The sequence below is a fragment of the Ruegeria sp. BHSA191 genome (assembly GCF_059613325.1).
Window position 1 is genome coordinate 57,672 of the sequence record NZ_JBXWSH010000004.1, and the last position, 55,187, is coordinate 112,858.

The 55,187-nt window shown below is 64.3% G+C and carries 56 protein-coding genes and 1 riboswitch (2 of these 57 cut by a window edge); of the genes, 12 read left to right on the top strand and 44 right to left on the bottom strand.

All coding sequences use genetic code 11. The annotated features are described in order from the left end of the window. The 7 genes from AC2FNS_RS05595 to AC2FNS_RS05625 form a co-directional block, all read right to left on the bottom strand. Nucleotides 1-1,820, bottom strand: partial view of a 3-hydroxyacyl-CoA dehydrogenase NAD-binding domain-containing protein gene (locus AC2FNS_RS05595; protein ID WP_496712674.1) — the 5' portion only. It extends 382 nt beyond the left edge of the window; the window shows 1,820 of its 2,202 coding nt (coding positions 1-1,820); it begins with the start codon at nt 1,818-1,820; its stop codon lies beyond the left edge, outside the window. A 23-nt stretch (nt 1,821-1,843) separates the two neighbouring features. Then, nucleotides 1,844-3,055: an acetyl-CoA C-acetyltransferase gene (locus AC2FNS_RS05600; protein ID WP_496678378.1), complete on the bottom strand. Its 1,212-nt coding sequence runs from the start codon at nt 3,053-3,055 to the stop codon at nt 1,844-1,846. A 10-nt stretch (nt 3,056-3,065) separates the two neighbouring features. Then, nucleotides 3,066-3,704 (bottom strand): glutathione S-transferase family protein, encoded by a 639-nt coding sequence (locus tag AC2FNS_RS05605; protein WP_496712673.1) that lies wholly within the window; start codon nt 3,702-3,704, stop codon nt 3,066-3,068. Nucleotides 3,705-3,840: 136 nt separating this feature from the next. Beyond that, entirely contained in the window at nt 3,841-4,053 is a 213-nt protein-coding gene (locus tag AC2FNS_RS05610; protein ID WP_005981899.1) for a hypothetical protein, read from the bottom strand. A 56-nt stretch (nt 4,054-4,109) separates the two neighbouring features. Beyond that, nucleotides 4,110-5,891 carry an acyl-CoA dehydrogenase C-terminal domain-containing protein gene (locus tag AC2FNS_RS05615; protein WP_496712672.1) on the bottom strand — a complete coding sequence of 594 codons (1,782 nt, stop codon included), beginning with the start codon at nt 5,889-5,891 and terminating at the stop codon, nt 4,110-4,112. Between the two features lie 49 nt (nt 5,892-5,940). Then, nucleotides 5,941-6,342, bottom strand: coding sequence for a MerR family transcriptional regulator (locus tag AC2FNS_RS05620; RefSeq protein ID WP_005981908.1), 402 nt, complete (start codon nt 6,340-6,342; stop codon nt 5,941-5,943). 251 nt (nt 6,343-6,593) lie between these two features. Then, a complete protein-coding gene (locus AC2FNS_RS05625; RefSeq protein ID WP_496678371.1) occupies nt 6,594-6,962 on the bottom strand; it encodes a MerR family transcriptional regulator in 369 nt (122 codons plus the stop codon). Between the two features lie 115 nt (nt 6,963-7,077). Here AC2FNS_RS05625 and AC2FNS_RS05630 point away from each other — a divergent pair, with 115 nt between their 5' ends. The 3 genes from AC2FNS_RS05630 to AC2FNS_RS05640 are packed head-to-tail and all read left to right on the top strand — an operon-like array spanning nt 7,078 to nt 9,339. Beyond that, nucleotides 7,078-7,497 (top strand): PaaI family thioesterase, encoded by a 420-nt coding sequence (locus tag AC2FNS_RS05630; protein WP_170358398.1) that lies wholly within the window; start codon nt 7,078-7,080, stop codon nt 7,495-7,497. A gap of 1 nt (nt 7,498) precedes the next feature. Further along, nucleotides 7,499-8,017, top strand: coding sequence for a PaaI family thioesterase (locus AC2FNS_RS05635; RefSeq protein ID WP_496687376.1), 519 nt, complete (start codon nt 7,499-7,501; stop codon nt 8,015-8,017). Between the two features lie 5 nt (nt 8,018-8,022). After that, nucleotides 8,023-9,339, top strand: coding sequence for an MATE family efflux transporter (locus tag AC2FNS_RS05640; protein WP_496727601.1), 1,317 nt, complete (start codon nt 8,023-8,025; stop codon nt 9,337-9,339). Here the strand turns inward: AC2FNS_RS05640 and arsC are convergent. From arsC to AC2FNS_RS05660, 4 genes are read right to left on the bottom strand one after another with little or no spacing between them, the layout of a single operon-like run. Next, the gene (gene arsC / locus AC2FNS_RS05645; RefSeq protein WP_496711706.1) at nt 9,336-9,677 is read right to left on the bottom strand and encodes an arsenate reductase (glutaredoxin); all 342 of its coding nucleotides are present in this window, start codon (nt 9,675-9,677) and stop codon (nt 9,336-9,338) included. The genes AC2FNS_RS05640 and arsC overlap by 4 nt on opposite strands. Next, a complete protein-coding gene (locus tag AC2FNS_RS05650; RefSeq protein WP_496711707.1) occupies nt 9,674-10,732 on the bottom strand; it encodes a quinone-dependent dihydroorotate dehydrogenase in 1,059 nt (352 codons plus the stop codon). The genes arsC and AC2FNS_RS05650 overlap by 4 nt, the downstream gene beginning before the upstream one ends. After that, nucleotides 10,729-11,160: a DUF1330 domain-containing protein gene (locus AC2FNS_RS05655; protein ID WP_496711708.1), complete on the bottom strand. Its 432-nt coding sequence runs from the start codon at nt 11,158-11,160 to the stop codon at nt 10,729-10,731. The genes AC2FNS_RS05650 and AC2FNS_RS05655 overlap by 4 nt, the downstream gene beginning before the upstream one ends. After that, a complete protein-coding gene (locus tag AC2FNS_RS05660; protein ID WP_496684407.1) occupies nt 11,157-11,495 on the bottom strand; it encodes a DUF952 domain-containing protein in 339 nt (112 codons plus the stop codon). The genes AC2FNS_RS05655 and AC2FNS_RS05660 overlap by 4 nt, the downstream gene beginning before the upstream one ends. 107 nt (nt 11,496-11,602) lie before the next feature. Between AC2FNS_RS05660 and AC2FNS_RS05665 the strand changes: the two genes are divergently transcribed. Further along, on the top strand, nt 11,603-13,180 hold the full coding sequence (locus AC2FNS_RS05665; RefSeq protein WP_496711709.1) for a bifunctional metallophosphatase/5'-nucleotidase: 1,578 nt from the start codon (nt 11,603-11,605) through the stop codon (nt 13,178-13,180). A 60-nt stretch (nt 13,181-13,240) separates the two neighbouring features. Here the strand turns inward: AC2FNS_RS05665 and AC2FNS_RS05670 are convergent, their stop codons facing one another. Beyond that, complete coding sequence (locus AC2FNS_RS05670; RefSeq protein ID WP_496711710.1) at nt 13,241-14,893, bottom strand: tetratricopeptide repeat-containing sulfotransferase family protein; 1,653 nt, start codon at nt 14,891-14,893, stop codon at nt 13,241-13,243. 50 nt (nt 14,894-14,943) lie between these two features. Here AC2FNS_RS05670 and AC2FNS_RS05675 point away from each other — a divergent pair, with 50 nt between their 5' ends. Together AC2FNS_RS05675 and mnmH are read left to right on the top strand one after the other, a co-directional pair. After that, the gene (locus tag AC2FNS_RS05675) at nt 14,944-15,612 is read left to right on the top strand and encodes an SOS response-associated peptidase (protein ID WP_496711711.1); all 669 of its coding nucleotides are present in this window, start codon (nt 14,944-14,946) and stop codon (nt 15,610-15,612) included. A 51-nt stretch (nt 15,613-15,663) separates the two neighbouring features. Next, nucleotides 15,664-16,767, top strand: a complete 1,104-nt coding sequence (gene mnmH / locus AC2FNS_RS05680) for a tRNA 2-selenouridine(34) synthase MnmH (RefSeq protein ID WP_496711712.1) — start codon at nt 15,664-15,666, stop codon at nt 16,765-16,767. On the opposite strand, the gene selD is transcribed toward mnmH, so the two are convergent. From selD to AC2FNS_RS05715, 7 genes are read right to left on the bottom strand one after another with little or no spacing between them, the layout of a single operon-like run. Beyond that, nucleotides 16,707-18,866, bottom strand: coding sequence for a selenide, water dikinase SelD (gene selD, locus AC2FNS_RS05685; protein ID WP_496711713.1), 2,160 nt, complete (start codon nt 18,864-18,866; stop codon nt 16,707-16,709). The two genes, mnmH and selD, sit on opposite strands and share 61 nt — an antisense overlap. 5 nt (nt 18,867-18,871) lie before the next feature. Beyond that, nucleotides 18,872-19,258, bottom strand: a complete 387-nt coding sequence (locus AC2FNS_RS05690; protein ID WP_496687391.1) for a Na+/H+ antiporter subunit G — start codon at nt 19,256-19,258, stop codon at nt 18,872-18,874. A gap of 7 nt (nt 19,259-19,265) precedes the next feature. Continuing rightward, a complete protein-coding gene (locus tag AC2FNS_RS05695) occupies nt 19,266-19,535 on the bottom strand; it encodes a K+/H+ antiporter subunit F (RefSeq protein ID WP_490359877.1) in 270 nt (89 codons plus the stop codon). Further along, entirely contained in the window at nt 19,532-20,029 is a 498-nt protein-coding gene (locus tag AC2FNS_RS05700; protein WP_496684569.1) for a Na+/H+ antiporter subunit E, read from the bottom strand. The genes AC2FNS_RS05695 and AC2FNS_RS05700 overlap by 4 nt, the downstream gene beginning before the upstream one ends. Continuing rightward, on the bottom strand, nt 20,029-21,588 hold the full coding sequence (locus AC2FNS_RS05705; RefSeq protein WP_496711714.1) for a monovalent cation/H+ antiporter subunit D: 1,560 nt from the start codon (nt 21,586-21,588) through the stop codon (nt 20,029-20,031). Before AC2FNS_RS05705 ends, AC2FNS_RS05700 begins: the two co-directional genes overlap by 1 nt. Beyond that, nucleotides 21,585-21,944, bottom strand: coding sequence for a Na+/H+ antiporter subunit C (locus AC2FNS_RS05710; protein WP_496680150.1), 360 nt, complete (start codon nt 21,942-21,944; stop codon nt 21,585-21,587). The genes AC2FNS_RS05705 and AC2FNS_RS05710 overlap by 4 nt, the downstream gene beginning before the upstream one ends. Further along, nucleotides 21,944-24,817: a monovalent cation/H+ antiporter subunit A gene (locus AC2FNS_RS05715; RefSeq protein ID WP_496711715.1), complete on the bottom strand. Its 2,874-nt coding sequence runs from the start codon at nt 24,815-24,817 to the stop codon at nt 21,944-21,946. The genes AC2FNS_RS05710 and AC2FNS_RS05715 overlap by 1 nt, the downstream gene beginning before the upstream one ends. Nucleotides 24,818-25,075: 258 nt before the next feature. Here AC2FNS_RS05715 and AC2FNS_RS05720 point away from each other — a divergent pair, with 258 nt between their 5' ends. Beyond that, nucleotides 25,076-25,510 (top strand): rhodanese-like domain-containing protein, encoded by a 435-nt coding sequence (locus tag AC2FNS_RS05720; RefSeq protein WP_496680153.1) that lies wholly within the window; start codon nt 25,076-25,078, stop codon nt 25,508-25,510. Beyond that, on the top strand, nt 25,507-26,325 hold the full coding sequence (locus tag AC2FNS_RS05725) for a CE1 family esterase (RefSeq protein ID WP_496680155.1): 819 nt from the start codon (nt 25,507-25,509) through the stop codon (nt 26,323-26,325). The genes AC2FNS_RS05720 and AC2FNS_RS05725 overlap by 4 nt, the downstream gene beginning before the upstream one ends. Here AC2FNS_RS05725 and mdoH read toward each other — a convergent pair whose 3' ends face one another. The 4 genes from mdoH to AC2FNS_RS05745 are packed head-to-tail and all read right to left on the bottom strand — an operon-like array spanning nt 26,326 to nt 32,307. After that, nucleotides 26,326-28,197, bottom strand: a complete 1,872-nt coding sequence (mdoH, locus tag AC2FNS_RS05730; RefSeq protein WP_496711716.1) for a glucans biosynthesis glucosyltransferase MdoH — start codon at nt 28,195-28,197, stop codon at nt 26,326-26,328. Beyond that, nucleotides 28,194-29,693, bottom strand: coding sequence for an OpgD/OpgG family glucan biosynthesis protein (locus AC2FNS_RS05735; RefSeq protein ID WP_496711717.1), 1,500 nt, complete (start codon nt 29,691-29,693; stop codon nt 28,194-28,196). The genes mdoH and AC2FNS_RS05735 overlap by 4 nt, the downstream gene beginning before the upstream one ends. Beyond that, on the bottom strand, nt 29,690-30,907 hold the full coding sequence (locus AC2FNS_RS05740) for an OpgC family protein (protein ID WP_496711718.1): 1,218 nt from the start codon (nt 30,905-30,907) through the stop codon (nt 29,690-29,692). The genes AC2FNS_RS05735 and AC2FNS_RS05740 overlap by 4 nt, the downstream gene beginning before the upstream one ends. A gap of 29 nt (nt 30,908-30,936) precedes the next feature. Continuing rightward, nucleotides 30,937-32,307 carry a tetratricopeptide repeat protein gene (locus tag AC2FNS_RS05745; protein WP_496711719.1) on the bottom strand — a complete coding sequence of 457 codons (1,371 nt, stop codon included), beginning with the start codon at nt 32,305-32,307 and terminating at the stop codon, nt 30,937-30,939. A 295-nt stretch (nt 32,308-32,602) separates the two neighbouring features. Between AC2FNS_RS05745 and AC2FNS_RS05750 the strand changes: the two genes are divergently transcribed. Further along, a complete protein-coding gene (locus AC2FNS_RS05750; RefSeq protein WP_496711720.1) occupies nt 32,603-33,394 on the top strand; it encodes an inositol monophosphatase family protein in 792 nt (263 codons plus the stop codon). Between the two features lie 3 nt (nt 33,395-33,397). Here AC2FNS_RS05750 and AC2FNS_RS05755 read toward each other — a convergent pair whose 3' ends face one another. From AC2FNS_RS05755 to AC2FNS_RS05775, 5 genes are all read right to left on the bottom strand, one after another. Then, nucleotides 33,398-33,964, bottom strand: coding sequence for a histidine phosphatase family protein (locus AC2FNS_RS05755; protein WP_496711721.1), 567 nt, complete (start codon nt 33,962-33,964; stop codon nt 33,398-33,400). Next, entirely contained in the window at nt 33,965-35,038 is a 1,074-nt protein-coding gene (locus tag AC2FNS_RS05760; protein WP_496680166.1) for an ABC transporter ATP-binding protein, read from the bottom strand. Beyond that, nucleotides 35,035-37,251 carry an ABC transporter permease gene (locus AC2FNS_RS05765; RefSeq protein WP_496711722.1) on the bottom strand — a complete coding sequence of 739 codons (2,217 nt, stop codon included), beginning with the start codon at nt 37,249-37,251 and terminating at the stop codon, nt 35,035-35,037. The genes AC2FNS_RS05760 and AC2FNS_RS05765 overlap by 4 nt, the downstream gene beginning before the upstream one ends. Then, nucleotides 37,252-38,277: an ABC transporter substrate-binding protein gene (locus tag AC2FNS_RS05770; protein WP_496680169.1), complete on the bottom strand. Its 1,026-nt coding sequence runs from the start codon at nt 38,275-38,277 to the stop codon at nt 37,252-37,254. It lies immediately after the preceding gene. Between the two features lie 93 nt (nt 38,278-38,370). Further along, on the bottom strand, nt 38,371-40,032 hold the full coding sequence (locus AC2FNS_RS05775) for a Na/Pi cotransporter family protein (protein ID WP_496711723.1): 1,662 nt from the start codon (nt 40,030-40,032) through the stop codon (nt 38,371-38,373). 167 nt (nt 40,033-40,199) lie between these two features. Between AC2FNS_RS05775 and AC2FNS_RS05780 the strand changes: the two genes are divergently transcribed. Then, entirely contained in the window at nt 40,200-41,015 is an 816-nt protein-coding gene (locus AC2FNS_RS05780) for a DeoR/GlpR family DNA-binding transcription regulator (protein ID WP_496797392.1), read from the top strand. Between the two features lie 130 nt (nt 41,016-41,145). Here the strand turns inward: AC2FNS_RS05780 and AC2FNS_RS05785 are convergent, their stop codons facing one another. The 3 genes from AC2FNS_RS05785 to AC2FNS_RS05795 all read right to left on the bottom strand — a co-directional run bounded on the left by AC2FNS_RS05785 (nt 41,146) and on the right by AC2FNS_RS05795 (nt 44,477). Then, nucleotides 41,146-42,330 carry a CaiB/BaiF CoA transferase family protein gene (locus AC2FNS_RS05785; RefSeq protein WP_496711724.1) on the bottom strand — a complete coding sequence of 395 codons (1,185 nt, stop codon included), beginning with the start codon at nt 42,328-42,330 and terminating at the stop codon, nt 41,146-41,148. Next, nucleotides 42,317-43,936 (bottom strand): thiamine pyrophosphate-binding protein, encoded by a 1,620-nt coding sequence (locus tag AC2FNS_RS05790; RefSeq protein ID WP_496796361.1) that lies wholly within the window; start codon nt 43,934-43,936, stop codon nt 42,317-42,319. Before AC2FNS_RS05790 ends, AC2FNS_RS05785 begins: the two co-directional genes overlap by 14 nt. A gap of 79 nt (nt 43,937-44,015) precedes the next feature. Beyond that, nucleotides 44,016-44,477 carry a DUF302 domain-containing protein gene (locus AC2FNS_RS05795; RefSeq protein WP_496711726.1) on the bottom strand — a complete coding sequence of 154 codons (462 nt, stop codon included), beginning with the start codon at nt 44,475-44,477 and terminating at the stop codon, nt 44,016-44,018. A 144-nt stretch (nt 44,478-44,621) separates the two neighbouring features. Between AC2FNS_RS05795 and AC2FNS_RS05800 the strand changes: the two genes are divergently transcribed. After that, nucleotides 44,622-44,966, top strand: coding sequence for a DUF1636 family protein (locus tag AC2FNS_RS05800; protein WP_496711727.1), 345 nt, complete (start codon nt 44,622-44,624; stop codon nt 44,964-44,966). Here the strand turns inward: AC2FNS_RS05800 and AC2FNS_RS05805 are convergent. The 9 genes from AC2FNS_RS05805 to cbiE all read right to left on the bottom strand — a co-directional run bounded on the left by AC2FNS_RS05805 (nt 44,954) and on the right by cbiE (nt 51,800). After that, the gene (locus tag AC2FNS_RS05805; protein ID WP_496711728.1) at nt 44,954-45,448 is read right to left on the bottom strand and encodes a hypothetical protein; all 495 of its coding nucleotides are present in this window, start codon (nt 45,446-45,448) and stop codon (nt 44,954-44,956) included. The two genes, AC2FNS_RS05800 and AC2FNS_RS05805, sit on opposite strands and share 13 nt — an antisense overlap. 64 nt (nt 45,449-45,512) lie before the next feature. Further along, nucleotides 45,513-46,211 carry a CbtA family protein gene (locus AC2FNS_RS05810; RefSeq protein ID WP_496680183.1) on the bottom strand — a complete coding sequence of 233 codons (699 nt, stop codon included), beginning with the start codon at nt 46,209-46,211 and terminating at the stop codon, nt 45,513-45,515. 4 nt (nt 46,212-46,215) lie between these two features. Beyond that, nucleotides 46,216-46,386 (bottom strand): CbtB domain-containing protein, encoded by a 171-nt coding sequence (locus tag AC2FNS_RS05815; protein WP_496680184.1) that lies wholly within the window; start codon nt 46,384-46,386, stop codon nt 46,216-46,218. A gap of 36 nt (nt 46,387-46,422) precedes the next feature. Further along, nucleotides 46,423-46,631: riboswitch (cobalamin riboswitch) on the bottom strand. A 43-nt stretch (nt 46,632-46,674) separates the two neighbouring features. Then, on the bottom strand, nt 46,675-47,418 hold the full coding sequence (cobF, locus tag AC2FNS_RS05820) for a precorrin-6A synthase (deacetylating) (protein ID WP_496711729.1): 744 nt from the start codon (nt 47,416-47,418) through the stop codon (nt 46,675-46,677). Further along, nucleotides 47,411-48,139 (bottom strand): uroporphyrinogen-III C-methyltransferase, encoded by a 729-nt coding sequence (gene cobA / locus AC2FNS_RS05825; protein ID WP_496711730.1) that lies wholly within the window; start codon nt 48,137-48,139, stop codon nt 47,411-47,413. Before cobA ends, cobF begins: the two co-directional genes overlap by 8 nt. Next, entirely contained in the window at nt 48,136-49,452 is a 1,317-nt protein-coding gene (locus AC2FNS_RS05830) for a cobyrinic acid a,c-diamide synthase CobB (RefSeq protein ID WP_496711731.1), read from the bottom strand. The genes cobA and AC2FNS_RS05830 overlap by 4 nt, the downstream gene beginning before the upstream one ends. Next, nucleotides 49,445-50,239 carry a precorrin-4 C(11)-methyltransferase gene (gene cobM, locus AC2FNS_RS05835; RefSeq protein WP_496711732.1) on the bottom strand — a complete coding sequence of 265 codons (795 nt, stop codon included), beginning with the start codon at nt 50,237-50,239 and terminating at the stop codon, nt 49,445-49,447. The genes AC2FNS_RS05830 and cobM overlap by 8 nt, the downstream gene beginning before the upstream one ends. After that, nucleotides 50,236-50,604, bottom strand: coding sequence for a cobalamin biosynthesis protein (locus AC2FNS_RS05840; protein WP_496803802.1), 369 nt, complete (start codon nt 50,602-50,604; stop codon nt 50,236-50,238). The genes cobM and AC2FNS_RS05840 overlap by 4 nt, the downstream gene beginning before the upstream one ends. Continuing rightward, complete coding sequence (gene cbiE / locus AC2FNS_RS05845; RefSeq protein ID WP_496711733.1) at nt 50,601-51,800, bottom strand: precorrin-6y C5,15-methyltransferase (decarboxylating) subunit CbiE; 1,200 nt, start codon at nt 51,798-51,800, stop codon at nt 50,601-50,603. Before cbiE ends, AC2FNS_RS05840 begins: the two co-directional genes overlap by 4 nt. On the opposite strand from cbiE, the gene AC2FNS_RS05850 reads away from it, so the two are divergent. Next, nucleotides 51,799-52,548: a cobalt-precorrin-6A reductase gene (locus AC2FNS_RS05850; protein ID WP_496680195.1), complete on the top strand. Its 750-nt coding sequence runs from the start codon at nt 51,799-51,801 to the stop codon at nt 52,546-52,548. The genes cbiE and AC2FNS_RS05850 overlap by 2 nt on opposite strands. Here the strand turns inward: AC2FNS_RS05850 and cobJ are convergent. The 4 genes in view from cobJ to cobG are tightly spaced (each overlapping or abutting the next) and all read right to left on the bottom strand, a layout consistent with a single transcriptional unit that may run on beyond the window. Next, entirely contained in the window at nt 52,521-53,273 is a 753-nt protein-coding gene (cobJ, locus tag AC2FNS_RS05855) for a precorrin-3B C(17)-methyltransferase (RefSeq protein ID WP_496688981.1), read from the bottom strand. The two genes, AC2FNS_RS05850 and cobJ, sit on opposite strands and share 28 nt — an antisense overlap. Continuing rightward, nucleotides 53,270-53,998: a precorrin-2 C(20)-methyltransferase gene (locus tag AC2FNS_RS05860; protein ID WP_496711734.1), complete on the bottom strand. Its 729-nt coding sequence runs from the start codon at nt 53,996-53,998 to the stop codon at nt 53,270-53,272. Before AC2FNS_RS05860 ends, cobJ begins: the two co-directional genes overlap by 4 nt. Beyond that, nucleotides 53,995-54,624, bottom strand: a complete 630-nt coding sequence (locus AC2FNS_RS05865; RefSeq protein ID WP_496711735.1) for a precorrin-8X methylmutase — start codon at nt 54,622-54,624, stop codon at nt 53,995-53,997. Before AC2FNS_RS05865 ends, AC2FNS_RS05860 begins: the two co-directional genes overlap by 4 nt. After that, on the bottom strand, nt 54,624-55,187 hold the final stretch of the coding sequence (cobG, locus tag AC2FNS_RS05870) for a precorrin-3B synthase (RefSeq protein WP_496742097.1). The gene runs 564 nt beyond the window's last position; only the last 564 of its 1,128 coding nucleotides appear in the window; its start codon lies beyond the right edge, outside the window; the stop codon is at nt 54,624-54,626. The genes AC2FNS_RS05865 and cobG overlap by 1 nt, the downstream gene beginning before the upstream one ends.

The following is a 55,187-nucleotide window of genomic DNA, read 5'->3' on the forward strand; positions in this document are numbered from 1 at the left end:
TCATAGTCGAAGAACCCGGCCTTGGCCTTGCGACCCAGACGGCCTTGCTCCTCCATCCAGAAGATCAGCTCGTCGGCGGGGCTTTCGGGATAGGCGTCGCCCATCGCGGCCTTGGTCGCCCGCGCGATCTTGGCACCCAGGTCGATCGAAGTTTCGTCGGTCAGCTGTATCGGACCAACCGGGAAACCCAGCTGACGCGCCGCGTTGTCGATCAGCACCGGCTTGACGCCCTCGGTGATCATCCGCGCGCCTTCGTTGATGTAGGGGATGATGCAGCGGTTGCAGTAGAAGAACCGCGCGTCATTGACCACGATCGGCGTCTTGCGGATCTGGCGGACATAGTCCAGCGCCTTGGCCACGGCGCGGTCACCGGTTTCCTTGCCCTTGATGATTTCCACCAGGAACATCTTCTCGACCGGCGAGAAGAAGTGGATTCCGATGAACTGATCGGGCCGCTTGCTGGCCTTGGCCAGTTCGGTGATCGGCAGGGTCGAGGTATTCGAGGCAAAGATGCAGTCCTCGGGGATGATCGCCTCGACCTTCTGGGTCATCTCGGCCTTGACCTTGGGGTCCTCGAACACGGCTTCGATGATCAGATCGCAGCCCGCCAGCTTTTCAAGATCAGGCGTGGCGGTGATGCGGCTCAGCATGGCCTCTTTCTTCTCGGCCGTGACCTTGCCACGCTTCATGCCCTTGTCCAGATAGGCTTCGGTATAGGCCTTGCCCTTGTCTGCGGCGGCTTGATCGCGGTCGATCAGCACGACCTCCATCCCGGCCTGCGCCGAGACCAGCGCGATGCCCGCGCCCATCATGCCGGCACCCAGAACGCCGATCTTCTTGACCGACTGGTCCGGAATGCCCTTCGGACGAACGGCGCCTTTTTCCAGCGCTTCCTTGTTCAGGAACAGCGAACGGATCATCGCGCCCGAGGACGGGTTCATCAGCACCGAGGTGAACCAGCGCGCCTCGATCTTCAGCGCGGTGTCGAAATCGACCAGCGCGCCCTCATAGACCGCGCTCAGCAAGGCTTTGGCCGCCGGGAAGGCGCCCTGGGTCTTGCCGTTCACCATCGCCGAGGCACCCACGAAGTTCATGAACCCCGCCGGGTGATAGGGCGCGCCGCCGGGCATCTTGTAGCCCTTGGCGTCCCACGGCTTGACCAGATCGGCATCCTTGGCGTTCAGCACCCATTCCTTGGCGGCGGCCAGCGGATCGGCTGCGATCTCGTCGATGTAACCTGCGCCCTTGGCCTTTTTCACGTCCAGCATCTTGCCTTCCAGCAGCAGCGGAGCCGCCGCGATGGCGCCCACCTTGCGGACCATACGCGTGGTGCCGCCCGCGCCGGGGAAGATGCCGACCATGATTTCCGGCAGGCCGTATTTGGCCTTGGGGTTCTCGGCGGCAAAGATGCGATGGGTCGCCAGCGGCAGCTCCATGCCGATGCCGGCGGCGGTGCCGGGCAGGGCGGCCGCGATCGGTTTGCCACCTTTCTTGGTCTTGGGGTCCATGCCAGCCAGCTCGATCTTGCGCAGCAGGGCGTGCATCTTCATCGTGCCCTCGAACAGGCCTTTGGCCGGGTCGTCGCCCGCCTGTTCCTTCATCACCGCCAGCAGGTTCAGGTCCATGCCACCGGCGAACGAGCCTTCCTTGCCGCTGGTGATCACGATGCCCTTGATCTCGTCATCGGCCAGGGCCTGATCGATGCAGTCGTTCAGTTCGGACAGGCCGTCGAACGACATCACGTTCATGGTCTTGCCGGGGACGTCCCAGGTGATGATGCCAACGCCGTCGGCGTCTTTGGTCAGTGTAAAATCAGCCATTTTTCTTCTCCTGATCCCCGCCGTTACACACGTTCGATTATGGTTGCCGCGCCCATGCCGGATGCGATGCACAAGGTGGCCAGACCGGTTTCCTTGTCCTGACGCTCTAGCTCGTCCAGCAGGGTGCCGATGATGATCGCGCCGGTGGCGCCCAGCGGGTGGCCCATGGCGATCGAGCCGCCATTGACGTTGACCAGCGCCGGATCGACGTCAAATGCCTGCTGGAACCGCAGCACGACCGAGGCAAAGGCCTCGTTGACCTCGAACAGGTCCAGATCGCTGATCGTCATGCCGGTTTCGGCTAGGATCTTTTCGGTCACCGGAACCGGGCCGGTCAGCATGATGGTCGGGTCGGTGCCGATCTTGGCGGTGGCCTTGATGCGGGCGCGCGGCTTCAGGCCGTATTTCTCGCCGAATTCCTTGTTGCCGATCAGAACGGCCGCTGCGCCATCCACGATGCCCGAGCTGTTGCCGGCGTGGTGGATGTGGTTGATCTTTTCCAGATGCGGGTATTTCAGCATCGCCACCTTGTCGAAACCGGGCATCTGCTCGCCCATCATCTGGAACGAGGGGTTCAGCGCACCGAGGCTCTGCATGTCGGTGCCGGGACGCATGTATTCGTCGCGGTCCAGAATGGTCAGGCCGTTGCGGTCCTTCACCGAGATCACCGACTTGGCAAAGCGGTTCTCTTCCCACGCCTTGGCCGCGCGTTTCTGCGATTCAACGGCCAGCGCGTCGGCTTGATCGCGGGTAAAGCCGTATTCGGTGGCGATGATGTCGGCCGAGATGCCCTGCGGTACGAAATAGGTCTCCATCGCCAGCGACGGATCGACCGCGATGGCGGCGCCGTCGCTGCCCATGGGCACGCGGCCCATCATCTCGACGCCACCGGCGATATAGGCCTCGCCCGCGCCGCCTTTGACCTGGTTGGCGGCCAGGTTCACGGCCTCCATGCCGGAGGCGCAGAACCGGTTGATGGCCAGACCGGGGATCGATTCATCCAAGTCCGAGGCCAGAACCGCGGACCGCGCCAGACAGCCGCCCTGTTCCATCACCTGGGTGACGTTGCCCCAGATCACGTCCTCGACGGCGTGGCCTTCCAGGTTGTTGCGTTCCTTGATGGCGTTCAGGGCCACGGCCGACAGGCGCACCGAGGTCACCTCGTGCAGGCTGCCGTCCTTGCGGCCCTTGCCGCGCGGGGTGCGCAGGGCATCATAAATGTAAGCTTCGGTCATACTTCTCTCCTCAAGCTCGATCCGACGGATTGCCGGGCATCAGGTCATAGGGGTGTTTCCAGCCGGGCTGCTCGGACAGGCGGGTCAGCCAAGCGTCGATATGGGGCCATTCGGAGCGGTCAAAGCCGAACGGTTCGGGGTAATACAGGTAACCGCAGCAGCTGAGATCGGCGTTGGTCACGCTGTCACCGACGATCCAGTCGCGGCCCTCCAGATGGGCGTTCAGCACCTGATAAGCGGCCTTCAGGCGGCCTTGGTTGAAGGCGATCACATCCGGGTTACGGTGCTGTTCGGGCAGGAAGTTCATCAAGAACCGGGTCACGCCCGCCATCGAGCTGAGCTTGTGGTTGTCCCACAGCACCCAGCGCAGGATGTCATAGTTCTCCTCCCGCGTCTTTCCGCCGAACTTGCCCGACTTCTCTGTGACATAGGCCTGAATCGCGCCCGACTGGCTGATCCGGAAATCTCCGTCGATCAGCACCGGCGCTTCGCCCATTTCGTTCACTTCGGCGCGGTATTCGGGGGTTCGGGTCTGGCCGTTGAAGAAATCGACAAAGACCGACTCCCATTCCAGCCCCGACATCTCGAGCGCAAGGGCGGCCTTGTACGAGTTTCCGCTTTCTCCGAAGCAATGCAGTTTTATCGTCATGCACTCACCCCTCCCAAGGCGGTTTGTACGGTTTCGTCACGCACGTGTCTTAAGAAAGACCTGACCGCCGGCCGCAGCCGCGTTCGGACTTGTCTTGCTGAAAACACGACGGGCCTGGGCCAGGCATCGGGGTCGTCTAGCGTTTGCGCGCCTCAAGCTCGGAATTGAAGATGCGCAGCCGGTGGGTCAGGTTCTCCTCGTCGATCACGCTGTTGAAATTCTCGAACAGGAATGACAGCGCCTCTCCTTCGTCCAGCCCAGCCTCGCGGGCAAACCCCTTGAGTTTTCGATATCCGTCCTCGGTCATGGCGACGGGAAAGCGGCGGGTCAGGCGAAAGCGTTTGGGCATGTCAACTCCTCGGTGAGCGCTGGTTCCGGGCGGGGTCGCCCGGAACCAGACTGGGATCAGAAGTTCGCCGCGTCCAGTGCCATCACCGTGTCGGCGCCGGTCTGGATCCGCGCCAGGTGCATGCCCGTGGCCGGTAGACGGCGTGCCATGTAGTAGCGGCCGGTGGCGATTTTTGTCTCGTAGAAGTCCTTGTCGGTCGCGCCGGCATCCAGCGCCTCTTGCGCGGCCTTTGCCATCTGCGCCCACATCAGGCCCAAGCAGACATGGCCGAACATGTGCATGAAGTCATAGGAACCCGACAGGGCGTTGTTCGGGTTGGTCATGCCGTTCTGCATGAAATACATGCCGGCGGCCTGCAGGTCCTTCGAGGCGGCCTTCAGCGGTTCGATGAACGCCTTGTCATAGGCTTCGTCTTTGCCGCTGTTTTCCTTGCAGAAGGTTTTGACCATGTCGAAGAAGGCCATGACATGCTTGCCGCCGTCCTGCGCCAGCTTGCGGCCGACGAGATCTAGCGCCTGAACGCCGTTGGCGCCTTCGTAGATCATGGCGATGCGGGCGTCGCGGGTGTATTGCGACATGCCCCATTCCTCGATGTAGCCATGGCCGCCATAGACCTGCTGGGCCCGAACGGTCATGTCGTAACCTTCATCGGTCAGGAAGCCCTTGATGACAGGGGTCATCAGCGAGATCAGCCCGTCGGCGTCCTTGTCACCTGCGCGGTGCGCCCTGTCGATCAGAGTCGCACCCCACAGGATGAAGGCCCGCGCGCCTTCCACAAAGCTTTTCTGGTCCATCAGGCTGCGGCGGATGTCGGGATGCACGATCAGTGGATCGGCCGGGCCATCGGGATTCTTGGCGCCGGTCACGTCGCGGCCCTGCAGGCGGTCCTTGGCATATTCCAGCGCATTCTGATAGGCGGCCTCGGCCTGGGCCAGACCTTGCATGCCCACACCCAGACGCGCTTCGTTCATCATGGTGAACATGGCGCGCATGCCCTTGTGTTCCTGCCCCAGCAGCCAGCCGGTCGCGCCGTCATAGTTCATCACGCAGGTCGAGTTGCCGTGGATGCCCATCTTTTCTTCGATCTTGCCGACCGAAACACCATTGCGCTCACCCAGGCTGCCGTCTTCGTTCACCAGGAACTTGGGGACGATGAACAGCGACACGCCCTTGATGCCCTCGGGGCCGCCGGGGATCTTGGCCAGCACCAGGTGGATGATGTTGTCGGCCATGTCGTGATCGCCGGACGAGATAAAGATCTTCTGGCCGGTGATCTTATAGCTGCCATCGCCCTGCGGTTCGGCCTTGGTGCGCATCAGGCCCAGATCGGTGCCGCAATGCGGCTCGGTCAGGTTCATGGTGCCGGTCCACTCGCAACTGACCATCTTGGGCAGATAGGTGCTTTTCTGCTCGTCGGTGCCGTGCGCCAGGATGGCCGAGGCAGCGCCGTGGGTCAGGCCCTGATACATCGTGAAGGCCTGGTTCGCGGCCGAGAACATCTCGCCCACGGCCGTGCCAAGAACATAAGGCATGTTCTGGCCGCCATATTCCTCGGGCATGTCCAGGCCGGTCCAGCCGCCTTCCTTGACCTGCTCGAACGCGTCCTTGAACCCGCTCGGGGTATAGACCACGCCGTTTTCGAACCGGCAGCCTTCCTTGTCGCCAACTACGTTCAGCGGGTGCAGCAGGTTGACGGCGACCTTGCCGGCCTCTTCCAGCACGGCGCCGGTGAAATCGGGCTCGAGCTCGGCATAGCCCGGAATGTCGGATTGCGAGACCTTGAGAAACTCTTGCAGAACGAATTGCGTGTCTTTGGTAGGCGCGTTGTAGACGGGCATTTGAAGCTCCCTTAAATTCAGATGTCCGGGTGGCTGGCGGCCGGGTGGCTTACTCGGCAGCCTTCTTTTCCTGTTTCATCGAGGCGATGACCTTTTCGCCCCAGCGCAACTGTTCCTTCAGATCGTCGATCGCCTGGGTCAGCTCCTCACGGCGGGCTTCCATGTCGGCCAGACGCTCGCACGCGATTTCATAGGTGCGGGTCATCTGGGTCAGTTGCTGGTCGCCGACATGGTACAGATCCAGAAGCTGGCGAATCTCTTCCAGGCTGAAGCCAAAGCGCTTGCCGCGCAGGATCAGCTTGAGCCGCGCCCGGTCACGTTTGGTGAACAACCGTTTCTGACCTTCCCGGATCGGAAACAGAAGCTCCTTGGCCTCGTAGAACCGCAGGGTCCGCGGCGTGACGTCATACGCCTCGCACATTTCGCGGATCGTCATCAGGTCTTCGGTCATGGGTCATCCCCCTCGTCACTGGCGTCATGCAGTATGAGTTGCGCAGTCGATGGCCGCTTTACAACATGAGAGTGACGTTGACGTAATTCAAACGCTGCGTCACTTTCAAATTGACGTAACATCCGCTCGCGTAAAGCGCGGTCCCGGCAATTTCCTTGCCCCGGTTCAGGCGAAATCGAGGGTGGCAGCGACAAAAAAGAAAGCCGCGCAAGGCAACGCGCGGCTGTCTGTCAAGATGATCAGGCCGGGGGTCAGTTCAGCATTTTTGCGGTTTGATCGCGCAGGCGCTGCAATTCGTCCATGGCTTCGTCCAGTTGCTGGCGCTGCTGGCGCAACTCTTCCATCTGCCGGTCGGCCATCTCGACGAAGGTCGCCATCTGGGCCTCGTTGCCCTGATCCTCGTAGATCAGCAGCCATTGCCGGATCTCTTCCAGCGGAAAGCCAAACTTGCGGCCGCGCATGATTAGCTTCATCCGCGCCCGTTCGCGCGGGCCATAGAACCGCGACCGGCCTTCGCGGTCGGGTTGCAGAAGCTCGATATATTCATAGTAGCGCAGGGTGCGCGGAGTCACGTCGAACTCGGCGCACATCTCTTTGAATGACAAACGATCGTCGGACATTCCTGTTCTCCTCGGCTGCAACCTAGGGCGTTGCGCGGACAAGCGCAACAGGCGGGCTTGCCCTTTGCGTCAACACCAGACCATAAAGAAGGCAACGAAAAAGGACAGAGCACCAATGGTCGACAAGACAGTACTCGCCCGCCAGTTCATCGAAGCGATCCCCCATGCGCGGGCCTTGGGCCTGACCCTGACGCATATAGGCGAGGGCGAGGCCGAGATCACCATGCCCTACAACGAGGATCTGATCGGCGATCCCCGCACGGGCGTGATTCACGGAGGAGCGGTGTCGGCCAGCCTTGATACTTGCTGCGGGGCCGCGGTCATGAGCCACCCGGCAGCCCCCGGCGGTACCGCCACCATCGACCTGCGCATCGACTACATGCGCGCCGCAACGCCCGGCCAAACGATCACCACCCGGGCAACTTGCTATCACATCACGCGCAACGTAGCCTTCGTGCGCGCCACCGCCATGGACGACGATCAAGATCGCCCTGTGGCCACCGCCTCGGGCGCCTTCACGGTCGAGGGGAAGTGAGATGACAAGACCCCGTCCCGAACCGATGCAGGTGGTGAAGCAGCGGCGCGACGCGGCCCTCAAGGCGCTGGTCGAGGGGGTTCCGTATATCCGGTTCCTCAACATCAGCTTCGACCGGCGCGGAGACGAACTGACCAGCGTTCTGAATTTCGACGAGAAGCTGATCGGCAACCCGTTCCTGCCGGCGATTCATGGCGGCGTCACGGCGGCCTTTCTCGAGGTGACGGCGGTGATCACGCTCAGCTGGGAGCACCTGTTCCCGCGCATCGAAAGCGGTGAGATCGACGCCGATGACATTATCTCTGATCACAGTATCCGCTTTCCCAAGACCATCGACTTCACGGTGGATTATCTGCGCTCGGGCCTGCCGCGCGATGCCTATGCGCGCGCTTTCATCAGCCGGGCGGGACGGCGGTATGCCTCGGTTCGCGTCGAGGCCTGGCAGGACAACCACGCCAAGCTGTTCGCGCAGGCCAGCGGGCATTTCCTGATGCCGCAAGAGCCTTCGGCCAAGGGCTGAGCAAAATGCGGGACGCCTCGGCACCCATCACGCACAGGCGGGTGCTGAAGATCGCGGTGCCGATTGTGCTGTCCAACGCGACGGTGCCGATTTTGGGCGCGGTGGATACCGGCGTGGTCGGCCAGATGGGGCAGGCCGCCCCGATCGGAGCGGTTGGCATCGGCGCGGTTATTCTGGCCACGATCTATTGGGTGTTCGGCTTTCTGCGCATGGGCACGACCGGATTGGCGGCGCAGGCCCGAGGCGCAGGGGACACGGCTGAAACCGGAGCTCTGCTCATGCGCGGTCTGCTCTTGGGCGGCGCTGCGGGACTTTTCTTTATCGTAGCGCAGGTGGCGGTATTTGCAGGGGCCTTCGCCCTGTCGCCCGCCAGCCCCGAGGTCGAGGCGCTGACGCGCGATTACCTCGAGATTCGCATCTGGGGCGCACCGGCGACCATTGCGCTTTATGCGGTGACGGGCTGGCTGATCGCGGTCGAGCGCACGCGCGGCGTGTTCGTCCTGCAGGTTTGGATGAACGGGCTGAACATCCTTCTGGACCTGTGGTTCGTGCTGGGTCTGGGCTGGGGCGTCGAAGGTGTGGCGGTAGCCACGCTGATCGCCGAATGGACCGGTCTGGCGCTGGGCCTGTGGCTGTGCCGCGATGCGTTCGGTGGCAATCAATGGCGCGATTGGGCGCGGATCTTCGACCCCGCCCGCCTGCGCCGGATGATGCAGGTCAATGGCGACATCATGATCCGTTCGGTCCTGCTGACCGGGTCCTTCACCACCTTTCTGTTCGTAGGCGCTGATCTGGGCGATGTGACGCTGGCTGCCAACCAGGTGCTGCTGCAGTTCCTGGAAATCACCGCTTTTGCATTGGACGGGTTCGCCTTTTCCGCCGAGGCGCTGGTGGGCAGCGCCGTCGGGGCCAAGGACCGATACCAGGTCCGGCGCGCCTCGATCATGGCGTCGCAATGGGGCGTCGGTGGGGCTCTGGTGCTGGGGGTCACGTTCTTCGTGGCGGGGCCCGCGTTGATCGACCTGATGGCCACAGCGCCCGAGGTGCGGATCGCGGCGCGCGAATACCTGATCTGGGCTGCGCTGGCCCCGGTGATCGGCGTCGCCAGCTGGATGTTCGACGGCATCTATATCGGCGCCACCTGGACCCGCGCCATGCGCACCGCCATGATCCAGTCGGTGGGGATCTATGTGGTGGCGCTGTTCCTGCTGGTGCCGAGCTTTGGCAATCACGGGCTGTGGGCCGCGCTGATGGTGCTGAACACCGCCCGCGCGGTGACGCTGGGCCTGCGCTATCCCCGGCTCGAGGCGCAGGTAGTCTAGAGAAGGGTCAGCAGGTTCTCGGGCGGCCGACCGATGGCGGCCTTGTCGGCAGTGATCCCGACGGGGCGTTCGATGAGGATCGGGTTCTCGGCCATGGCATGAATCAGGGCTTCCTCGGGCGAATTCTTGCTCAGCCCCAGTTCCTTGAACCGCGCCTCGCCCCGGCGCATCATCTCGATCGCCGGGATGCCCAGCCGGGACAGCACCGCCCGCAGCTTATCCGCGCCGGGCGCGTCCTCGAGGTATTTGCGAATGGTGACTTCGGCGCCGCGGTCCTGCAGCAGGGCCAGCCCAGCGCGCGATTTTGAACAGCGTGGGTTGTGCCAGTATTCGATCACAGCCAATCCTCTCGTTTGCTGCCGACGGCGTCGGCCACCGACTTGAACCCGTCCCGCGCCAGCAGGGCATCCAGCCCCCGCGCGATCTCGGCCGCCAGCGACAGGCCGCCATAGACCATCGCGGTATAGAACTGTACGGCCGAGGCCCCGGCGCAGATCTTGGCATAGGCCTGTTCGGCGGTGCCGATGCCGCCCACGCCGATCAGCGGAATCTGCCCGTCGGTCAACTGGCTCAGCCGGGCCAGAACGCGGGTCGATTTCTCGAACAGAGGCGCGCCGGACAATCCGCCGGCCTGATTCTTGTGCGGGCTTTGCAGTCCTTCGCGCGACAAGGTCGTGTTGGTGGCGATGATACCGTCGATGCCCGTGTCACGGGCGACATCGGCGATGTCCCGCAGTTCGTCATCCGTAAGGTCGGGGGCGATTTTCAGAAACACCGGGATCGGCCGCGCCAAGGCTCCGCGGGTGTCCAGCACACCTGCCAGCAAGGCGCTCAGCGCCTCTTTTCCCTGCAGGTCGCGCAGCTTTTCGGTGTTGGGCGACGAGACATTCACCGTCGCGAAATCCAGCCATTGCGCGCAATGGGCCAGCACCTGCGCGAAGTCCCGCGCCCGGTCGGTGCTGTCTTTGTTGGCGCCCAGGTTCAGGCCGATCACCGCGTCCTTGGGGCGATGCGCCAGACGCCGGGCCATCGCCTCCATCCCTTCGTTGTTGAAGCCGAACCGGTTGATGGCGGCGCGGTCCTCGGTCAGGCGGAACAGGCGCGGCTTGGGGTTGCCCGGCTGCGGGCGCGGTGTGACGGCACCCACCTCGATAAACCCAAAGCCCGCGCGTGACAGCGGGCCCAGAACCTCGCCATTTTTGTCGAACCCGGCGGCCAGACCTACCGGGTTGGGCAGGTCGAGCCCGGCCAGCTGCGTGCGCAGGCGCATTGAGGTGACGGGACCGGGCGACGGGGTCAGCCCAGATTTCAGCGCCTTGATCGACAGGCCGTGCGCGGTTTCAGGATCCACGCGATGCAGCGCGGCCAGGGCCAGTTTCTCGGTCAGTTTCATCCGAAGGACGCTCCGGTTGGGGTAGGGGCGGTGCGGATCAGGCGCGAGTCGGCCACCGCCGCCTGCCTGTGAATGACCGCCGCTCGATAGGCCGGGTCGGTCACCATCTCCAGGAACGCATGGGCCGAGGGGTAACGGGCGATGAACATCTCGTCCCACACTTCGCCCTGCGGGCCGATCAGCGTTGTCTGGAACGTGCCGCGCCAGATGATCGAGGCCCCCAGCCGCGCGATGATCGGCGCCGTTTCGGCCCCATACCGGCGATAGGCTTCGGCGCCGCTCAGCCCCGCGGCGGCCAGGTCGTGGCTTTCGGGATAGGCCGCCTTGGCGCGGAACCTCACAAGGTTCAGCATCTCGATCGGGTGATCGCGGTCCAGCGCCTTGAACGCCTCGAACTGGGCGCGGTCGGGGTCGATATGGCCGGTCATTGCATTTCCTCGGGGAAGCGGTGCGCGCCGTTTTCCAGCGGCAGCGGCTTGGCCCAGACCACATCCGCCATGCGCATGTTGCGATAGAGATGCGGGAACAAGGCACCCCCGCGCGAGACCTCCCATTTCAGATCATCGCCCATTTTCCGGGCATCGCAGGCCACGAGTGTCAGGTTTTCGGCCCCGGCAAAGTGTTTGGCCGCGGTTTCCGCCGCCTGTTCGGCGGTGGAAAAATGCACGAACCCATCCGCCACATCGACCGGCGCGCCCCGAGTTTCGCCCTGTGCCTGCAGGGCCGCCCATTCCTCGGCCCGGAATATCTTGTAGATCAGCATGGCGCCGTGATGCCCCGCGCGCGGGGTAGAATCAAGCCGCATTTCCCCCTTTGACTCTTTGCCGCCCTCGGCGCACGATCTTGGCAATCAATAACAGGGAGTTTCAAATGATTACCCGTTTCCTGACATCCGTCGCGGCCCTTGGCCTGACTGCAGGCATGGCGGCGGCCGAATACAAGCTGACCATTCTGCACACCAACGACTTCCATTCCCGGTTCGAGCCGATCAACAAATATGACAGCGGCTGCAGCGCCGAGGACAATGCCGAGGGCAAGTGCTTCGGCGGTTCGGCGCGCCTGGTCACCGCGGTCAACGATGCGCGCGCGCGGGCCGAGAACTCGATCCTCGTGGACGGCGGCGATCAGTTCCAGGGGTCGTTGTTCTATACCTACTACAAGGGCAAGGTCGCGGCCGAGTTCATGAACAAGCTGGGCTATGACGCGATGACCGTGGGCAACCACGAATTCGACGACGGCCCCGAGGTTCTGGCGGGCTTCATCGACACCGTCGATTTCCCGGTTCTGATGTCGAACGCGAATATCGAGAACGAGGAACTGCTGACCGACAGGATCATGCGTTCGACCGTGATCGAAGTGGGGGGCGAAAAGATCGGCCTGATTGGCCTGACCCCCGAGGATACGGATGAGTTGGCCTCGCCCGGCCCCAACATCACCTTCTCGGACCCGGTGCCCGCAGTTCAGGCGCAGGTCGACAAGCTGACGGCCGACGGCGTCAACAAGATCATCGTGCTCAGCCACTCGGGCTATGGCGTCGACCAACGGGTCGCGCAGGAAACCACGGGCGTCGACGTGATCGTGGGCGGACACTCGAACACCTATCTGTCGAACACGTCGGACAAGGCGGTTGGGCCGTATCCGACGGTTGTGAACGGTGTGCAGATCGTTCAGGCCTATGCCTACGGCAAGTTCCTGGGCGAGCTGAACGTGACCTTCAATGACGACGGCAACGTGGTCGAGGCGGTGGGTGAGCCGCTGATCATGGACAACACCGTGACCGAGGATCAGGCGGCCCTGGATCGCATCGCAGAACTGGCCAAACCGCTGGAGGAGATCCGCAACAAGGTCGTGGCCAGCGCCGCGGCACCGATCGAAGGTGACCGGTCAATCTGCCGCGTGCAGGAATGCGAAATGGGCAACCTGGTAGCCGATGCCATGCTGGCGCGGGTCGCCGATCAGGGCGTTCAGATCGCCATCGCCAACTCGGGCGGCCTGCGGGCTTCGATCGACGCGGGCGACGTGACCATGGGCGAGGTGCTGACCGTTCTGCCCTTCCAGAACACGCTTTCGACCTTCGAGATCAGCGGTCAGGGCATCATCGATGCGCTGGAAAACGGGGTCAGCCAGGTGGAAGAGGTCAAGGGCCGCTTCCCTCAGGTGGCTGGGTTGAAATTCACCTGGGATCCGTCGGTTGCCCCCAACGAAGGCCGCGTGACCGAGGTCATGGTGGCCGAGGGTGATGGCTATGTGCCAATCGATCCGGCCAAAACCTATCTGGTGGTCACCAACAACTATGTCCGTAATGGCGGGGACGGGTACAAGATGTTCACGGGCGACGACAAGAACGCCTATGATTTCGGCCCTGATCTTGCGGATGTGACTGCTGAATATCTGGAGGCGAATGCACCCTACACGCCTTACCTCGACGGTCGTATTCAGAAGAAGTGATTATTTGCTAAAAGAAGAAAGGCCGCATCCGGGGATGCGGCCTTTTTTCGTTGGCGGGTCTCAGTCGAACTCGTATTCCGGCCACAGTTCTGGGTCGAACCCGTCCAGCATGGAGCGGACGTGATCGGCGACCTTGCGCCAGCCGCCGATCGACTTGGTCGAGATTTTTTTGCGTACCTGGTCGATACTAGCAGTGCGCACCTGTTTCTTGTTTTCCTCCGGGTGCATCATGCTTTCTTGCCAATCGATCCCGCAGAACGCGGCCACCTGCTTGCTGTAGGTCTCAGGGTCGGCCACCAGTTTTTCGTAGGGCACCGTCAGGATGCGATCCCCGAAGATGGCATCCCAATGCTGCATGTAGCGCCGATACAGGTTGGCCGAATGCGCGATGGAGTCCAAGTTTGACGCGTAGCGCATTCCACTCGCGGGAAAACGGCGAATCCATTTTGACAGACCTACGTCGCGCGGGTCGCGTAGCATGTGCACGATCTTGGCATTCGGGAAGGCCGAGAGGATGAAGCCCACGCGCTGATAGTTGTGAGGCATCTTGTCTACGAAGGCGATGGAGCCGTCAGGGATTGGCGGCATCAGTTCGCGGAACTCTTCGGCGAATTTGCGGGCCTCGGTATCGCCGAACGGCTGATTTTCATCCGAGTAGACCGCCGACAGATCGGCGGCAAGGGTCAGTTCTCCGCAACCGGCGACATCCGGGACCGCACTCAGCATCATCTCCATCAGCGTGGTACCCGAGCGCGGCTGTCCGACTACGAAGATGGGCAAAGGTACGTCTTCGACGCCGGAACTGGGAACGGCCTCCGGGGAGGGGAACAGGAACTTGATCCGCTCGAGTTTCTTCTCCTCGGCGCCGAAGTCGTAAGGGTTTTCCGCGTGTTGGGCGGCATTGGCGCGCGCGAACTGCGGGAGTGCGGCCTCCAGGCCCTCGATTTTCGACTCAAGCTGGGCCTTGGCGAATTCCAACGTCGAATCCCTGTGGTTGAGCTCGGCCATCGCCGCCTCGACCTGCGGCATCAGTGACTTGGCCTGCTCCCGGTCGACCATCGAAGACAGCTGATACAAGGCCGAAATGTGGTGCGGCTCCTGTTCCAGAATGCGCCAAAGAATCTCGGCACACCCCGTCTTGTCACCCGCCTGATGCAGATCGACCGCCTTTCGGAAGGCGATCCCCATGTCGTCTGGCGCCAGTTCATACGCCCGCGTGATGTCGCGCGAACTGGCCTCGACAAAGCCTAGTTTGCCGTAGGCCCGGCCGCGCGAGGCCAGAAGCTTGGGGTTGTCGGGGTCGTTCTTCAGCTTTTCGGTGGCGTTTTCGACGATGCTGCGCCAGTTCTGCCCCTTGAGCTTGATTTCATCGATGACGCGGATGATTTCCGTGTTGCCCGGGAATTTGTCCAACATCCGTTCGGAATAGGCCAGGGCCTGAGCGATCTGCCCGGTCTGCATCAGAGCATTGGCGATGTTTTCCACGAATTGCGGGTCATTCGGCTTCAGACGTGACGCCTCCTGAAAATGGGGGATGGATTTCTTGTACTGCTTCATCTCGGTCAGCACGAAACCCGCAATGGCGTGAAAGTCTGCATCCTGCGGAAATTTCTTGGTGCCCAGCGTCGCTTTTTTCAAAGCCTGGGGCAGTTTGCCTGTTTCCAGATCGGCCAATGCCTTGGCCTTGAGGGAATTTGGTGCTTGAGTTGCCATCAGACTATGCGCCGCTCGATCCTGTTTTTCCGCTGCTAGGTTCATTGCCCATGTGTGGACGGTTTGCAATAACTCTTCCCAATGATGCCATGGCACAGTTGTTTGCCGCGCGCCCGGCGAATGACTTGCCGCCGGTGCCCAACTTCAATGTGTGTCCCACCAACCCGGTGCATGTGGTCCGCGCCGGGGAAACGGGGCGCAGGCTGGATCCGTTGCGATGGGGGTTTCTGCCCCATTGGTACAAGTCCGAAAATGACGGCCCGCTTCTGATCAATGCGCGCGCAGAGACCCTGGCGGACAAGCCGGCCTTTCGCGCCGCCTGCCGGGATCGGCGCTGCATCGTCGTCGCCACGGGTTTCTATGAATGGACCAAGGACGCGGACGGCGCGCGCCTGCCGTGGTATTTCTACCGCCGCGACGGTGCCCCCATCGCCTTTGCTGGGATCTGGCAGGAGTGGGGGCCGCCTGACGCCCGCCGCGTCACCTGCGCCATCGTGACCACCGCCGCAAACACACGGGTCAAGGCCATCCATCACCGCATGCCACTGATACTCGAGCCGAAAGACTGGGCGCTGTGGCTGGGCGAAGTGGGCAAGGGGGCCGCACGCCTTATGCGCCCCGGCCCCGAGGACCTGCTGGAGTTCTACCGGGTCAGTACAGCGGTCAACTCGAACCGGGCCAGCGGCCCGCAGCTGATCGCGCCGATCGCCGAGGGCTGATCGCTCGGTCGCGGGTTTCCATTGAGCCCTCGCGGCGCTAGACCATGATCTATGGCAATCGAGTTTCCAGACCTTACCGCGTTCTACACCCACGGGTTCGACACGGTTATCGACGTGCGCAGCCCGGCGGAATATGCCGAAGACCACGCGCCCGGCGCCATCAACCTGCCGGTTCTGAACAACGAAGAGCGCGCTCGGGTCGGCACCATCTATGTGCAGCAAAGCCCGTTTCTGGCCCGCAAGCTGGGCGCGGCGCTGGTGTTCCGCAATGCCGCCGACCATATCGAAAACCGCCTGAGCCATCACGATGGCGGTTGGCGCCCCCTGGTCTATTGCTGGCGCGGGGGGCAGCGATCGGGGTCGTTCACCTGGATGCTGCAGCAGATCGGCTGGCGCGCCGAGGTCGTCTCGGGCGGGTACCGCACCTATCGGCGGCTTGTGAACCGGTTTCTGTATGACGACCCGCTGCCGCACCGGCTGGTGGCGTTGGACGGATATACCGGCACCGCCAAGACCGAGCTTCTGGAGCGCTTGCGCCAGAGGGGCGTGCAGGTTCTGGACCTCGAGGCGCTGGCCAATCACCGGGGCTCGCTTCTGGGCGAGCAACCGGGCGGCCAACCCAGTCAAAAGGCTTTCGAATCCTCACTCGCCGCGGCGCTGATTGCGCTGGACCCTTCGCGCCCGGTCGTGGTCGAGGCCGAATCCTCGAAGATCGGTACGCTGATCCTGCCGCCCTCGGTTTGGAAGGCGCTGCGGATCGCGCCGCGTATCCGGATCACCGCACCCATCGAGGCGCGCACGGCTTATCTGGTGTCGTCCTATGACGACATCCTGTCCGATGCCGAGCGGCTTAAAGAGCGTCTGTCACCGCTGCGCCATCACCGCGGCCATGACGTGGTGGATAGCTGGTTCGATCTGATCGCCCAAGGCGACAAGCCCGGGCTGACCCGTGCCCTGATGGAGCAGCACTATGACCCGGCCTATGAAAAATCGCGCCGGGTCCACAAGGTGGACTTGATGGCGCAACTGCAGGCGGAGTCGCTAACCGCAACAGCGCTGGACAGTCTGGCGTCGCAAATCGAAGAGCTGTTGGTTCAACCCCGAAGCTTCAGACCCGGAGCCTCGATCAGTTCACCCACGATTTCGGCCGGATAACCCGCAGCCCGCAGCCGGTCGCGCAGGGCCGTGGCGGCGTCGGGTTGGACGGCAGCCAGCAGGCCTCCGGCGGTCTGGGGGTCGAACAGCAGATCGGCTTTGTTGCCTTCGGGCAACTCGGGAACGATCGCACGGTTGTCGGCAAACAGGGTCGAGCGGATGCCGGCGCGGCTCAGCTGGTCCGCCCCATCCATGATCGGCACCGCGTTCAGGTCCAGAATTGCGCCGCAACCCGAGGCCTCGCACAGCCCGGCCAGATGCCCGGCCAGCCCAAAGCCGGTGACGTCGGTCATTGCATGCGCCGCGCTCAGTATACGCGCCGCCTCGCCTTGGGGCTGCGTCATCAGATCATATGCCGCCTGCACCCAGTCGCCGCGCGCATCACCTGACATTTCGGCGGCCATGAGGACCCCGCTGCCCAACGGTTTGGTCAGCAACAGCGCGTCGCCCGGCCGTCCGCCGGACAGGGTGATCGGGTCGGTGTCGCACAGGCCGGTCACCGTGAAGCCGATGGTCATCTCGTCGCCCATCGAGCTGTGGCCGCCGACGATCTCGGCCCCGGCCTGCCGCATGGCCTGGGTCGCGGTCTCCATGATTTCCGCCATCGTCCGGTTCTGCAGTTGCGTGGACATGCGCGGCAGGATCAGGGTTGCCGTGGCGGCGTAGGGCGCGGCGCCCATTGCCCACACATCCCCCAACGCATGCACCGCGGCGATCCGGGTCATCAAAACCGGGTCGGCAACGAAGGCCCTGAGGTGGTCGGTGGTCATCACCATCCGGGCCGTGCCGACGGTCAGCAGCGCGGCGTCATCTCCGGGCAGAGGCGTGACATCCGGGCGGTCGCTGCCGGGCAGGACCGACAGGGCCGCGCGCAGCGCGCCGCGCCCGACCTTGGCCCCGCAGCCGCCGCACATCGGCTTTTCTCCCAACGTCTCGTGCAGGCCGGCGGCGTGGTGACGCGGCAGGGGTGGGGCTTTCGTGCGTGGCAGGTCGCGAAACCGATCCATGAACTTCTGGTCGATGTGGTCCTTCCATCTCCACATCAGCGGGCCGCTGAAAGATGTACCCAGCCGCTCGGCCAGCGCCGATTTCTCGCCCATTGAAATCAGTTTGAGGTAGTCCTTCTGCGGCCGATAACTCCGCATCCGCCCGGCCCCCAGCGCGGCGCGCAGGTTGTCGAACAACACTGGTGCTTCGCGGACCGCAAAGACTCCCGCCTTTGGCCGGGGATCTTCGGACAGGTGCGCGCAGTCCCCGGCCGCAAAGATCAACGGATCGCTGGACTGTAGGTGGCTGTTCACGCGGATGAACCCCTCGTGCAGGGCCAGACCGGTCTGCGCGATCCAGTCATAGGGGCGGGCGCCTGCGGCTCCGGTCACGAAATCTGCGGCGATGTGGCGACCATCTGCCAGTTCTAGGTAATCCGGTCCGACGCGAAGAATGCCGGCTTGTTCGATGCAGTCGATACCCAGGTCGTGCATGGTTCGACGAAGGGTCGCCGCCGCCTTGGAACCAACCGCCGACAAGGCTCGGTCGCGGTCGATAAGCGTCACTAGCGCCTTGCGGTTGCGCGCACGCAAGGCATGGGCCATGGCCATGACCAGTTCAACCCCGGCGACCCCGCCGCCGATGACCGCAACCGAGGCCGGGCCCGAGCCGTTCAGATAAGCGGCCCAGTGCGCGGCAAACGGACCCAGAGGCTTGGCCGGCACTGCATGTTCGGCAAAACCGGGCAGGTCGGGCATGTCGGACGTGATCCCCACATTGACCGAGGCCACGTCAAAACCGATCTCGGGGTGGTCGGGCACCTGAACGACGCGACGTTCGGGATCAAGCCCGGTGGCGGGGCCAAGGATGAGCCGAGCGCCCGCGAACCGCGCCAGGCGCACCAGGTCGATATCGAGATCTTCCCGTGCGTAGTGCCCCGCGACAAATCCCGGTAACATGCCAGAATAGGGGGCCGTCGGCTCCGGGTTTATCACGGTTAAACGCACGCCTGGCAGCGGGTTCATGCCCCATTTGCGCAGCACCAGGGCATGGGTGTGGCCTCCGCCGATCAGAACCAGATCGCGGGTCAGGGGCAGGGACGGCGTTTGCATGCGGCTCAGTTCTTGCTGTGGTCCGGGACGTCTTCCATCTGCTCGACCGCGTGGGTGGCCCACAGGCCATCCTCGCCGGCATCGGGCAGGTTCTCGGGCTTTTCATGGCGGTGAATATGCCATTTGGCAATGAACAGGGCCGTGATCGGCGCGGTCAGGAACAGAAACAGGGTAATCAGCAGTTCGTGCATCGACAGGCGCCCCTCGATCAGAACCGAATGGAAGATAGAGGCCAGCAGAACGCCGCCCACGCCCAGCGTGGTTGCCTTGGTGGGCGCATGCAAGCGCGACATCGGGTCTTTCAGCTTGATCATCCCGAATGAGCCGACAAAGCCGAAGATGCCTGACACGATCAGGAAAAAAGCGATCAGCAGTTCAAACAGAAACTCCATGCCGGCCTCACTCGATGATGTTTCCGCGCAGCATGAAGCGCGCGTATGCCACGGTCGAGACAAAGCCCAGCATGGCGATGATCATCGCGGATTCAAAGAAGATCTCGGTTCCGACGGCAAGGCCATACAGAATCATCAAGGCGATGGTGTTGATGACCATGGTGTCAAGCGCCAGTACGCGGGTTCCGACGCCGTCGGCGGTGATGATCCTCCAAAGGCACATCATGATCGCGGCGCCGAAACAGGCAAAGGCAAAGTATATTGCATACTCGATCATTCGAAGATCTCCTTCAGGCGGCGCTCGTACCGCTGTTTGATCTGGTCGCGGACGGCGCCCGGATCGGGGGAATCCAGACAATGCACCAGCAGGCAGTGGCCCTGGGCGGACAGGTCGCAGCTGACGGTCCCGGGTGTCATCGTGATGGTACCGGCCAGAACGGTGATCGCCTCGGGGGTGCGCAGTTCAAGCGGGATCGAGACCCAGTTGGGCTGGCGCTCGGCATCCGGCTTGAACAGGATGATCCGGGCGACGGTGATGTTGGCCACCACGATGTCCCACAGCACGACGAGGATGTATTCCACCACCATTGGCCAATTGCGCAGCACTGGACGGTCGGGCCAGTAGGGCTGCGTAATGAAGGGGATGACGATACCCAGAAGCAACCCGAAAACCAGCGAATTCAGCGACGGCGCGTTGGCCAGCAGCACCCAAACGATCGTCAGCAGAAAGCTCAGATGCGGGTGGGGAAATATCCGGCGCAATAGTTTCATCAGTCTTCCCTTCCCAATACGGCCGAGATGTACTGTTCCGGCGCAAACAACTGCGCCGCCGTGCTGCGAGTGTAGTCCAGTGCCGGCCCGGCGAACAGGGTCAGCAGGACCAGCCCCGCGACGAGGCCGAAGACCGAAGTGAAGGCAAGGCCGGGCTGCGGCTCGGGCGGCGGCGGTGGCGCGGGGTCTGCGTCTTCGGGGGCGGTTTCCGCTTCGGGCGTCGGATCATCCTGCGTGCTGGCGTCTTGGCTTTTCCAGAAGATCAACGAGCCGGCACGCGCAAGCCCCACGATGGTGACGAACGAGCCGATCAGGACCACGGCCCAGATGGCGGTGGCATCAGGCGCGTTCCGCGCGGCATCCAGCACCAGAAGTTTTCCGATGAAGCCTGACAGGGGCGGCATGCCGGCCATGGCGATTGCGCCGACGAAAAACAGCGAAGCGATCAGCCCGTTCTGCGGCATCGGCGGCCGCGGCGCGATTGCCCCGCTGCGGCGTTGCATGACCAGATCGGCCACAAGAAACAGCAAGGCGGTGGCTAGGGTGGAGTGGTAGACATAGTACAAGGCCGCGGCGGTCGCCGACTCGGTGAACAGCGATATGGCGACCAGCAGCGTTCCCATCGAGGCTATGGCGCAGAAGGCCACCATTCGGGCGATGTGTTGGGTTCCCAATATACCGATGGATCCGATGGCCAGCGTCACCAATGCGGCGGGTTGCAGCCAGTCGCCGACCAGTCCCTGCGAGACCGGGACGTCCGGGCCGAAGACCAGCGTATAGACCCGCAGGATCGAGTAGGCCCCCACTTTGGTCATGATCGCGAACAAGGCGGCCACCGGCAATGGTGCATTGGCGTAGCTTGCCGGCAGCCAGAAATGCAGCGGCAGGACGGCGGCCTTGATGCAGAAGACCAGTAGCAGCAGAACCGCGCCCACGCGCAACAGGGCGGTGTCTTCGGTCGGCATCTCGGCCACGCGCAAGGCCAGATCAGCCATGTTCAACGTTCCGGTCACCGAATAGATCGTGCCCAATGCAAACAGGAACAGGGTCGACCCCAGCAGGTTGTAGGTGACGTATTGAACTCCGGCCTTCAGACGCACAGCGCCGCCGCCATGGGTCATCAGACCGTATGATGCGATCAGCAGCACCTCGAAGAACACGAACAGGTTGAAGGCGTCTCCCGTCAGGAAGGCGCCGCAAACCCCCATCAGCTGAAATTGGAACAGCGGGTGGAAATGATCACCGCGCTCGTCCCATCCGGACGCGATGGCGTACAGCACGATGGGCAAGGCCAGCAAGGCGGTCAGCAGCACCATCATCGCGGAGAGCCGGTCAAGCACCAGCACGATGCCGAACGGGGCGGGCCAGTTGCCAAGCTCGTAGACATGGATGTCGCCACCCGCCGCCTGCGCGGTGATGGTCAACGCGATACCCAGCAGGCCCACCACGCCCGCCACCGAAAAGATGCGCTGCAGGTCCAGATGATAGCGCAGGACCATGATGATGAACGGGGCCAGGATCGCGGGCAGGACGATCGGCGCAACGATCCAGTGGTTCATGCGTCTTCTCCCGCGCCGTCCACGCTGTCGCGCGCGGCCATGTCGATGTGGTCATCCTTGGCCGAGAGATAGGCGCCCAAGGCGATCATCACGATCACCGCCGTCATCCCGAACGAGATCACGATGGCCGTCAGCACCAGCGCCTGCGGCAGCGGGTCGGTGTAGGGAACCTCTTCGTATTTGTTCAGAACTGCAGGTGCATTCACGGCCAGCCGTCCCGTGGCGAATAGAAATACGTTGACCGCATAGGTCAGCAAGGACAGGCCCAGGATGACCGGAAAGGTCCGACGGCGCAGGATCAGAAAAATCCCGGCGGCGGTCAGCACGCCAACGGCCGAGGCGACGAGAGCTTCCATCAGCCCTGCTCCTTCTTTTCTTGTTCTTCTTCGATCGGGTCATCGCGCAAAGGGTTGATGTCCATCGGGAATTCTTGCGCCATGCCCGGCCGCCACGCAAAGCGCGACAGGCTGTCCAGAGCCAACATCACAGCGCCCAGAACGGCAAGGAACACGCCTGTGTCGAACAGCATGGCAGTGGCCCATTCGAACTCTTCCAGTGGTGGCCAATGCAGATAGCCGAAATCGCTGGTCAGGAAGGGCCGCTCGTTGAACCAGGCGCCCAAACCAGTAGCCGCAGCGATCAATACGCCCCAGCCGATGGTGCCATGGTAGTAGAACCGTTGCCGCTCGATCGCCCAGGTGTAGCCGCTGGCCATGTACTGCATCAGGAAGGCGATCGCGACTATGAGACCGGCGATGAACCCGCCTCCGGGTTGGTTGTGTCCCCGGAAGAAGATATAGGCACCCACCATAAGGGCAATCGGCATCATCACACGTGTCGCAACAACCATCATCAGCGGGTGAGAGTCGCCCGATTGGGGCCAATGTGGCTTGCGGTTCAGCAGGTAGGCGCGAACACTGGTGCCTAGCACGGCCTCGGTCAAAGCAAAGATGATCAGTGCCGCGATCCCCAGCACGATGATCTCGCCGAAGGTATCAAATCCCCGGAAGTCCACCAGGATCACGTTGACCACATTGGTGCCGCCGCCACCCTTGTAGGAATTGGCCAGGTGGAATTCCGAAATCGTCGGGAAGGCGAAATCGCGCAGCATGAGCGCATAGATCAAGCCCCCAGCTCCGATACCGGCCACCACCGAAATGGCAGCATCACGCCAGCGCCGTGCCGCGCTGCTGTCCCATGGGGTCTCGGTCGGCAGGAAGTTCAGCGAAAGCAGCAGGAGGATCATCGTGACAACTTCGACCGAGATCTGTGTCAGAGCCAGATCAGGCGCGGACAGATAGTTGAAGGCCATCGACACGATCAGCCCCACCACCCCGATCAGGACCAGAGACAGCAGACGGTTGCGGTGGAACCACATGATGCCCATCGTCGCTACGATCAGGCACAGCCAGCCGATGATCGGGATGATGGGGGCCTCCAGCGGAACCCGCGTTTCCAACCCGATCGTGCCGGTTGCGAAAGCATAGTACCCCAGCCCGACGGTGAAGGCGATCAGGATGATCGCATAGCGGCTGATGACACCGTTGTGCAGCTCGTCCGTGATCCAGCGACTGGCGGCGGTCAGCGCACCGATGACGGCGTCGAAGATGGACTTGGCCTCGGGGCGGGGGAGGGCGTTCCAGGCGGTTTCGCCGCGACGGTGCAGGGCCAGCAGAAACAGACCGCCCAGCGTAGCGATGACCGACATATACAGCGCCGGCGTAAACCCGTGCCACAGTTTCAATGAATAATAAGGCAGCTTCTCGCCGCCGATCACCGCGGAAGACACAACCGCGACCAAGGGGCCGACGATGACAGCCGAGTTCAGGCCGATCAGGACGACCAGAACCACCAGGAACGCGGGGGCCAACCACAGGCCTGCAGGGGGGTCGTGTGGATGGGCGGGATAGTCGTCACGCTCGGGGCCCAGAAACACGTGGCTGATGAAGCGGAAGGAATAGGCCGCGGAAAAGATCGCTGCCAGCAGAGCCAGACCTGGCACCAGATAGTGGGAATTGCGCCAGACGGTGTGGACCGTCTCTTCCAACATCATCTCTTTCGACAGGAAGCCGTTCAGCGGCGGAATGCCGGCCATCGACAGCGCGGCGATGGTGCCAATGGTGAACGTAATCGGCATCAGGTGGCGCAATCCTCCCAGCCGCTTGATGTTCCGAGTGCCGGTTTCATGGTCGACGATCCCCGCGGTCATGAACAGGGCGGCCTTGAAGGTGGCGTGGTTGATGATGTGGAAGATGGCGGCCACGACGGCGATCTTGGTGCCGAACCCCAGCAGCATCGTGACCAGTCCCAGATGCGAAACCGTCGAAAAGGCCAGCAACGCCTTGAGGTCATCCTTGAACAGCGCGATCACTGCACCGATCAGCATTGTTACAAGACCGGTGGTTGCGACGATGTAGAACCACGCCTCGGTCCCCGCCAGAACCGGCCACATGCGTGCCATCAGGAACAGGCCGGCCTTCACCATCGTGGCCGAGTGCAGATAGGCCGAAACCGGCGTTGGCGCGGCCATGGCATGAGGCAGCCAGAAATGAAACGGGAACTGGGCCGACTTTGTGAAACACCCCAGCAGGATCAGCACCAGCGCCGGCAGGTAATAGGGTGAGGCCTGGATCAGCTCGCGGTTTTGCAAGATCACGCTCAGGTCATAGGACCCCACGATGTTGCCAAGGATCAGCATACCTGCGATCATCGCCAGCCCGCCGGACCCGGTCACGGCCAGCGCCATCCGCGCGCCCTGGCGACCTTCGGGCAGGTGCTTCCAATAGCCGATGAGCAGAAACGAGCTGAGCGAGGTCAGCTCCCAGAAAATCAGCAAAAGCAGGATGTTGTCCGACAGAACGATGCCAACCATCGCGCCCTGGAACAGCAGCAGATAGGTATAGAACTGCCCCATCGGATCCTCGCGCGACAGGTAGAACCGCGCGTACAGGATGATCAACAGACCGATGCCAAGGATCAGCAGGGCAAACAGGAACCCCAGCCCGTCCAGCATGAAGTTGGCGTTTAGCCCCAGCCCGGGAATCCAGTCGAAACGGGCGGTCACGACCTCACCCTGCATGACGGCGGGGATGTGGATCAACAGCCCCATGAGCGCCAGGAAGGTGGTCAGCCCGGCAGCCGAGGCCGCCGCATTGCGACCGGCCCGGACCAGCAAGGCCGGAAAGACAGCGCCAAGAAACGGAAGGGCCGCGATGAGGAATAGGGACAAGTGCGATACTCCGGGCTGAGCGGTCAGTGTGGGCTTGAATTTGTAAGGATAATTTATTGGCTGTCCAGCTATTGCAAGTTTTTCACCTTGCCCTAACGCCCGTGGATTCCGCCGACCCAAATGCGAAAAAATGACGCAAACTTGATTTCCGCGCGCGAATTTGGCGCGGCGGTGAAAGGGCCCTTGTGCTAGAAACGGGCCATCCCAACCGGAGGGTTCGAGTTGGCAGAGCAGAGGTTGAAACCGCGCAGATGGGTGTTGCTGGTTGGAACGGCCGCTTTGGCCGTGGGGTTTGCGATGCGCGAGTACCGTCTGATCCCCGAGGAGTTTTCCGGCGGCAAGCTGAGCGTCGCGCAGGCGCAGGCCAGCGCCGTGTCCGGCGACGTTCTTCTGATCGACATCCGTACACCGCGGGAATGGCGGGCGACGGGTATCGGGCGGGGCGCGATCCCCTTGGATATGCGGCGCGACGATTTCGTGGCCGCACTCGACCGTCTGACCGGCGGCGACCGCAGCCGTCCGGTTGCCCTGATCTGCGCGCGCGGTGTCCGGTCGGCCCGGCTGAGCAACGCCCTGACCCGCGCCGGTTTTTCCAACATCATCGACGTCCCCGAGGGCATGTTGGGCTCGGCGGCCGGGCCGGGCTGGATCCGGGCCGGGTTGCCGGTCGACCCCTACGAGGTGCAATCGTGAGTGCCGTTGCCCGGTGGCTGTCGGTCTGGGCCGCGTTGCTTGCCGGACCGGCGCTGGCGGCCTGCGATGAGGTCGAAGGGGCGTGTGAAACCGCGCGGGGTACCTATCTGATCGAGGTCCCCGACCAGGACCATCCGCCCTTGGTAGTGTTCCTACATGGTTACGGCGGCAGCGCGTCGGGGACCCTCAGGAACCGCGGAATGGTCGAACCGCTGCTGGCGCGCGGATACGCGGTGATGGCACCCGACGGCGCGCTGCGCAACGGGCGCAAAAGCTGGAACTTCTATCCCGGTTGGGAGGGCCGCGACGAAGCCGCATTCCTGGCCGAAGTGGTCCGGGATGCCGTCCGCCGGTTTGACATCGACCCCGACCGCGTCATCCTTGGCGGGTTTTCGGGCGGCGGGTTCATGGTGAACTACCTGGCCTGCGCCAAGCCCGACGCGTTTTCGGCCTTTGTTCCGGTATCGGGCGGGTTCTGGCGCCCGCATCCCGACGGCTGCGCCGGGCCTGTCCGCCTGTTCCACACCCATGGCTGGACCGACAACGTGGTACCGCTCGAGGGGCGGGCGCTGGGTGGCGGCCGGTTCCTGCAGGGTGATATTTTTGCCGGTCTGGAAATCTGGCGGCAGGCCAATGGTTGCGCCGATAACCGCCCGGACGGGATTTCCACTACGGGGCCGTTCCTGCGCCGCAAATGGACCCGCTGCGCCGATGGCAGCGCGCTTGAATTCGCCCTGTTCCCCGGTGGCCACACTGTGCCCGCAGGCTGGGCCGACATGATGCTGGATTGGTACGAAGGCCTACCGGGCGGCTGATCATTCCGCCGCGGTCAGCGTTCGTTTGCCCTTGATCAGGCGCTTCAACTCGTTGCGGTGGGCACGGGCGGCGCGGCTGATCGCTGGTTCCTTGACATCCTCAGGCATCCGCAGCAACCGCCGCGCCCGGGCCGCCGAGACCCCGCTGAGCGCCGAGAGCGGCACCGCGAAGGTCAGGCTGACGGCGATCGGGGCCAGCCAGACCGAGACCAGCCCGGACAGGATGCCGACGCTCAGCGCCACGCCGCTGACCGTTTCCAGCGCATGAAACAGGATCAGCGTGCGCAGACCGTACCGGCCACCCGCGCGCGCCTGGGGCGCCCAGCCCTTTTGCACCCCGAACATCGTGCGGAATACCGCGATCATCTGCTGGACCATCAGGATGGGGGCAAACAGGATCGACAGGATGACCTCGAACAGGAAGGACGCAAAGAACCGCCCGGCGCCGCCGAAATCGGAGTAGCGGACCCCGCTCAGCGGCAGGGCCAGCGCACCAAGGATCTTGGGCGCCAGCAGCATCGCGTACATCACCAGGATGATCAGAACGTGGCGCGTCTCGGTCATTTCCGGCCATTGCGGGAACAGGGGATTGTCGGGGCTGAAGTAATGCAGGACCGAGGCGTCCTTGCCCTGGCCGATCAGCGCCCACATGAGAAGCAGAGCGAACCACAGGGGTGACATCAGATATCCGACGGCCCCGTGGAACAGGTGAAAACGCGATACGGCCTTGAAACCCGCCGACCCCAGCAGTCGCAGGTGCTGCAGGTTTCCCTGGCACCAGCGACGGTCGCGCAGGGCGTGGTCGATCAGGGTAGGGGGTGTTTCCTCGTAGGACCCGCGGATGCGGGGCAGGAACCGGACCCCCCATCCGGCCCGGCGCAGCAGGCCGGCCTCCACGAAATCGTGGCTCATGATCAATTGCTCGCGTCCGCTGAGAGCGCGCAGTTTTGGCAGGCCTGCGCAGGCCGCAAAGGCCTTGGTGCGGATGATCGCGTTGTGGCCCCAGTAATTGCCTTCTTGCCCGCACCAGCGGGCCAGCCCCTCGGCAAAGGCGATGCCATAGACGCCGTTGGCGAATTGCTGCATCCGGGCAAAGACCGACTGGGCGCCGATCAACTGCGGATAGCTTTGGATCAGCCCGGCGCCGGGGTCACGGGCCAATGCGTCGGTCAGCCGCGCGATGGCGCGCCCGGTCATCAGGCTGTCGGCATCCAAAACCAGCATCGCATCCCAGGCGCCGCCCCAGCGGCTGACCCAATCGGCGATGTTGCCCACCTTGCGGTCGGTGTTTTCGGCGCGGCGGCGGTAATGCAGTTCAAGCCCCGGGGCCAGGGTGGTGCGCATCGCCTCGACGCTGGCCTGTTCCTGGGCGGCGATGTCCGGGTCGCGCGTGTCAGACAGGATGAACATCGCATAGTGATGCTGACCGCCACGCGCGCGCAGGTCTTCCAGCATCGTGCGCGCATTGCCCAGAACGTTCCACGGCACTTCGTTGTAGACCGGCATCAGCAGGGCCACGCGCAACGGCTGCGGCCGGGCCGCGCGCCGGGGCCGGTCTTGGCGGGACAAGGAAACCATTCCCAGCAGAACCGTACTGACGGTGAATGCGATCCAGAAGAAGTTGAACGAAATAAGTGTTAGCAGAATGGCCTCGACCAGGTTGATGCCCTCGGTGTCGAACCAGTCAACCAGAAACCACAACAGGGCCAGCGTCGCGCCCATGGCGGGGGAAAACGCCATTGCCCGCCACAGGCCCGCAGACCGGTCGTCGGGCCGTTCGGGCACTTTCGCGTCGCGAAACCCGGCGCGGAAGTCCTGCGCGGGCATCGGCAGGGGGGCCTCGGGCGGCATGATATGAAGATCGGGGCTCATGCGGTCCACCGGTAAAGCCAGACCTCGGAGGCCGGGGCCTCGCCCAGACGCAGCTGCGCCCGCAATTCGACATGGTCGCGGTCGCCCGGCTGGAAGGAAAATGCCAGCCGCAGTCCGCCGGTGTCGGGGTTGCGCTGCAGTACGCCATCCGACGTTTCGGCATGGGGTGACTGCACGAAGACGCTCAGCGCGTCGGGGTCTTCGAACAATTCGCTGGGCTCGAAGTCGATCACGGCCAGCCGGCCCTCGCCAAAGGTATTCTCGCCCATGGCCGTGCGGATCACCCGCGGCATGGCCGTGCGCTGTGGCTGCTCGCCCCAAGTCAGGCGATAGGCCAGATCGACCTGCGTGCCCGCCGCCATCGGCTCGGCCGGGCGCCAATAGGCGACGATGTTGTCATAGATCTCCTGGTCTGCCGGAATTTCCACCAGCGTCACGGTGCCCTTGCCCCAGTCGCCGATCGGTTCGACCCACAGACCCGGGCGTTTGTGGTATTGCGCCTCGAGATCGGCATAGTCGGAAAAGGCGCGCTTGCGCTGCATCAGGCCAAAGCCGCGCGGGTTCATGTCGACGAATGATGAAATCTGCAGCCGCGTGGGGTTGGCCAATGGCCGCCAGATCACCTCGCCGGCACCATTGCGGATCATCAGCCCGTCGCTGTCATGCACGGCGGGGCGGAAATCGTCGAACCGGTTATGATTGGTCTGGTCGAACAGGAACATCGAGGTGCCCGGCGCGATGCCCACATGGGTCAGGTCGGTGCGCGGGAACAGGGTCGCCTCGACCTGCATCTGGCAGTCTTCTCCGGCGGTAATGTCAAACCGGTAGGCCCCGGCCACGCTGGGGCTGTCCATCAGCGCATGCACGATCATGTTGCGTTGGCCGGGCCTGGGCCGTTTCAGCCAGAACCGGATGAATTCGGGGAATTCTTCGCCCTCGGGGTCGCCGGTTTTCAGCGCCAAACCACGCGCCGACAGGCCATAGACCTCGTGCAGCCCGATGGCGCGGAAATAGCTGGCGCCTTGGAACACGCAGAACTCGTCGGTCTTGCCGGGGCGGTGCATCTCGGTGCGCAGACGGAACCCCGAGAAGCCAAGTGTGTCGCTGACAGGCAAGGGCGGGACGTCCTCGGCCCGGTCGAACATCTCGAGATCGAAGGGTACGGCCTCGACCCGGCCGCCCTCGACGGTCGAGATCTGGACCGGGCGGGGGAAGTACAGGCCGGGTGCAAAGAAATCCACGTTGAACGGGGTGTCGGACCCGAACCAAAGCCCGTGATCCAGCCGGAACCGGATCGACCGGTACTGCTCATAGGTCAGGTCCAGCCACTCTTGCGGAACCTGGGCGCGCGCCTGATAGGGGCGGCTGGCCAGGTCTCGGGCCATGGCGATTACATCGGCCCGGTCAAACGCAACGTCGCCGCCCGTGGCCCATGCGGCCCGGGCGAAGGCGAGCGCCGTTGTCGACGCCAGAAAGGAACGACGCGTAAGCTTCATGTCTTCGACTTCCACGGGTGTGATTTGAACCAAGCGGCCAGATAGGCAACGCCGATCAGCATTGCAAATCCAAAAAGATTGGCGGTCAGAACGGCGGCGAAATCCCGCCCGAATTCATCCAGGAAAACGCCGATAAGTCGTGCCACTGCCATGGAAAATACGAACACGGCAAGCGATTGCTGGCCGACTTTGGTGATCAGCTTCAGGACCACTTGCCAGATCCGCGCGTAGGCGCCGTGTCCGGTTGCGATCAGCCGGTGCCCATGGGTGCCCGCTGCGACCCAGCCCAGATAGGCCAGCGACAGAAAGTGCACATAGCGGAACAGGCCGAAATCCGTCTTTTCGCGCAGTTCGGCCGTCAGCGGCCAGACCTTGCGGATTTCGGCCGCCAGGTCGGGGGCTGCGGCCTGAACCCACAGAAACACCTTCCATGATCCGAAGGGCGCAGACAGGACCAGAAACGCCACCGCCGCCCAGATCAGGGTCTTGGACACCGGGGGCGCCGGCAGCCAGCCGCGCATAAAGGCAAAGCCTGTGAAGAACAGAAGCTGCCAGCCGAACGGGTTGAAGAACCACTGCCGGTCCGACCACGGCTCGGCCGGCAGGGCCAACGCGCCGGTTTGCGCGACCAGCCAGATCGCGACCGAAACCAGCCCGACCGCCCAGACCCCGACCCGAGACAGCCCCATGAACAGCGGCATCATCGCCAAAACCACCAGGTACATGGGCAGGATGTCGAAATAGTTCGGAACATATGTCAGCGTGAAAAGCCCCACCATCTGCGGCGCCGGGTCGTTGAAGAAATGCTGCAGGTTCAGAGCGTTGACATAGCTTTTGTCGAAGGTACCCGACAGATCCAAGGCCGCCATGGACATGGCGACGAAGAAGAACAGGCAGATATGCGCCCAGTAGACCTGCCAGATGCGGAAGCTGACCCGCGCCGTGCCCATCCACCAGCCCTTGCGCAGGAACGCTCCGCCAAAGGCGATGGCCGAGGCCATGCCCGAACAGAAGACGAAAATCTCTGTGGCATCGGAAAAGCCGAACCGCGCCGGAATCCAGCGCGACCACGGGTTGTTGGGAATATGTGCGATCAGGATGATGAACATCGCGATGCCGCGATAGAAATCCAGCCGCGGGTCCCGCGTCGCGGGGCGGGCTGCGGCGGGGGTTTCCACCGGGGCAAAATCAGAAACGGGCGATGCGGTCGCCATGCGGTCTCGGGTCCTTCTTGGTCTTGTCGTTATTCTGCAGGCACGCTTTGCGCATCCGACTGGTCGCGCGCGGCGTCGATCAGCGCACGCCGGGCTAGGGCATAATTGTCCTCGGCGCCTCCGCGCTTGGCCCGCCTGTCGTCCAGAATGCGCTCGACCGCGTCGAACCGCCCCGCGCGCAGGCCGGAATCGATGGTGATGCGTTCGAAGACGTCGCGTTGCGCGTGGCTGCCGCCCGCCAGCTGCATGCTGTCGCGCGCGGCCAGCAGGTGGTCAAAGGCGCGGGCATGGTCGCCCTCTCCGAACGCCTCGAGCCCCTTGGCAGCCGCTAGGCCGGGATCGGCCATGCGCCTTGCCGTGTCGGTCTCGGGGGTCTGGGCATCCTTGTGAATGCGCCCCAGCAACTTGGCCGTGGCATCGGCGCGGCTGTCTCCGGTAAGGGCCAGCAGATAGTGCAGATCGGCAAAGATCAGGCAACCGTCCTCGGTGCGCGCCGCGCTCAGATCGGCCAGTTCTTCCCACCTGCTGCCGACATCGACGCCTTCCAGTTCAAGCCGCGACAGCAGCGAAGTCGCGTTCGAGATGTCGCGGTAATCATCCGTCTTGTCCTTGCGGATCTCGTGATCGTAGAGCGCGATCACCTGATCGACCTGACCCAGATCCAGATGCATCAGCGCCTTGTGCCACCAGACGTGATAGCGGAAATTGTTGCAATGCGCCCAGGCTGCCTCGCGCCCCGCGAACCAGTCCAGGCCGGCCTTGGCGTTGCCGGTCATCTCGTGCACATGCGCCACCGCGTGCAGGCCCCAGGCATCGTCCGACACCATCCATAGCGCCTGCCGGCCCGCGATCTCGGCCTTGTCATAGTCGCCGGTTTCCTCGAGCGCGAAGGAATGGCAGCCCAGCAGATAGCCGCGGCCCGGATGATCGGGCGCATAGGCGGGCAGGACCCGCTCGATCGAGCGGCGCATACCGGCCGCGTCGCCTAGAACGAACCGGGTGGCATGGCTGAGCTTCATGGCCAGCGCGTCCTCGGGGTGGGCGCGCAGGATGGTCTCGAACGTCTGGATCGCGCGCGACGGATGACCCGCCAGCCACTGATCCAGGGCGTCCAGATACAACGCCTCGCGCGGGGTGATCGGCTGGTGATCGGCGGCGGCGCGGGCGGTTGCGGCGGCCTCGTGGGCGACAGCCGTCATTTCGCGCCGGCCCAGCAGCACCATGAACAACCCCTTGACCGCATGGCCCAGCGCAAATTCCGGTTCCAGTTCCAGCACTCTGCCCAGATGCTGGGGTGTTACGGCCGCGTGGGCCAGGAAACCAAGCAGCACACCGTTCCACGCCTCGACCGCGATCGGGTCGGTCAGGGTGTTCATCTGTCCAAAAAGGTCTTGTTTCATGCTTGGGTCCAATCCGGCTGCGCAAAGTGACACCTCTGGGCTTAGCAGAGTGTTCGGGTGCGACGTACCAGTATCGGGCCTGCTCTCGAATTGGTGAAAGCCCGTGTGCGGCAAACGCGAAAAAATCCGCCTGTTCCGGCACATTTTCAGCAACTTGCCGCCGAAACGGGCCAGAGTGTTTCAGTTGCAGGCTGTGTTTGCCGCGCGATCACCCAGAGGTATCTCGCAAGGGACGGTCGGTTTGCCTTTCGGGGCCACAGTTGCCACAGTACGGCGCATAACATGGAGGTGCCCCGTGACAAACGACCTGACCCGCAAGGATTTTGCCGTTGCAATCTGCAAGCAGGCCTGTGAACTCGCCATGCGCTATTTTGCGGATCGCAGTGCGCTGGTCGTCGACCGGAAGGGTGCGCAGGACTGGGTGAGCGAGGCCGACCGGAATGTCGAGACCTTCATTCGCCAGAAAATCGCAGAGACATGGCCCGAGGATGGGGTGGTGGGCGAGGAACACGGCCGCACGCCGGGGACCAGCGGCTTTGACTGGGTGATCGACCCGATAGACGGCACAACGAATTTCGTCAATGGAATCCCGGTCTGGACGGTGGTTCTGGCAGGGGTCGCTGATGGGCGGACCCAGATCGGCGTGATCCATGATCCGAATGTGCACGAAACCTTTGCGGCCGCGCGCGGTGGCGGCGCTACGCTGAACGGAGCACCGATGCAGGTTGCTTCCGGCATCGCGTTGAACTCGGGCACGGTGGCGGTGGGCTATTCGAACCGGATCGAGGCGCGCCATGTCGTGCCGATCGTGTCAGACCTGATTGCGCGCGGGGCGATGTTTCACCGCAATGCCAGTGGGGCCTTGTCCCTGGCCTATGTCGCGGCGGGGCGGTTGTTGGGCTATGTCGAAGAGCACATGAACGCCTGGGACTGCCTGGCGGGGCAACTGATGATCGCCGAGGCCGGTGGCTGTGTCGAAGATCAGGATGCCGATGCCATGATCCGCCAGGGCGGCCGCGTGATCGCGGGCACGCCCGACGTGTTCGACACCCTGCGCGAGATCGCCGAGCAGGCCTGGGCGGACTGACCGCTAGCCGATTGAGCGCCACCCGGTCCGAGGCCGCAAGGTTGCCAGATCCGCGCGCCAGAAATGTCCTTGGAAAGGTTGGTCGAATTGGCGGTCGATGGGCCGGTGCGACAAGGCACACCACAATAGCGTGCCGACGGCCCCATGGGTCACGACCGCAAGATCCGCACCGTCATGCGTTGCGACAATCCGGGAAACGGCATCGAGCATCCGGGTCTGCGCGGCGCTAGCGGTTTCCCATCCGCAAAAGCTCTGGTCGGGCTGGGCAAAAAACGCGTCGGCCGCGCTTTCGAACACGGTGTGGGGCAAATATCCTGTGGCGCTGCGATCATTTTCGCCCAAGGCCGCGTTTTGTGCCACAGGCAAGGCGCGAGGCGCCGCAAGGATCGCAGCGGTTTCGCGGGCCTTTCTTTCGGTGCTGACCCATATACGTGAAACTTTGTCCATTTCGGGGCTGGCGGCGAATGTCTTGGCCCGGCGGCGGCCCCGGTCGCACAGAGGCCAGTCCACCACCAGGATGTCGGGGTCGACGACGACTTCGGGGTGCGTGATCACCAGCAGGTCGGGCATCTATGTCTCGGGCAGCAAGACCGGGCCTTTGTCGGCGAAGGCCATCCGCACCTGCGCGCCAGGGGCCAGCGGGGTGTCCACGTCCTCGTGCACCGCGAAGACCTGGCCGAAATTGCCGGTCAGCGTGTATTCCATCCGCACACCGACATAGGTTGCTTTGGCCACCGTGGCCGGAATTCCCCGCTCGGCCCCGATCACCAGCCGCGACGGGCGGACGGCGACGGTGCCCGGCCCTTGGGGCAGCCCGCGGGATGGCAGGGAATGGCGATAGCCTTCGATTTCGATCGTTGCGGTTTCGCCTTCGATGGCAACGATCTGACAGGCCAGCAGGTTGGCCTCGCCGATGAAATCGGCCACGAAGCGGTCGTTGGGGGCATCATAAAGCTGTCGGGGCGTTCCGATCTGGGCAATGGCGGCGTTGCGCATCACCACGATCTCGTCCGATACGGCCAGTGCTTCTTCCTGGTCATGGGTGACATAGACCACTGTCAGGCCGAGATCCTGCTGGATGGCGCGGATGTCCTCGCGCACCTGGCGGCGCAGCTTGGCATCCAGATTCGACAGCGGCTCGTCGAACAACAGTACTTGCGGTTCCAGAACCAGCGCACGGGCCACAGCGACCCGCTGCTGCTGACCACCCGACAGTTCCGATGGCAACCGCGCGTCAAACCCCTTGAGGCCCACCAGATCCAGCCCCTGCAACGCGCGGCTGCGGGCCTCGTCCTTGCCGAAGCCCGAAAAGGTCAGGCCATACATGACGTTTTCCAGCACGCTCATGTGCGGGAACAGGGCATAGGACTGGAACACCATCGACACGTCGCGGTCGGTCGCCGGTAGCTTTGTCACGTCGCGGTCGCCGATAAGGATGCGGCCCGAACTGGCCATCTCGAGCCCCGCGATCATGCGCAGGGTCGTGGTCTTGCCGCAGCCCGACGGACCCAGCAACGTGACCAGCTTGCCCGCTTCGACATGCAGGTCGATGGCGTCGACGGCGACGACATCCTTTCCGAAAACCTTGGACACGCGTTCAAAGCGGACCGGGGCGGCCTTCGAGCCGATATGAGTGTCGGTCATGGCAATGTCTCCGTTTCGTGCACTGTGCGCCGCCCGATGCGGACCCGGCCCACCAGAAGTTGCAGCAGCCCGACCGCCGCTAGCATCACGAAGATCAGGGTCGTGGAATAAGCGATGGCCAGGCCATAATCGTTGTTCTCGACCCGCCCGATGATATAGCTGGTGGCCATGTCATATTCGGCACTGACCAGGAAGATCACGGCCGAGATGGCGGTCATCGCGCGGACGAAGCTGTAGACCAGCGCTGCCAGGATCGCCGGCCGCAGCAGCGGCAGGATGACCCGCCGGAAGGTCTGCCAGGAATTCGCCCCCAGCGTCAGCGAGGATTCATCCAGGCTGCGGTCCAGCTGTGACATGCTGGCGATGCCGGCGCGCACACCCACCGGCATGTTGCGAAAGATGAAGCTGACCACCAGGATGACACCGGTTCCCGTGATCTCGATCGGGGGCACGTTGAACGCCAGAATATAGCTGACGCCGATCACCGTGCCGGGAATGGCAAAGGACAGCATGGTGCCGAATTCGAAGGCGTTCTTGCCCGCAAAATTCTGCCGGGTCAGAAGGTAGGCCGTCACCAGACCCACGGCGGCGGTCAGCGGGGCGGCGATGGCGGCGATGGTTATGGTGGTCCAGAAACTGTCCCAGGCGGCGCCGGTCCAGCGCATGCCTTCCGCGTCCAGCCGCACCGAGAAGGCGGTGACGTAGTGCTTGAAGGTCAGCGTGTTGTTGACCCCCCACAGCTCGACCACGCTGCCGTAGACGATCATCGCATAGACGACCACCGTGAACAGCGCCCAGCCCAGCGCGATTACCGCTACCGGGATCGACAGGCCCGTGGGCATCAGTGGATGCACACCGGAATCGCCCTTGCCGGTCACGGTGGTATAGCTTTTCTTGCCCAGCCAGACGCGCTGGGCGTAGAAGGCCGACAGGGTAAAGAACAAAAGCACCATCGCCAGCACCGCCGCGCGGCCCTGATCGTACTGGGCGCCGACGATGGCAAAGAAGATCTCGGTCGACAGCACGTCGAAATTGCCGCCAAGAACCAGCGGGTTGCCGAAATCGGCCATGCTCTCGATGAAGCCCAGCAAAAAGGCGTTCGCCAGGCCCGGTCGCATCAAGGGCAGCGAGACGGTTCTGAAGGTCTGCCACCGGTTGGCCCGCAAGGTCTGTGCGGCCTCCTCCATCGAGGGCGAGACACCCTCGACCACGCCGATCAGCACCAGGAAGGCGATGGGCGTGAAGGCAAGGGTCTGTGCGATCAGGATGCCTGGCATCCCGTACAGCCAGCGCGTGGGCTGGGTGCCGAACAGATCGGCGACGAAGCGCGTTACCGATCCGGACAGGCCGAACAGCAGGATCAGCGCCAGTCCGATCACGAAGGGCGGGGTGATGATAGGCAGCACCGTCAGGGCGCGCAGCGCTCGTTTGTAGCGAAAGCCCGACCGGGTGACGACCAGCGCGAAACACAGGCCCAACGCGGTGGTGAGCAGCCCGACCAGAACCGCCAGCACCAGCGAATTCCAGGCCGCACCGCATTTCGCGCCCCACAGGCACCCCAGCCCCCACAGCCGGTCGTCGAAGAATTTCGAGAAGAAGACCGCCGCCGAATAGGCCCCGTCCTCGGTCACGAAGGCGGCAAACAGCATTCTGGCGATCGGGAAGAAGACAAAGGCGGTGACGATGGTGATGACGCCGCCGATGGCGCTGACGACGAACACGTCTCCGTTCACAGCGCCGCGCGCGGCGATCCCTTGGGTCAGCAAAAACAGAAAGCTCGAGGCGCAGATCATCGCGCCATAGCCCATGCCGAACTGCCGGTCGCCCAGCTCTCCGAACAGGGCGGTCAGCCAGTCGAAGTTGAAACCGCGGATGCCGATGCCGAACCCCTGCGCGATCAGCCAGGCAAAGCCGAACGCCCCCGATAGGATCAGGATGCGGGCGTGCAGCGGGTCGGATTTCGGCCGGCCCAGCGCCAGCAGTGGCAAGGCCAGCGCAAGGACCATCGGCGCCAGCCAAAGCTTCTTGCCCTGTGCAATCAGAAAGGCCGCGGGGGCATAGTCGTCGTCAAACGGATAGCCATCGACCAGCCAGTGGAACGACCAGAAGCCGTCCTCGACCATGTACCACGGCAGCAGGCAATAGCCGACCCACCCGGCGGCGATCCAGAAGATCAGCACCGAATGGGCCGTTTTTGTGGTGGAACGCGTCATTTACTGCGGCAGAACCGAAACCTCTTCGTCCCATTTCTGCAGCAGGCGTTTGCGTTCGTCGGACGAGCCGTATTTCTTGAAATCATAGTCGATCAGCTTGATCTGGCTCATGTCCGGCGCGCTGTCCGAGGTCTTGGCCGCCTTGTTCGACGGTACTTGGAAAGCGTTGACCTCGAGCGCCAGGTTCTGCGCCTCAGCGCTCAAGGCCCAGTCATAGAATTTCTTGGCTTCTTCGACGTTGCGGGCGCCGTCGATGATCGACATCGACCCGATCTCGTAGCCGGTGCCTTCGCACGGGGCGACCACCTGGATGGGAAAGCCCGCCACGGCTTGTTTTACCGCGTCATGCATGAAGACGATCCCGATGGTCGTCTCGCCACGGGCCGCCGCCTTGATCGGGGCCGAGCCCGATTTGGTGTATTGATTGATGTTCTTGTGCAGGCCCTTCATGAAGTCGAACCCTTCGTCCTCGCCGAAGATCTGCACCATCGAGGCCAGCGTCGTGTAGGCGGTCCCCGACGAGTTCGGGTTCGCCATCTGGATATGGCCCTTGTATTCGGGCTTGAGCAGATCCTTCCAGCAGGACGGCTCGGCCAGGTTGTTGGCTGCCAGCAACTCGGTGTTGTAGCCATAGCCCAGCGCGCCCGAATAGATGCCGATCGTCCGGTTTCCGGCACTTTCGGCCTGCGCGAGCGCCCAGTCATGCAGCTGGTCGCGCATGGGCGAGAGATACTCCATCGTCAGGCCCTCTTCTGCGGCCTGCAAGTGCGGATCACCCGTACCGCCCCACCACACGTCGCCCTTGGGGTTGGACGCCTCGGCGCGGATCTGGGCAAAGGTCTCGCCCGAGGATTTGCGTGTCATGTTGACATCGATGCCGGTGGCGTCCTCGAAGCTGCGCGCCATCAGCTGGCACCAGTCTTCCTGCGCCGAGCAGTACAGGGTCAGCTTGTCCGCGTAGGAGGCCGAGACCGAGGTGGTCAGGGCCACGAGTGAACCTGCGAATGTCAGTGTGAGTCGTTTCATGTCTTTCCTCCCAGTTGCATGTCGGTGGCCGGGTTGGCCGCCTCGTACTCGTCCTCACACGGTCTTGCGCCGCTTTGTTTCAGTCCGCTTCCTTCAGGATGCGCCTCCGATCTTGCGGGGGCGGGCCAGTCGGCTGCCCAGCAGATCACCGGTTTCCTCGGCGATCGGATAGGCCACGAAGGCGAGGGCCGCGTTCACCTGCTTGAGCAGGCGCAGTGTTTCTTGATGGATGTTCGTGGTTTCAATGCTGGCCGCCGCGCCGTTCTGCAGACGTTTCAGGTGCCGTTCCTGCAGGTTCTGTTCCTCGATCCGGATCCGGTCCTTCTCGGCCACCAACTGACGAGCGGCCTCGGCGTCGCCGGTTGTCAGAACGCTTAGCGCCAACTGGCCGTTCGTAACGACCTGATCGTGAAAATGTTCGATGTCGGCCAACCCTTCCTTGGAAAAGGTCAACGCTTCGTCGGCCAGTTTTTGCGCCACCGCCACCAGGTTGACCGCGAGCCGGTCGGCGGCCTCTTCCAGGTTGTTGGCCGTGGCCACAATGCCCAGCGATTTCTTTTCCTGCTCCGGCGTCAGGTCGTTTTCGCGCATGCGCGAGATGTAGATCTTGATGGCGAAGTGCATCCGGTCGACCTCGTCCTCGCGCAGCTGGATCACCCGGACTAGTTCCGGATTCCAGTTCCGAAACAGTTGAACCACCGGCACCAGCATGGCCTGCACCGTTTCTGCCATACGCAGCAGCTCGCGCTGTGCGCAGGCCATTGCCAGGGGCGGGTGGTCGAGGGCGCCGGGATCCAGCGCCGAAACGCTTTCGGTGGTTGACGCCGCGTGGCGCGGTAGAAACCTGTCGACCAATGCAACCAGAGGTTCGGTCAGCGGCAGTGCGACCACCAGAAGGATGGCGTTCAGCAGGATATGTAGCAGGACAACCTGCTGGCCCGGCGCAGCAGCGAGCATGTCCATGTTCAGTATCCCGGCCAGCAGCAGTGTCAGGGCAACCAGCGTCAGACCCGCACGTGCCACGAGGTTCGATAGAACCACCAGCCTGGCCGGGCGCTCGTGTCCCCACAGCAGGGCTACCGGAATCACCGCTCCGCCCAGATTGGCCCCGATCACCAGTGCGGCCGCGACCGGGGCGGCGATCAGTCCCGATGCAGTGAAGGTTGCGAACGTCAGTACCGAGGCCAGGCTGGAATGCATCACCCAGGCCAGCAATGCGCCGATCACATAGGCGCTGAGCAGATCGTTCTCAAAATAGGCGGCAATGCTCTGGACGATCGGGTTGGCCCCGATCGACGCGGTGGCCTCGCGGATCATGCCAAGCGACAGCAGCACCAGGGCAAATCCGATCACGATGCGGCCGACCTGTTTGGTCTTGCGGCGCTGCGCCTTCAAGAAGGTGACCACGCCCGCAAGCAAGGCAAAGGGTATCACCGCCTCGACCGGCAGGAACAGAACCTGCGTCATCAAGGCCGAGCCCAACTCGGCCCCCAGAATCAGGGCCAGAGCCGATTGTGCCGCCAACATCCCCGATACGGCGAATCCCGCGCCGATCAGGGCCACCGCAGTCGCGCTTTGCATCAGCATGGCCGTCAGGCTGCCGCCAAGTGCGGCCGACAGCTTGCGTTCGGACAAGGTTTTCAGTCCACGCTTCAGTTCTGGCAGAAAGGCGCGTTCGATGCCCGTTCGGATCAGCCGGACTGACCACAACAGCAGCGCCACCGCCGCCGCGAGATGTGTGGCAAGTACGATCATGTGGAAGTCGCCCGCTTCAGTCTTTGGTGGCGCATTGTTGACCAACCGCGTTTGTATTCTCGAAGTTTGGCAAGTGTCACCACCGATTTGAGGGTTTTGCAACAAAATATTTGCAAAAATGCTGGAAAGCCCACAGTTTTGCCATGTTGACCGGGCCGGAGTTCAAGATGTCAAACACCAAGGCAAAACAGAAAGACGCCAGGAAGGGAAAGGACCGGCTGAAGAAATCAGACCGGCGGCGCCAGATCCTGCTCGAGCTGAAATTGCGGCCGCATGTCCGGATCAGCGATTTGGCCCGCAGCTTCAACGTCTCGACCGAGACCGTCCGGCGGGATTTTGACGCCCTCGCCAAGGATGGCCTGCTGGCGCGCGCGCATGGCGGGGCCTCGACCGCGTCGCAGGGCCATTACCCCAGCCTTGACGAGCGTACGGCCGCCCGCGCCGCCGAGCGTACGCGTATCGGGGAAACGGCGGCTGCGCTGGTGCAAGAGGGCGACACGGTAATGATCGACTCCGGGTCAACAACGATTCAACTGGCCCGCGCTCTGGCGTTGCAGGGGCGGTCTTGTACGGTGATCACGAACTCGATTCCGGTCGCCGCAGCGCTGGGTGACAGCGCGGCCGACGTGATCCTCTGTCCGGGGGAATTCCTGCCGGCTGAATCGGCCGTGATCGGCGCCGATACGCTCGAGTATCTCTCGCGGTTCAATGTCGATCGCTGCCTGATCGGCGCGACGGGCCTGACCGACGAGGGGGTGTCGGAGGCGATCAGCGGCTTTGCGGCGATCAAGAGGACGATGCTGCAGCGCGCGGCCAACAGGCACCTGCTGATCGATGCGCAGAAATTCGGCTGCAAGGGTTTGGTCCGCGCCGGCGCGCTGGCCGATTTGGACAGCGTCGTGGTCGATACCGCGCCGACGGGGCCGCTGCGCGCGGCGCTCGACGCTGCAAACGTGGAAATCGTGTTGGTGGACTTTGGCTGAAACCGGCAAGCTCTGGTCCAAGAAGGGCCGCACAGAGCCGCGCCAAACTTCCGTTGTCCAACTTTGCGCCCAGTTCAGTGTGATCGTCAGGGCGATGGCCCCACATACGCCCAATCAAGGCAGTTCCTGGTCATGCTTCGAACGGGTCGTCCGCGTCCAGGACGGCTTGGGTATCCGCCGCAAAGGTCGGAGGTGCCGTTCGATAGGTCACGGGCGTGCGGGACAGCTTCAGCGGGTTTCCGATCAGATTGACGGGGGCGGGGCCGGCCTGCATGTCGATCTGCATCTGCCGCGCGGCCACCTGGTCCGAGGCAAAGACCTGATCCAGTGTCTGAACCGGGCCGACCGGCACTTTCAGCGCCTCGAGGCCATCGATGATGGCCTTGGTGTCCAGCCGCTGCAGCGCGGGCCGCAGAACCGCGTTCAGGGCATCGCGGTGTTCCAGCCGGGCCGGGTTGGTGGCGAACCGCGCATCGTCGGGTAGGTGATCGAGGTTCAGAAAGCCGCAGAAGCGCCGGAACTGGCTGTCATTTCCCACGGCCAGAATGACGTGGCCGTCGGCGGATTCATAAACATCGTAGGGCACGATGTTGGGGTGCCCATTGCCGCGCCGCTGTGGAACCTGGCCCGAGGTCAGATAATTCACGCCCTCGTTGATCAGCCATGCGATCTGGCTGTCGACCAGCGCGATGTCGATCTGCTGGCCTTCGCCGGTCTGATCCCGGTGGCGCAGCGCCGCCAGAATGCCAACGGTCGCGTACATGCCGCACATTACGTCGGCGATGCCCACGCCCACTTTCATAGGGGCTCCGTCCGGTTCGCCCGTCAGCGACATGATCCCGCCATAGCCCTGCGCCATCAGGTCATAGCCAGGCTTGGCCGCGTTCGGGCCGGTCTGGCCGTAGCCCGAGATCGAACAGTAGATCAGCCCCGGAAAGTCGCGCGAGAGGGTTTCATGGTCCAGCCCGTATTTGGCCAGCCCGCCGGGTTTGAAGTTTTCTATGAAGATGTCGGCATGGGAAGCCAGCCGCCGGATCTGTTCCTGCCCCTCTGGCGTGGCGATATCGATGGCGACGGACTTCTTGTTGCGGTTCGCGGCCATGAAATAGGCGCTTAGGTCGGTCGGGTTGCCATCCGCATCGGAGACATAGGGCGGCCCCCATTGGCGGGTGTCATCGCCCCCGGTGGCCGGGTTTTCCACCTTGATCACGCTGGCTCCCAGATCGCCCAGCAGCTGCGTACAGGTCGGGCCGGCCAAAATGCGCGACAGATCCAGAACCTTGACGCCCTTCAGCGGCCCTTCAGATGCGGCCATCATAGCCTCCGCGGTCGATCTCGGCGGCGATCACGGTGAACGTGTCGGCGGCCATCGCGGCCTTCAGCGCCGCCCGCAGTTCGGCGCGGTTGCGCACGGTGTGGCCGTTGCCGCCGAACGCCCGGCCCATCGCGGCATAGTCATGCCGGTCGAAATCGACGCCCCGGTTGCCCATCTGGCGCTGGCGTTGTTTCAATTCGATCAGTGCCAGGCTGGCATCGACAAAGACCAGAAAGATCGGGTTTCCGCCCATTTCTGCGGCGGTCGACAACTCACCGGCCACCATCAGGAAACCGGCATCGCCGGAAAAACTGATCACCGGTCGGTCTGGTTCGGCCAGTTTCAAGCCGATCGCCATTGGAACGGCGCAACCCATCGTGCACAGCGCCGACGACTGGATCAGGCCGCGCGCTTCGGAGCATTGCCACATCTGGCTAAGGAGGATGCGGTGCGCGCCGCTGTCGGCGGTGGCCAGTGTTTCGGGGGGCAGGGTGTCGCGGGCCTCGGCGATCACGGCGGCGGGGCCCCAGTCGTCATCGGTCGGAAAGGCCGCAGCCAATGCGGCCTTGACCTGCGCCGGTTGGCCTTGGGGCCAAGTCGGTCGTGCAGGGTTGCCCTTGGCGATCGCCTCAAGCGTGGCGCCGGTATCGGCCACCAGGTTCAGCCCCGCCTGGTGCATGTAGTGGTCATTCGCCACGGCCGAGATGTCGATCACGCGTTTCTCGTCCGGGTCCCAGATCTCGCGCCAACCTGGGCGCATTTCGATCGGGTCGTAGCCCAGACACAGGATCAGGTCGGCCTGTTCGACCAGCGGCACAAGGAGCGCGTCGGCCAGGGGCGACAGGCCCGCACCGCCCAGGCACAGCGAGTGATCCTCGGGCACCACGCCCTTGGCCTTGTAGGTCGTGACGAACGGGATGCCGAAATGTTCCAGAAACGCCCGCACAACGCTGCGCGAGTCGTCATACAGCACGTCCAGCCCGATGATCGCCAGCGGACGCTCGGCCTCGGCCACCCAGCGGCGGGCCTTCTCGAGGCATGTCCCCTCGGGCGCGACGCGGGCGGCCCGGGTCAGCCGTCGGCGTTTGGTGACCGACACCCGGGTATCGGCGACGGAAATCGGCACGTCGATATGCACCGGTCCCGGTCGAGGCTGCGTGGCCAGCGACACGGCCTTGTCGGCGATGATGTCGGCGCCCTTGGCCGTCAGGGTGAACGTACCCTTGGTGATCGAGCGATAGACCTGCGCGTGATCCATGACCTGATGGGTATAGGTCAGCGCCTCGTCGGCATCGACGCAGCCGGTCAGCACGATCATCGGCACCCGATCCTGCAGCGCGTTGGCCACGACATTGATGCCGTTCATTGCCCCCGGCCCCAGAGTCGCCACCAGAATCGCTGGCGCGCCGTCGCGGTGGTGCACCGCCTCGGCCATGAAACCAGCGGAGTTTTCGTGCTTGGTCAGGTGAAAGGTGATCCCGGCCTGTTCCAGTGCATCGACCAGTGTCAACACCTCGCCTCCGGGCATGCCGAAGGCGTGGCGGCACCCGGCCTCGTACAGCCGTTGCGCCAGAAGGTCCGCAGCGCGGGGGGACAGGTCCTGCATCGAACAAGCTCCGTAAGTTCCGTTGCGCAGCAGATTGCGGAGGTTCCGGGCCGGCGCAAGCCGCATCACGTCAGTGTGACTAATTGACAGCCATCTCGGCGATGGCGGCGAACTTGGCGTCCAACTCTGCGGCGATCGCGGTCAGGGCGCCGGTGCCATCGGTGTAAGGGGTAAAGACCAGGCTGGGCGTCTTGTAGGACAGCGTAGCGGTTCCGTCCTCGTTTTCCGTGACATAGAGGCGGATCGGCGCCTCGATCATCGCGGGCACCGATTGTTCCAGAACCCGCACCGCATAGTCGTTGTTGAAGACGCCGATGACCCGGTTGCCCGGAATGGTGATGCCGCGCGCGGCGGCGGCCTTGGTCGGCCCGGCCTGGGTGACCACGGCCATCCCGTTTGCCTTGACCGCTGTGATCGTGTCGGCCACCAGCGCGTCATGGGCCTTGGCTGTCGGGTGGACGGCCCAACCCGGCCGGGGTTCGATATCGGCCGCCAGCGCGGGAAGCGCCAGCAGGCCGAGGAAAAACAAAAGAGGTTTCATCACGGGCTCTCCAGGTCGTGGGTGGCCCAAGTCTTCCCGAAATCCCGCATGCGTACAGTCACAATATCGTGGGCGGCGGGCTTGCGCCGGGGGTGCGAAACCCGCACAAGCGACAGTGTGAAACGGAAAAGGCAGGCGAGGGGCATGCGTGTTTTGATCTGCAGCAGCTGCGCGGGCGAGCGCGACCAGCCGGCCGAGCGACAGGCCGTATTGGAAGCCCTGCGCGCTGCGGGACTGGACGTGCAGGTCGAGATCGCCGAGCACGCCTGTTTCAGTGGTTGCAATGAACCGACCGTGGTGGCGATGCAGGGGGAAAGCTTGGCGTCTTACGTGTTTTCGGGGATCGATCCGGTTGCCGATGCCGATGACATTGCGGCGACCTGCCGGACCATTCTGAACAGCCCGAATGGCTGGATCGAGGACGCCCGGCCGTGCGGGCGGCTTCGCTTGTGTCTGCGGGCGCGGATCCCTGCGCTTCAGTCCACCTGAACCGTGACCGAGGCGCTGACAGGCACCCCATCCACGGCGAGCGGGCTGTGGCTGTTGGCGTTCAGCGAGACCTCAATGGTCGCTTCGCCCTTGGGCAGGTCCGGAAGGTGCATCCAGTCGCCATAAAGCCGCGCTAGCTTGACGCCGTTCACATAGACATGCGCATGGCCTTCGCCAGGCCTGTCCGCCAATGAGGCGTTCTCCGGAGAGAAGTGGAAGTTCTTTGGCACCACATGCAGGTTCCAACCCGCCATCGGGTCAGGGGTGACGGCGATCTCCAGCCCCGGCGCATCCGGTCCGGCGGGCAGGTTGATGGCGGTGCTGTGATCATGGGCCGTGGCCTCGACGTGATGGCCGCCGTGTTGAGCGGGGTCGGTATGGTCGTGACCGTCGAAGGTGACGCCGTTGGCTGCGGCCAGCACGAACCCGGCGCCCCCGCCAAAGACCAGACCGATCGCAAATAGTGCAAGCGAGCGTGTCATCTTGTTTCCTTGAAAAGCAGATGATCCGCCAGTTGGTCGCCGGCGGATCGTGGGATTTCGGGGATCAGGCCGCGGCTTCGACGCGCTTGCCCTCGCTTTGCCAGAAATACCCGGCAAAAGCACCCAGCAGCACCCAGGCCGCAAGACCCACGCCGAAGGCGCGCGCGGCGAACAGGGCCCCGATCTCGGTCGGAACCGGCCCGGTGAACACGTCGGGTTCCGGCGCGCCGATCAGGTGCGGGGCCATCAGCAGCACGGCCGCGACCAGATAGCTGACGATGTTGCCACCAAAGGCGATCAGCCACAGCGCCACCACGGCAGCCGCGACGGTTGCCCACCACCAGATTTGCCGCGCGAACACATCGGCTGCGGCTACGCCCGGAACCTCGGGGGCCAGGGTGAAACCCGGCGCCAGATGAAAGGCGATGAAACCGGCCAGGCCCCACAACACGCCCGTGCGCCCGTCAACCGGGTGGCCCAGCGCCTCGGCCAGCGACATCAGGGCGACCAAAACCAGCGCATAGCCGGTATAGGTCAGCATGGTGAACACCACGCTCAGCCCGTCGCGGGTCAGGTCCGAGAACATGCCCGGCAGCTCGGGATGGGCCGACACGGCCTCGGCCCCGAAATGCACCAACTCCCCGGATTCATAGAGTTCAGCGTGCAGCAACACGGGCTGCACGAATAGCAACTGCAGCAGGGCGACGATCAACCCGGCTGCGGCACCAGCGAACAACGCGCTGGTCAGAATGCGGCTGAACATTGGTTTAGTGGCAGGGGAAGCCGGTAGCGTGGCGCACGTCATGGGCGGCGTCATGCAGCGCCGATGCCTGAACGTGACCGGCCACGGTAATGATCCCCAGGCCCAAGGCCGCCGCGAACACTGCCGAAAGCATGCCGGCGCGTACCGTTGATGCGGTTTGCGTTTGTGTCGTCATTTTCTGTCCTCCTGTGCCGCCGCACCCGACGGCCGGTGTTTCATTGTTCGCCTGGCAGGTCTCCTGGCTTGCGGGTCAGCGCCTCTGTTCGCCTTCCCCCCGAACGGATCGGGAGTGGCTGGTTGAACAGGGCTCACCGCTTACAGTCGCGGGGGCGGCTTTGGATTTGACCTGCGCGCAGGCCGCACCAAATTCCCTCTTAGCATCCGGATGTCTCCGGCAGGACCAGACCCGTCCATTTAGACGTGAATGCCGCTATGGCGCAATCGCCATTTGCGACCTTTCGCGTCAAATCCCGCGCTTTTTGAGGACATAGATATCCATGATCCACCCGTGCCGGGCGCGGGCTTCGGTGCGCGTGCGCAGAATCTCGTCGGCCACATCGGCCAGCGGACCCTTGATCAGGATCTGCTCGGGCATACCCACGTAAGCCCCCCACCAGATGTCAAAATCGGCCATGTTCAGCGTCTGGAACGAACACGCGCCATCCAGCATCACCGCAACCGTATGCGCGTCGGTTGGCCAGCCCTCGTCGCGGATGCGCCGGCCGGTGGTGACCAGATAAGGCGCGCCGATCTCGTTGATGGGCATGGCATGGGCCGCCGTCAGCGCCTGCAGCGCCGTGATGCCTGGGATCACGGTGGTGTTCGGCTGCGGGTCCAGCCGCGCCGCGATTCGCAGCGAACTGTCATAGAGCGACGGGTCGCCCCAGATCAGCAGGGCGACGGTGCGTGCCTCGGGGTGCCGAGCCATCGCCTCCTGCCAGCGCAGGGCGATTGCGTCGTGCCATTCATCCACGCCGCGCAGGTAGCCGTCCTGTGACCGGCGCTCGGGGATGTCGAAATAGGCAATTTGGGGCGGTGTGTCGATGACCTTGCGGATGATTTCCTCGCGCACCCCCGCCAGATCGGCCTTGTTGACGCCCTTACGCGGGATCAGGATCAGATCGGCGGCGCGGATCGCCTGCGCGCCCTGAAGCGTCACATGATCGGGGTTGCCGGTGCCGATCCCGACCAAGACCAGATCAATCATCGTCGCTCTCCGCCAGCGGACCATAGAGGATCAGCGCCGGCGCGGTACCGATCTCGGAGTTTAGGCGCTCGGCCAGGGCGCCGACGGTGGACCGGTGCAACGATTGCTGAGGCGTCGAAACCGATTCGGCCATTAGCGCAGGGGTGTCCAGCGGAAGCCCATGCGTGTGCAGAACCCGTGCCAGCATGGGAAAGGTGCGCTTGCCCATGAACACCACCGTCGTCGCGCTCGGGTCGGCCAGCGCGGGCAGGTTCAGGTCCTCGGGCAGCTTGCCGCTGACATCGTGGCCGGTGACGAATTGCACCCGCCGCGCGGTCAGGCGCCGGGTCAGCGGGATGCCTGCCGCGGCAGCCGCGGCAATCGCCGAGGGGATGCCCGGAATGATCTCGTATGCGATCCCGGCGGCGCGCAGGGCCACCAGTTCCTCTTCGAGCCGCCCGAACAGGCCGCCATCGCCCGATTTCAGCCGCACGATTCGTTGGCCGGTCTGGGCGTACTCCACCAGTAGGCGGCTGACGTGGTCCTGCTTGGGCGAGGGCCGCCCGGCGCGCTTACCCACGCCCACAAGGTCGGCCTCTTTGCGCGCATGGCTCAGGATCGGCCCGCTGCTGAGATCGTCGAACAGCACCGCGTCGGCCTTTTGCAGCCGGTCCACGGCTTTGAGGGTCAACAACTCTGGGTCGCCGGGACCGGACCCGATGAAGGAAACGAAACCGTTCATGCGCTGGCCTCTGCGATCAGATGGAAGAACGTACCGGTGACATGCCCGCGGCGCGATCCGGTCTGTGGGCCTTCGGCGCCTTCGGCGTCAAAAACCCGTGCCAGGGGCGCATCGGGCTGCTCGACGATCGAAGAATAGTGGAACTCGTGCCCCCGCAGCGCGGTTCCAGCAGAGAATCCGGGCATGTCGGCCAACAACTCGGCCCGGCGATAGCCCAGGTTGAATTTGCGCTTTTCGTACGAAGTGACCAGGCCCAGCAGCCCGGCCATCCGGTGGCGGGTGCCGTCCTTGTCGATCAGCCCTTGTCCCAAGGCCATGTAGCCGCCGCATTCGCCATGCACGGGCCGCGTTTCGGCATGTTTGCGCAAGCCGGTCAGGAACCGCTCTGCCGCAGCCAGGGTTCCGGCGTGCAGTTCGGGGTACCCGCCGGGCAACCAGACCAGATCGGTATCCGGGGCCGGCGCCTCGTCCGCCAGAGGAGAGAACGGCAGGATCTCGGCCCCGGCCGCCCGCCAGCCTTCCAGAAGATGCGGGTAGGTAAAGGAAAACGCCGCGTCCTGGGCCAACGCGATCCGTTGCGCCGGAGGGCGCGGCAGCGCGGCCGACGACGGCCCCATCGGGCCCGAGGAGGCCGCCCGCTTGATCGCCTCCAGATCCACATGCGCGCGCAGGAAGGCCGCGTATCCGGCAATCGCGCTTTCCAGATCGGGGTGCTCGACCGCTTGGATCAGGCCCAGATGCCGCTCGGGCAGGGTCAGGTCGCCGCGCCGGGGCAAAACGCCCAGAACCGGCAGGCCCGCGCGCTCCATCCCTAGGCGGGTCAGGCGTTCGTGGCGCTGGCTGGCGCAGCGGTTCAGGATCACGCCAGCAAAGGGCAGGTCGGGGTTGTACATCCGAAACCCCAGCGCCGTGGCCGCAGCCGACTGAGCCTGACCGCCCACATCCAGCACCAGAACCACGGGCCAACCCATGCGCAGCGCGGTTTCGGCGCTGGACCCATGGCCCAGTTCGCCCGGCTTTGCGACCCCGTCGAACAGGCCCATCGACCCTTCGGCCACCACGATGTCGGCGCCTTTGGCCTGCGCTGCAATCGCGCCCAGTAATGGCGCGCCCATCGCCCAGCTGTCCAGGTTGAACGAGGCCCGCCCCGCCGCCGCCCGGTGAAAGGCCGGGTCGATGTAGTCGGGACCGCTCTTGAAGGGTTGCACGGTCAGCCCGTCCTCGGCCAGCGCGCGCAGCAGGCCCAGCATCACCGTTGTCTTGCCCGTCCCCGAGGATGGGGCCGAGATCAGCAGTCCGGGCGGGTTAGTCATCTCCGTGACTCCAGCTCGACCACGGGCTGTCGGCGCTTTGTGGGCGGTAACGGCGGTCATAGGTCTTTGAATACAAACAGCTTTCGTCGAATCCTTCACCGGCCAGCGCCGGCCCGACCAGGATCAGCGCGGTGCGCGAGATGCTCTCGTCCAGCGATTCCTTCAACGTGCCCAGGGTGGCGCGGACGATCCGCTCGTCCGGCCAGCTGGCGCGGTACACCACGGCCACGGGGCAATCGGCGCCATATGCGGGGGTCAGGTCAGCCACTACCTTGTCCAGATTGCCGATCGACAGGTGGATGGCCAGTGTGGCGCCAGTGCGGGCGAAGTTTTCCAGCGTTTCGCCCTCGGGCATGGACGAGGCGCGCCCCGAGGTCCGCGTCAGCACCACCGATTGTGCCAGCCCGGGCAGGGTCAGTTCGGTGCCCAAAGCGGCCGCGGCGGCGGCAAAGGACGGAACGCCGGGGGTCACGCTGACGGGAATGCCCATCTGTTTCAGGCGTCGGATCTGTTCGCCCATCGCCGACCAGACCGACAGGTCGCCCGAATGCAGGCGGGCCACGTCCTGACCGGCGTCATGGGCGGTTTTGATTTCAGCCATGATCTGATCCAGATCCATCGGCGCGGTGTTCACGATGCGCGCGCCTTCGGGGCAGTGCGCCAGGATCTCCTCGGGCACAAGCGACCCGGCATACAGGCACACCGGGCAAGCGGCGATGATGTCGCGTCCGCGCAGGGTCAGAAGGTCGGCGGCGCCCGGTCCGGCGCCGATGAAATGAACGGTCATCTCTGTCCTCCGATGGCGACCGCGCAGGTGGCAAGCCGGTCGTCCGAGATCTGTCGGGGTGAAAGCAGCCGCGCGCCCGGTCCGGCGGCGGCAAGGGCCGAAGCTTCGGCCACGCTGCCGGTGCCATGACTGGCGCGGCTGCGGGGCGAGCAGGTGAGGGTGCGTTGCCCGGCCAGATCGGCCGGGTTCGCGAAATGCAGGGGCAGGGCGCAGGCGGCGGCAAATTCGGCCAGCGCCGGGTGGCCGGCCTTGTCGGCGGCGGTGGCCAGCGCGTCCACCGCGTGCCCGGCGGTGGCGCGATCGAACGCGGCCCGCAGGCTGGCGCAGGTCGCGGTGGACGAAAACCCAAGCCCGGCCACGATCATAGGGTCACGCTCCACTGAACGACCGGATAGGCCGATTTCCAGCCACGCCGGGGGCCGAGGTCGCCGGCCTGCGCCAGCTCGATCCGCAGCAGGTCGCCGCCCAGCTTGGCGTGCCATTGGCTCAGCACTGCTTCGCTTTCCAGTGTCACGGCGTTGGCCACCAGCCGGGTGCCCGAGGGCAGGTTGGCCGCAAGCCAGTCCAGCAGCGCGTCGCTCAGCCCGCCGCCGATGAACACCACGTCAGGCAAGGGTAGGCCGTCCAGCGCGTCAGGCGCCGGGCCATGGATGATCTGCAACCGATCCTGTCCCAGCGCGTCGGCATTGGCGCGGATGCGCGCGGCGCGGTCTGCGCGCGGCTCGATCGTGGTGGCGGTCAGGGACGAGTCGCACATCAGCCACTCGATGCCGATCGAGCCGCTGCCGCCGCCGATGTCCCACAGATGCTCGCCCCGAGCGGGCGCCAGCGCCGACAGGGTCAGCGCGCGCACCGGCCGTTTGGTGATCTGCCCATCGGTTTCGAAGATCTCGTCGGGTTTGCCCGAGGCCAACGGTAGCGCACGCCCGTCGCCCGAAACCTCGAGCGCAACGCAGACCGGATGCCCGAACGAACCCAGCAGGGCTTCGGTCAGGGACATGCTGCGCGCGCGTTCCCGAGGGCCGCCGAGGGCCTCCATCACGTGCAGGGTCGTATCGTCGAACCCGGTCTCGGTCAGATAGCGGGCCAACTCGGCCACCGCGGCACCGTCGCGCAGCAGGATGATGGCGCGCAGGCCGCGGGACAGATGCGGACGCAGGCGGGTCAGGGGGGCGGCGTGCAGACCGAAGGTGGCAGTGCTTTCCAACGGCCAGCCCAACCGCGCGGCCGCCAGCGAGAAGGTCGACTGCCCCGGCCGTGCCACCCAGTCTTCGGGGGCGAAATTGCGCGCGATCACCGACCCGGAGCCAAACCAGAACGGATCACCCGAGGCCAGCACCACCGTGCGCCGGCCCTTCAGCCCCTGCAGAAAGGGCAGCCCGTCGGCGAACGGCACCGGCCATTCGATGCGTTCGGCTCCGGTTTCGGGAACCAGTGAAAGGTGCCGGGGCGGGCCCATGATGACCTCGGCACGCTCCAACTCTTGACGGCTTGCGGCCGACAGGCCATCCAGTCCATCCTCGCCCAGGCCCAGGATGGTCAGCCACGGAGTTTCAGACATGCCCAACCTCCTGATCCTTGGCGGCACGACCGAGGCCAACGCATTGGCCCGCGCCGTGGCGGATTTGGGTGTGGCGGCAACCTATTCCTATGCGGGCCGGGTCGACAACCCGCGGCCGCAACCGCTGCCCACGCGCGTGGGTGGCTTTGGCGGGCCCGAGGGTCTGGCGCGTCATATCCGCGACACCGGCGTGACCCATGTGATCGACGCGACCCATCCCTTTGCCGCGCAGATGAGCCGCAATGCCATCGCCGCCTGCCAGCAGACGCAGACGCCGCTGGCCGCGCTGACCCGCGCGGAATGGACGGCCGCACCCGGCGACCGGTGGCAGCGCGTGCCCGACATCGCCAGCGCCGTTGCCGCGCTGGCCGGGCCGCCGCGTCGGGTGTTCCTTGCGGTGGGGCGCATGCATCTTGATGATTTCGCGGCGCAGCCCCAGCATCACTATCTTCTGCGGCTGGTCGATGAACCCGGCCCGCTGCCCTTCGCCGATTGCGACGTGGTCGTGTCGCGCGGGCCGTTTTCGATTGACGACGACACGGCGCTGATGCGCTGGCACCGAACCGAACTGGTGGTGTCCAAGAACGCTGGCGGCACCGGGGCCCGCGCCAAGCTGGACGCCGCGCGAGCGTTGGGCATCCCGGTGCTGATGATCGACCGGCCCAGGCTGCCCCGTCGGGTCGAGTTGACAAGCGTGCCGCAGGTTCTGGACTGGCTGGCTCATTCCGGCGTGGACCTTGGAGTATAGACGATGGGGCCGATGGGCCGGTCGATGACGCGGGTCAGCGACGAGCCGACGATCACCACCGTCTGCATGTCGGCCATGTCGGGCGTTGCCTCGGCCAGGGTCGCGATGCGGATTGCCTCATCTGGGCGCGATACGGCGCGAGCGAACAGGATCAGACGCTCGGGCTCGCATTCCTGCCGCAGGATTTCCAGCGTCTTTACAAAGCCTTCAGGCCGCGACTTCGAGCGCGGGTTGTAAAAGGCCATTGCGAAATCGGCCTGCGCGGCCAGCCGCAGGCGTTTCTCGATCACGGCCCAGGGCTTGAGGTTGTCGCTGAGGTTGATGGCGCAGAAATCATGGCCCAGGGGCGCGCCCGCCCGGGCCGCGGCGGCCAGCATGGCGGTGATGCCGGGCAGAACCTCGACAGGGATCTCGTGCCAGGTGTCGGGGCCGTTTTCCAGCGCCTCGAACACGGCGGCAGCCATGGCAAACACGCCCGGGTCGCCCGACGAGACCACGACCACCCGCTTGCCCTCGGCCGCCATGCGCAGCGCGTGCTGCGAGCGGTCGATCTCGACCCGGTTATCGCTGGCGTGCAGGGTCAGGCCCGGCCGTTCGGCCACCCGCGCGACGTAGGGAATATAGCCCACCACATCAGTCGCATCGGCCAAGGCGGCGGTCACCTCGGGGGTCACCAGCGCCTCGTTTCCGGGGCCAAGCCCGGCGATCTTGACCCAGCCGTTCATGGCCGCCGCCCCTGTCCGTGCACGATGATGATCGAGAAATAGGGCGTGACCTCGGTGCAGGCGTCGCTCAGCTTGCGGACGGTCTGGTTGGGCATCTGCGCGTATTCCACGATCCAGGCCCGGTCGAACAGGCCCGCCGTTTTGAGCGCGCGTTTCACCTTGTCGATGTTGCGGCCGATCTTCATCACCACCAGCGCGTCGGTGCGCGCCATTCGGTCGGCCAGAACCTCTTCGGGCAGGGTACCCATCAGCACCGTGAGGATGTCGTCGCCCCAGGTGATCGGATCACCCGAGGCCGTCCAAGCGCCCGACATGCCGGTGATCGCCGGCACCACCTCGACGGGCACCACGTCGCGCAGGCGGGTGTAGAGATGCATGAACGAGCCATAAAAGAACGGGTCTCCCTCGCACAACACCACCACGTCCTCGCCCTGATCGGCCAGTTCTTTCAAGCGCGCGGTGCAGCGTTCGTAGAACTCGGCCAGAAGCGCGTTGTAGCGCGGATCGGTGACCGGGATCTCGGTTGTGACTGGGTATTCCATGGGAAACTCGACCGCATCGTCGCGGATCATCCCGTTGACGATCTTGCGCGCCTGCCCGCTTCGGCCGGGCTTGCGGAAATAGGCCACGTGTTTCGCGTTGCGCAACAGGCGGTCGGCCCGGACGCTCATCAAATCGGGATCGCCTGGGCCGAGGCCCACGCCATAGATCGTGCCCATGGTCATTCCGCCCGGCTTGCGATGGCGTTGATCGCGGCGACGGTGATGGCGCTGCCGCCCAAGCGGCCCTTGACGATGCAGCTGGGGACGGGCTGGGCCTCCCACAGCGCGTCCTTGGATTCGACCGCGCCGACAAAGCCCACCGGGCAGCCGATGATCGCGGCGGGGCGGGGGCAGTCTGGGTCCTCGAGCATGTTCAGCAGGTGAAACAGCGCCGTGGGCGCGTTGCCGATGGCCACCAGCGCGCCTCCAAGGTGCGGGCGCCACAGTTCCAGCGCGGCGGCGGATCGGGTGTTGCCCATCTTCTCGGCCAGCGGGCGCACGCGCTCGTCCTGCAGTGTGCAGATGACCTGATTGTCGGCGGGCAGGCGAAAGCGGGTGACGCCTTCGGACACCATCCGCGCGTCGCACAGGATCGGCGCGCCGTTCTCCAGCGCCGCGCGCGCGGTGCCCACGAAGCCGGGTGAGAAATGGATGAACTCTTCCAGACCGACCATCCCGGCGGCATGGATCATGCGGACGGCGACCTGCTCTTCGTCGGGGTCGAAACGGGCCAGATCGGCCTCGGCCCGGATCGTGGCGAAGGATTGCTTGTAGATCGCCGCGCCGTCGGTTTCGTATTCATAGGGCATCAGGTCAGGTCCATGGTCTTCAGTGTTTCGGGGTCCAGCCCGCGCTGCAGGGGCTCATCTCCCGCGCGGCCGTGTTTTACAAGATCAAAGCGCCCGTCGCGGCCCACCAGCGTCAGATCGGCTGCGCCCATGCGCGCGCAGCCCTTGGCGCAGCCCGAGACATGCAGGCTGCCGGACACGCGCGGAGCCAGCGCGCGGGCGATGGCGCGGGTCTCGGCCTGCGCCTGCGGGCAGAATGGCGCGCCGGGGCAGGCGTCGGTGGCCAACAGGGGGTCGGCGCCGTCGGTCACGAAGGCCGGGGCGGGGATCGCCGCCCCGCCTTCCAGCAGGAACAACCGCCAGGGTGTTACGCGCAGGGCGGTGGCGCCCGAGGCCTCGACCATCGCGCGCAGGTCGTCGGCGGGCAGTTGCCCGAAGGCCGCGCCGTAGATCGGGCCGATTGCGCTGTTGCCGGGTTGCAGCGGGTGGGCCGTGGGGCCGGGGGCGTGGCCCTGCCATTCCTTGGGCAGCTCCTGCGCTGCGATCAGACGGGCCATGCGGCGGGTGTCAGAAGTGAAGCGCTC

Coding starts and splice junctions, on each gene's coding strand:
- AC2FNS_RS05675 (WP_496711711.1), top strand. CDS start 14,944: ATGTGTGGACGGTTTGCAATAACTCTTCCCAATGATGCCATGGCACAG.
- AC2FNS_RS05690 (WP_496687391.1), bottom strand. CDS start 19,258: ATGGAGTTTCTGTTTGAACTGCTGATCGCTTTTTTCCTGATCGTGTCA.
- AC2FNS_RS05605 (WP_496712673.1), bottom strand. CDS start 3,704: ATGACGATAAAACTGCATTGCTTCGGAGAAAGCGGAAACTCGTACAAG.
- AC2FNS_RS05655 (WP_496711708.1), bottom strand. CDS start 11,160: ATGACCGGCCATATCGACCCCGACCGCGCCCAGTTCGAGGCGTTCAAG.
- AC2FNS_RS05660 (WP_496684407.1), bottom strand. CDS start 11,495: ATGCTGATCTACAAGATATTCCGGGCCGAGGAATGGGCGGCCCTGCAG.
- AC2FNS_RS05625 (WP_496678371.1), bottom strand. CDS start 6,962: ATGTCCGACGATCGTTTGTCATTCAAAGAGATGTGCGCCGAGTTCGAC.
- AC2FNS_RS05665 (WP_496711709.1), top strand. CDS start 11,603: ATGATTACCCGTTTCCTGACATCCGTCGCGGCCCTTGGCCTGACTGCA.
- AC2FNS_RS05615 (WP_496712672.1), bottom strand. CDS start 5,891: ATGCCCGTCTACAACGCGCCTACCAAAGACACGCAATTCGTTCTGCAA.
- cobM (WP_496711732.1), bottom strand. CDS start 50,239: ATGACCGTTCATTTCATCGGCGCCGGACCGGGCGCCGCCGACCTTCTG.
- cobJ (WP_496688981.1), bottom strand. CDS start 53,273: ATGAACGGCTGGGTCAAGATCGCCGGGCTTGGCCCCGGAAACGAGGCG.
- selD (WP_496711713.1), bottom strand. CDS start 18,866: ATGCAAACGCCGTCCCTGCCCCTGACCCGCGATCTGGTTCTGATCGGC.
- AC2FNS_RS05700 (WP_496684569.1), bottom strand. CDS start 20,029: ATGAAACTATTGCGCCGGATATTTCCCCACCCGCATCTGAGCTTTCTG.
- AC2FNS_RS05780 (WP_496797392.1), top strand. CDS start 40,200: ATGTCAAACACCAAGGCAAAACAGAAAGACGCCAGGAAGGGAAAGGAC.
- AC2FNS_RS05710 (WP_496680150.1), bottom strand. CDS start 21,944: ATGGAAGCTCTCGTCGCCTCGGCCGTTGGCGTGCTGACCGCCGCCGGG.
- AC2FNS_RS05805 (WP_496711728.1), bottom strand. CDS start 45,448: ATGACACGCTCGCTTGCACTATTTGCGATCGGTCTGGTCTTTGGCGGG.
- AC2FNS_RS05815 (WP_496680184.1), bottom strand. CDS start 46,386: ATGACGACACAAACGCAAACCGCATCAACGGTACGCGCCGGCATGCTT.
- AC2FNS_RS05785 (WP_496711724.1), bottom strand. CDS start 42,330: ATGGCCGCATCTGAAGGGCCGCTGAAGGGCGTCAAGGTTCTGGATCTG.
- AC2FNS_RS05770 (WP_496680169.1), bottom strand. CDS start 38,277: ATGAAACGACTCACACTGACATTCGCAGGTTCACTCGTGGCCCTGACC.
- AC2FNS_RS05745 (WP_496711719.1), bottom strand. CDS start 32,307: ATGAAACAAGACCTTTTTGGACAGATGAACACCCTGACCGACCCGATC.
- AC2FNS_RS05850 (WP_496680195.1), top strand. CDS start 51,799: ATGCCCAACCTCCTGATCCTTGGCGGCACGACCGAGGCCAACGCATTG.
- AC2FNS_RS05800 (WP_496711727.1), top strand. CDS start 44,622: ATGCGTGTTTTGATCTGCAGCAGCTGCGCGGGCGAGCGCGACCAGCCG.
- AC2FNS_RS05840 (WP_496803802.1), bottom strand. CDS start 50,604: ATGATCGTGGCCGGGCTTGGGTTTTCGTCCACCGCGACCTGCGCCAGC.
- AC2FNS_RS05670 (WP_496711710.1), bottom strand. CDS start 14,893: ATGGCAACTCAAGCACCAAATTCCCTCAAGGCCAAGGCATTGGCCGAT.
- AC2FNS_RS05860 (WP_496711734.1), bottom strand. CDS start 53,998: ATGACCATGGGCACGATCTATGGCGTGGGCCTCGGCCCAGGCGATCCC.
- AC2FNS_RS05650 (WP_496711707.1), bottom strand. CDS start 10,732: ATGAAACTGACCGAGAAACTGGCCCTGGCCGCGCTGCATCGCGTGGAT.
- AC2FNS_RS05640 (WP_496727601.1), top strand. CDS start 8,023: ATGCGGGACGCCTCGGCACCCATCACGCACAGGCGGGTGCTGAAGATC.
- AC2FNS_RS05740 (WP_496711718.1), bottom strand. CDS start 30,907: ATGGCGACCGCATCGCCCGTTTCTGATTTTGCCCCGGTGGAAACCCCC.
- AC2FNS_RS05695 (WP_490359877.1), bottom strand. CDS start 19,535: ATGATCGAGTATGCAATATACTTTGCCTTTGCCTGTTTCGGCGCCGCG.
- AC2FNS_RS05790 (WP_496796361.1), bottom strand. CDS start 43,936: ATGCAGGACCTGTCCCCCCGCGCTGCGGACCTTCTGGCGCAACGGCTG.
- AC2FNS_RS05795 (WP_496711726.1), bottom strand. CDS start 44,477: ATGAAACCTCTTTTGTTTTTCCTCGGCCTGCTGGCGCTTCCCGCGCTG.
- AC2FNS_RS05735 (WP_496711717.1), bottom strand. CDS start 29,693: ATGAAGCTTACGCGTCGTTCCTTTCTGGCGTCGACAACGGCGCTCGCC.
- AC2FNS_RS05760 (WP_496680166.1), bottom strand. CDS start 35,038: ATGACCGACACTCATATCGGCTCGAAGGCCGCCCCGGTCCGCTTTGAA.
- AC2FNS_RS05705 (WP_496711714.1), bottom strand. CDS start 21,588: ATGAACCACTGGATCGTTGCGCCGATCGTCCTGCCCGCGATCCTGGCC.
- mnmH (WP_496711712.1), top strand. CDS start 15,664: ATGGCAATCGAGTTTCCAGACCTTACCGCGTTCTACACCCACGGGTTC.
- AC2FNS_RS05610 (WP_005981899.1), bottom strand. CDS start 4,053: ATGCCCAAACGCTTTCGCCTGACCCGCCGCTTTCCCGTCGCCATGACC.
- cobF (WP_496711729.1), bottom strand. CDS start 47,418: ATGATTGATCTGGTCTTGGTCGGGATCGGCACCGGCAACCCCGATCAT.
- AC2FNS_RS05830 (WP_496711731.1), bottom strand. CDS start 49,452: ATGACTAACCCGCCCGGACTGCTGATCTCGGCCCCATCCTCGGGGACG.
- AC2FNS_RS05600 (WP_496678378.1), bottom strand. CDS start 3,055: ATGACCGAAGCTTACATTTATGATGCCCTGCGCACCCCGCGCGGCAAG.
- AC2FNS_RS05630 (WP_170358398.1), top strand. CDS start 7,078: ATGGTCGACAAGACAGTACTCGCCCGCCAGTTCATCGAAGCGATCCCC.
- AC2FNS_RS05810 (WP_496680183.1), bottom strand. CDS start 46,211: ATGTTCAGCCGCATTCTGACCAGCGCGTTGTTCGCTGGTGCCGCAGCC.
- AC2FNS_RS05765 (WP_496711722.1), bottom strand. CDS start 37,251: ATGACGCGTTCCACCACAAAAACGGCCCATTCGGTGCTGATCTTCTGG.
- AC2FNS_RS05865 (WP_496711735.1), bottom strand. CDS start 54,624: ATGCCCTATGAATACGAAACCGACGGCGCGGCGATCTACAAGCAATCC.
- AC2FNS_RS05620 (WP_005981908.1), bottom strand. CDS start 6,342: ATGACCGAAGACCTGATGACGATCCGCGAAATGTGCGAGGCGTATGAC.
- AC2FNS_RS05775 (WP_496711723.1), bottom strand. CDS start 40,032: ATGATCGTACTTGCCACACATCTCGCGGCGGCGGTGGCGCTGCTGTTG.
- cobA (WP_496711730.1), bottom strand. CDS start 48,139: ATGAACGGTTTCGTTTCCTTCATCGGGTCCGGTCCCGGCGACCCAGAG.
- mdoH (WP_496711716.1), bottom strand. CDS start 28,197: ATGAGCCCCGATCTTCATATCATGCCGCCCGAGGCCCCCCTGCCGATG.
- cbiE (WP_496711733.1), bottom strand. CDS start 51,800: ATGTCTGAAACTCCGTGGCTGACCATCCTGGGCCTGGGCGAGGATGGA.
- AC2FNS_RS05635 (WP_496687376.1), top strand. CDS start 7,499: ATGACAAGACCCCGTCCCGAACCGATGCAGGTGGTGAAGCAGCGGCGC.
- AC2FNS_RS05755 (WP_496711721.1), bottom strand. CDS start 33,964: ATGCCCGACCTGCTGGTGATCACGCACCCCGAAGTCGTCGTCGACCCC.